This window comes from Daejeonella sp. (assembly GCF_044348475.1).
Classification (GTDB): Bacteria; Bacteroidota; Bacteroidia; order Sphingobacteriales; family Sphingobacteriaceae; genus Daejeonella.
Map to the genome: position 1 here is coordinate 1 of NZ_JBIKSU010000004.1, position 57,671 is coordinate 57,671.

At 36.8% G+C, this 57,671-nt stretch carries 50 protein-coding genes (1 of these 50 running past the window's edge); 21 read left to right on the top strand and 29 right to left on the bottom strand.

Going from position 1 to position 57,671, the window contains the following annotated elements; genetic code table 11:
- The first annotated feature begins 139 nt into the window (after positions 1-139).
- The 3 genes from ACIQZ6_RS02105 to uvrC are packed head-to-tail and all read left to right on the top strand — an operon-like array spanning position 140 to position 6,885.
- The gene (locus ACIQZ6_RS02105) at positions 140-2,800 is read left to right on the top strand and encodes a tol-pal system YbgF family protein (protein ID WP_395807725.1); all 2,661 of its coding nucleotides are present in this window, start codon (positions 140-142) and stop codon (positions 2,798-2,800) included.
- Between the two features lie 12 nt (positions 2,801-2,812).
- Positions 2,813-5,050 carry a transglycosylase domain-containing protein gene (locus ACIQZ6_RS02110; RefSeq protein WP_395807727.1) on the top strand — a complete coding sequence of 746 codons (2,238 nt, stop codon included), beginning with the start codon at positions 2,813-2,815 and terminating at the stop codon, positions 5,048-5,050.
- Positions 5,051-5,085: 35 nt separating this feature from the next.
- A complete protein-coding gene (uvrC, locus tag ACIQZ6_RS02115) occupies positions 5,086-6,885 on the top strand; it encodes an excinuclease ABC subunit UvrC (protein ID WP_395807729.1) in 1,800 nt (599 codons plus the stop codon).
- 53 nt (positions 6,886-6,938) lie between these two features.
- On the opposite strand, the gene gldN is transcribed toward uvrC, so the two are convergent.
- The 6 genes from gldN to ACIQZ6_RS02145 all read right to left on the bottom strand — a co-directional run bounded on the left by gldN (position 6,939) and on the right by ACIQZ6_RS02145 (position 13,592).
- Positions 6,939-7,805 (bottom strand): gliding motility protein GldN, encoded by an 867-nt coding sequence (gene gldN, locus ACIQZ6_RS02120; protein WP_395807731.1) that lies wholly within the window; start codon positions 7,803-7,805, stop codon positions 6,939-6,941.
- Positions 7,806-7,810: 5 nt separating this feature from the next.
- Positions 7,811-9,343, bottom strand: coding sequence for a gliding motility protein GldM (gene gldM / locus ACIQZ6_RS02125; RefSeq protein WP_395807733.1), 1,533 nt, complete (start codon positions 9,341-9,343; stop codon positions 7,811-7,813).
- 45 nt (positions 9,344-9,388) lie between these two features.
- The gene (gene gldL / locus ACIQZ6_RS02130) at positions 9,389-10,183 is read right to left on the bottom strand and encodes a gliding motility protein GldL (RefSeq protein ID WP_395807735.1); all 795 of its coding nucleotides are present in this window, start codon (positions 10,181-10,183) and stop codon (positions 9,389-9,391) included.
- A gap of 37 nt (positions 10,184-10,220) precedes the next feature.
- Positions 10,221-11,546: an SUMF1/EgtB/PvdO family nonheme iron enzyme gene (locus ACIQZ6_RS02135; RefSeq protein WP_395807737.1), complete on the bottom strand. Its 1,326-nt coding sequence runs from the start codon at positions 11,544-11,546 to the stop codon at positions 10,221-10,223.
- Positions 11,547-11,820: 274 nt separating this feature from the next.
- Positions 11,821-12,600 carry a uroporphyrinogen-III synthase gene (locus tag ACIQZ6_RS02140; protein WP_395807739.1) on the bottom strand — a complete coding sequence of 260 codons (780 nt, stop codon included), beginning with the start codon at positions 12,598-12,600 and terminating at the stop codon, positions 11,821-11,823.
- Between the two features lie 5 nt (positions 12,601-12,605).
- Entirely contained in the window at positions 12,606-13,592 is a 987-nt protein-coding gene (locus ACIQZ6_RS02145; protein ID WP_395807741.1) for a DUF4271 domain-containing protein, read from the bottom strand.
- A gap of 234 nt (positions 13,593-13,826) precedes the next feature.
- Between ACIQZ6_RS02145 and ACIQZ6_RS02150 the strand changes: the two genes are divergently transcribed.
- The 4 genes from ACIQZ6_RS02150 to ACIQZ6_RS02165 are packed head-to-tail and all read left to right on the top strand — an operon-like array spanning position 13,827 to position 17,238.
- Positions 13,827-14,303, top strand: coding sequence for an Lrp/AsnC family transcriptional regulator (locus tag ACIQZ6_RS02150; RefSeq protein WP_395807743.1), 477 nt, complete (start codon positions 13,827-13,829; stop codon positions 14,301-14,303).
- Positions 14,304-15,263: an EamA family transporter gene (locus ACIQZ6_RS02155; protein WP_395807745.1), complete on the top strand. Its 960-nt coding sequence runs from the start codon at positions 14,304-14,306 to the stop codon at positions 15,261-15,263. It begins immediately after the preceding gene.
- A 47-nt stretch (positions 15,264-15,310) separates the two neighbouring features.
- Positions 15,311-16,441: a radical SAM family heme chaperone HemW gene (gene hemW, locus ACIQZ6_RS02160; protein WP_395807747.1), complete on the top strand. Its 1,131-nt coding sequence runs from the start codon at positions 15,311-15,313 to the stop codon at positions 16,439-16,441.
- A 5-nt stretch (positions 16,442-16,446) separates the two neighbouring features.
- On the top strand, positions 16,447-17,238 hold the full coding sequence (locus ACIQZ6_RS02165; RefSeq protein WP_395807749.1) for an SDR family oxidoreductase: 792 nt from the start codon (positions 16,447-16,449) through the stop codon (positions 17,236-17,238).
- A 4-nt stretch (positions 17,239-17,242) separates the two neighbouring features.
- Here ACIQZ6_RS02165 and ACIQZ6_RS02170 read toward each other — a convergent pair whose 3' ends face one another.
- Positions 17,243-17,668 (bottom strand): YybH family protein, encoded by a 426-nt coding sequence (locus tag ACIQZ6_RS02170; protein WP_395807750.1) that lies wholly within the window; start codon positions 17,666-17,668, stop codon positions 17,243-17,245.
- A 156-nt stretch (positions 17,669-17,824) separates the two neighbouring features.
- Here ACIQZ6_RS02170 and ACIQZ6_RS02175 point away from each other — a divergent pair, with 156 nt between their 5' ends.
- Genes ACIQZ6_RS02175 through ACIQZ6_RS02195 form a run of 5 tightly spaced genes read left to right on the top strand, consistent with a single transcriptional unit; the run spans position 17,825 to position 23,303 of the window.
- Complete coding sequence (locus ACIQZ6_RS02175) at positions 17,825-18,925, top strand: VWA domain-containing protein (protein WP_395807752.1); 1,101 nt, start codon at positions 17,825-17,827, stop codon at positions 18,923-18,925.
- Positions 18,926-18,936: 11 nt separating this feature from the next.
- Positions 18,937-20,448, top strand: a complete 1,512-nt coding sequence (locus ACIQZ6_RS02180) for a sigma 54-interacting transcriptional regulator (protein WP_395807754.1) — start codon at positions 18,937-18,939, stop codon at positions 20,446-20,448.
- A 34-nt stretch (positions 20,449-20,482) separates the two neighbouring features.
- The gene (locus tag ACIQZ6_RS02185) at positions 20,483-21,748 is read left to right on the top strand and encodes a metallophosphoesterase (protein ID WP_395807756.1); all 1,266 of its coding nucleotides are present in this window, start codon (positions 20,483-20,485) and stop codon (positions 21,746-21,748) included.
- Between the two features lie 20 nt (positions 21,749-21,768).
- Entirely contained in the window at positions 21,769-22,647 is an 879-nt protein-coding gene (locus ACIQZ6_RS02190) for a UbiA family prenyltransferase (protein WP_395807758.1), read from the top strand.
- Complete coding sequence (locus ACIQZ6_RS02195; RefSeq protein WP_395807760.1) at positions 22,644-23,303, top strand: MOSC domain-containing protein; 660 nt, start codon at positions 22,644-22,646, stop codon at positions 23,301-23,303. The genes ACIQZ6_RS02190 and ACIQZ6_RS02195 overlap by 4 nt, the downstream gene beginning before the upstream one ends.
- Before the next feature lie 61 nt (positions 23,304-23,364).
- Here the strand turns inward: ACIQZ6_RS02195 and ACIQZ6_RS02200 are convergent, their stop codons facing one another.
- The 3 genes from ACIQZ6_RS02200 to ACIQZ6_RS02210 are packed head-to-tail and all read right to left on the bottom strand — an operon-like array spanning position 23,365 to position 27,621.
- Positions 23,365-24,054 carry a response regulator transcription factor gene (locus ACIQZ6_RS02200; RefSeq protein WP_395807762.1) on the bottom strand — a complete coding sequence of 230 codons (690 nt, stop codon included), beginning with the start codon at positions 24,052-24,054 and terminating at the stop codon, positions 23,365-23,367.
- A gap of 2 nt (positions 24,055-24,056) precedes the next feature.
- Positions 24,057-25,730, bottom strand: a complete 1,674-nt coding sequence (locus ACIQZ6_RS02205; RefSeq protein WP_395807764.1) for a sensor histidine kinase — start codon at positions 25,728-25,730, stop codon at positions 24,057-24,059.
- A 4-nt stretch (positions 25,731-25,734) separates the two neighbouring features.
- Complete coding sequence (locus ACIQZ6_RS02210) at positions 25,735-27,621, bottom strand: S9 family peptidase (protein ID WP_395807766.1); 1,887 nt, start codon at positions 27,619-27,621, stop codon at positions 25,735-25,737.
- Between the two features lie 299 nt (positions 27,622-27,920).
- Between ACIQZ6_RS02210 and ACIQZ6_RS02215 the strand changes: the two genes are divergently transcribed.
- From ACIQZ6_RS02215 to rfbC, 3 genes are read left to right on the top strand one after another with little or no spacing between them, the layout of a single operon-like run.
- On the top strand, positions 27,921-29,726 hold the full coding sequence (locus ACIQZ6_RS02215; RefSeq protein ID WP_395807768.1) for a tetratricopeptide repeat protein: 1,806 nt from the start codon (positions 27,921-27,923) through the stop codon (positions 29,724-29,726).
- 44 nt (positions 29,727-29,770) lie between these two features.
- Positions 29,771-30,079, top strand: a complete 309-nt coding sequence (locus ACIQZ6_RS02220; protein ID WP_395807770.1) for a DUF4286 family protein — start codon at positions 29,771-29,773, stop codon at positions 30,077-30,079.
- Complete coding sequence (rfbC, locus tag ACIQZ6_RS02225; protein WP_395807772.1) at positions 30,076-30,618, top strand: dTDP-4-dehydrorhamnose 3,5-epimerase; 543 nt, start codon at positions 30,076-30,078, stop codon at positions 30,616-30,618. The genes ACIQZ6_RS02220 and rfbC overlap by 4 nt, the downstream gene beginning before the upstream one ends.
- Before the next feature lie 47 nt (positions 30,619-30,665).
- Here the strand turns inward: rfbC and ACIQZ6_RS02230 are convergent, their stop codons facing one another.
- The 19 genes from ACIQZ6_RS02230 to ACIQZ6_RS02320 form a co-directional block, all read right to left on the bottom strand.
- Complete coding sequence (locus ACIQZ6_RS02230; RefSeq protein ID WP_395807774.1) at positions 30,666-31,526, bottom strand: OmpA family protein; 861 nt, start codon at positions 31,524-31,526, stop codon at positions 30,666-30,668.
- Positions 31,527-31,536: 10 nt separating this feature from the next.
- Positions 31,537-32,199 (bottom strand): DUF2461 domain-containing protein, encoded by a 663-nt coding sequence (locus ACIQZ6_RS02235; protein WP_395807776.1) that lies wholly within the window; start codon positions 32,197-32,199, stop codon positions 31,537-31,539.
- Positions 32,177-32,584, bottom strand: a complete 408-nt coding sequence (locus ACIQZ6_RS02240) for a DUF983 domain-containing protein (RefSeq protein ID WP_395807778.1) — start codon at positions 32,582-32,584, stop codon at positions 32,177-32,179. The genes ACIQZ6_RS02235 and ACIQZ6_RS02240 overlap by 23 nt, the downstream gene beginning before the upstream one ends.
- Positions 32,585-32,629: 45 nt before the next feature.
- A complete protein-coding gene (locus ACIQZ6_RS02245) occupies positions 32,630-32,905 on the bottom strand; it encodes a hypothetical protein (RefSeq protein WP_395807780.1) in 276 nt (91 codons plus the stop codon).
- A 92-nt stretch (positions 32,906-32,997) separates the two neighbouring features.
- Positions 32,998-33,537 (bottom strand): DUF420 domain-containing protein, encoded by a 540-nt coding sequence (locus tag ACIQZ6_RS02250; protein WP_395807782.1) that lies wholly within the window; start codon positions 33,535-33,537, stop codon positions 32,998-33,000.
- Positions 33,538-33,559: 22 nt separating this feature from the next.
- Complete coding sequence (locus ACIQZ6_RS02255) at positions 33,560-34,267, bottom strand: SCO family protein (protein ID WP_395807784.1); 708 nt, start codon at positions 34,265-34,267, stop codon at positions 33,560-33,562.
- A complete protein-coding gene (locus ACIQZ6_RS02260) occupies positions 34,267-34,605 on the bottom strand; it encodes a cytochrome C oxidase subunit IV family protein (protein WP_395807786.1) in 339 nt (112 codons plus the stop codon). The genes ACIQZ6_RS02255 and ACIQZ6_RS02260 overlap by 1 nt, the downstream gene beginning before the upstream one ends.
- A gap of 19 nt (positions 34,606-34,624) precedes the next feature.
- Positions 34,625-35,314 (bottom strand): cytochrome c oxidase subunit 3, encoded by a 690-nt coding sequence (locus ACIQZ6_RS02265; protein WP_395807788.1) that lies wholly within the window; start codon positions 35,312-35,314, stop codon positions 34,625-34,627.
- A gap of 23 nt (positions 35,315-35,337) precedes the next feature.
- Positions 35,338-35,919 (bottom strand): heme-copper oxidase subunit III, encoded by a 582-nt coding sequence (locus tag ACIQZ6_RS02270; protein ID WP_395807790.1) that lies wholly within the window; start codon positions 35,917-35,919, stop codon positions 35,338-35,340.
- 6 nt (positions 35,920-35,925) lie between these two features.
- Positions 35,926-36,813, bottom strand: a complete 888-nt coding sequence (gene cyoE / locus ACIQZ6_RS02275; RefSeq protein WP_395807792.1) for a heme o synthase — start codon at positions 36,811-36,813, stop codon at positions 35,926-35,928.
- Positions 36,814-37,111: 298 nt separating this feature from the next.
- A complete protein-coding gene (locus tag ACIQZ6_RS02280) occupies positions 37,112-39,019 on the bottom strand; it encodes a cbb3-type cytochrome c oxidase subunit I (protein WP_395807794.1) in 1,908 nt (635 codons plus the stop codon).
- 2 nt (positions 39,020-39,021) lie between these two features.
- Entirely contained in the window at positions 39,022-40,353 is a 1,332-nt protein-coding gene (locus ACIQZ6_RS02285; protein ID WP_395807796.1) for a cytochrome c oxidase subunit II, read from the bottom strand.
- Between the two features lie 40 nt (positions 40,354-40,393).
- On the bottom strand, positions 40,394-41,614 hold the full coding sequence (locus ACIQZ6_RS02290; protein ID WP_395807798.1) for a quinol:cytochrome C oxidoreductase: 1,221 nt from the start codon (positions 41,612-41,614) through the stop codon (positions 40,394-40,396).
- 17 nt (positions 41,615-41,631) lie between these two features.
- Positions 41,632-42,225 (bottom strand): c-type cytochrome, encoded by a 594-nt coding sequence (locus ACIQZ6_RS02295; RefSeq protein WP_395807898.1) that lies wholly within the window; start codon positions 42,223-42,225, stop codon positions 41,632-41,634.
- Positions 42,209-42,745: a DUF3341 domain-containing protein gene (locus tag ACIQZ6_RS02300; protein ID WP_395807800.1), complete on the bottom strand. Its 537-nt coding sequence runs from the start codon at positions 42,743-42,745 to the stop codon at positions 42,209-42,211. Before ACIQZ6_RS02300 ends, ACIQZ6_RS02295 begins: the two co-directional genes overlap by 17 nt.
- Before the next feature lie 2 nt (positions 42,746-42,747).
- Positions 42,748-44,226 carry an NrfD/PsrC family molybdoenzyme membrane anchor subunit gene (gene nrfD / locus ACIQZ6_RS02305; protein ID WP_395807802.1) on the bottom strand — a complete coding sequence of 493 codons (1,479 nt, stop codon included), beginning with the start codon at positions 44,224-44,226 and terminating at the stop codon, positions 42,748-42,750.
- Between the two features lie 21 nt (positions 44,227-44,247).
- A complete protein-coding gene (locus tag ACIQZ6_RS02310; RefSeq protein WP_395807804.1) occupies positions 44,248-47,268 on the bottom strand; it encodes a TAT-variant-translocated molybdopterin oxidoreductase in 3,021 nt (1,006 codons plus the stop codon).
- A 47-nt stretch (positions 47,269-47,315) separates the two neighbouring features.
- Positions 47,316-48,590 carry a cytochrome c3 family protein gene (locus ACIQZ6_RS02315; protein ID WP_395807806.1) on the bottom strand — a complete coding sequence of 425 codons (1,275 nt, stop codon included), beginning with the start codon at positions 48,588-48,590 and terminating at the stop codon, positions 47,316-47,318.
- 248 nt (positions 48,591-48,838) lie between these two features.
- Positions 48,839-49,819 (bottom strand): deoxyhypusine synthase family protein, encoded by a 981-nt coding sequence (locus ACIQZ6_RS02320; RefSeq protein WP_395807808.1) that lies wholly within the window; start codon positions 49,817-49,819, stop codon positions 48,839-48,841.
- A 148-nt stretch (positions 49,820-49,967) separates the two neighbouring features.
- On the opposite strand from ACIQZ6_RS02320, the gene ACIQZ6_RS02325 reads away from it, so the two are divergent.
- The 6 genes from ACIQZ6_RS02325 to ACIQZ6_RS02350 form a co-directional block, all read left to right on the top strand.
- Positions 49,968-51,623 (top strand): M28 family peptidase, encoded by a 1,656-nt coding sequence (locus ACIQZ6_RS02325; RefSeq protein WP_395807810.1) that lies wholly within the window; start codon positions 49,968-49,970, stop codon positions 51,621-51,623.
- Between the two features lie 86 nt (positions 51,624-51,709).
- On the top strand, positions 51,710-52,855 hold the full coding sequence (locus tag ACIQZ6_RS02330; protein ID WP_395807811.1) for a polymerase: 1,146 nt from the start codon (positions 51,710-51,712) through the stop codon (positions 52,853-52,855).
- Between the two features lie 64 nt (positions 52,856-52,919).
- Positions 52,920-54,224 (top strand): hypothetical protein, encoded by a 1,305-nt coding sequence (locus ACIQZ6_RS02335; RefSeq protein ID WP_395807813.1) that lies wholly within the window; start codon positions 52,920-52,922, stop codon positions 54,222-54,224.
- Between the two features lie 23 nt (positions 54,225-54,247).
- Positions 54,248-55,747, top strand: coding sequence for a serine hydrolase (locus tag ACIQZ6_RS02340; protein ID WP_395807815.1), 1,500 nt, complete (start codon positions 54,248-54,250; stop codon positions 55,745-55,747).
- Between the two features lie 89 nt (positions 55,748-55,836).
- Positions 55,837-57,111: a serine hydrolase domain-containing protein gene (locus tag ACIQZ6_RS02345; protein ID WP_395807817.1), complete on the top strand. Its 1,275-nt coding sequence runs from the start codon at positions 55,837-55,839 to the stop codon at positions 57,109-57,111.
- A gap of 65 nt (positions 57,112-57,176) precedes the next feature.
- A protein-coding gene (locus ACIQZ6_RS02350) for a gluconate:H+ symporter (RefSeq protein WP_395807819.1) crosses the window boundary here: on the top strand, positions 57,177-57,671 show its 5' end (the start). 825 nt of this gene lie beyond the right edge of the window; the window shows 495 of its 1,320 coding nt (coding positions 1-495); it begins with the start codon at positions 57,177-57,179; its stop codon lies off the right edge, out of view.

The following is a 57,671-nucleotide window of genomic DNA, read 5'->3' on the forward strand; positions in this document are numbered from 1 at the left end:
AATATCTTTGCAAGGATTCTGTTATACTAATTCAAGCCTGATTAATTTGAGATCAACTATTCAAGTTATACTTCGTTATTTATTATTAAGCTGCACTTTTTGCCTCGGCTTGTCGTCTTGCAGTTCGCAAAAAGAAACTGTGGCCAGCCGTGGTATGCAGAACCTAACCGCTCATTACAATATTTTATACAATGCTAAAGTACTGATTAATGAAAGCGAGCAAAATATACAATTAGCTTATGCAGACAACTACGATCGGGTGATATCAGTTTATAAGGAACCGAATGAAAGTATTTCTCAGTCTGAATTAAAAAAACTAGATGATGCAATACTAAAGGCTAATACCATCGCAAATCAGAAATCATTAAGTAAATATGTAGATAACGCTTACTTTTTAATTGGGAAAGCCAATCATCTAAAATCCAACTTTTACAATGCCGTTGAATACTTTAATTATGTTTACTTAAACTATCCTAAAGAAAAAGAGCTCAAACAGGCATCATTGGCATGGAAAACAAGATCTCTTATAGCCTCTAATAGGTTAGAAGAAGCTGAAGCATCGATTGATTCAGCTCTTAGATATATCGGCTCAGAAAAAAAATCAGTAGCAGATGTTTATGCAATTCGGGCACAACTTCACATTTATGCCAAAGAGGATGCAGAAGCTATCACGCTACTTGAAAAGGCAATAAAATCAGCAGTAAACAAACAAAGTAAAATACGGTGGACCTACCTTATAGCCCAACTTCAGGAAATTAATGACCTTCAAAAGGATTCATATTTGAATTATACCAAGGTTTTAAAAAGCAATGCCCCATTCGACATGGCATTTAACGCAAAACTCAGTTCAATTAATTTGAGAAATAAGTTGAGTGGCGATACCAGTAGCCTGATTAAGCAGATTGCCGCAATGCTAAAAGATGATAAAAATAGCGATTTTAACGATCAGATCTACTTCCAGATGGCTAATAGTTATGCCGATGCCAACAGTATTGATAAAGCTATTGAAAATTACAATTACGCCATTTCAAAAAGTACAAAAAATGGTACTCAAAAAGGCCTCAGCTACCTTAAGCTAGCAGAGATCTATTTTAATCAAACCGATTACGTTAAGTCAAAAGCTTATTACGATAGCACACTGTTAGCACTCCCAAGCAGTTACCCCGACTATGCATTTTTAAAAAAGAAAGCAGATAATCTGGAACTTCTGGCCGATCGTTTATCTATCATTGCCCGTGAAGACACCTTGCAAATGCTTGCTGGGTTGCCTGAATCTGACAGAACTAACAAAGTTATTTCCTTGGTCAAACTTGAAGCACTGAAAGTGCAAACAAGAATAGCCAACAGTCAATCAGGTGGATTTTCTAGCAATCAAATCAGTAGTACCAGTGGCGACAGTAAATTTTATTTCAATAATTCTATTGCCTTAAATCAAGGTCTTGCAGATTTTAAAAAGAGATGGGGCACCCGGAAATTAGAAGATAACTGGAGAAGAAGTCAGAAAACTACGAGTGATATTTCTAATGGGACAAACTCGTTTCAAACTTCCGATAAAGATCCTTTTCAACAATCAAAAATTGCAGATGATGCAGCGAACCTAGATTCATTGCAAAAGAAATTAACTGAATCTATACCGCTTAGTAATGAGATGAAACTGGCATCCAACCAAAAAATCTCTTCTGCGATGTATGATATCGGCAATTATTATCGAGAAGTATCTGCAGATACGGCAGAAGCAGTAAAAACATATGAACAATTGCTTAAACGATTCCCAGAAAACTCAAATCAACTCGCTGTATATTATAATTTGTACAGACTATATCGCAATGTAAATGCAAAACGATCTGATGAATACAAAAATATTCTGCTGGATAAATACCCTGAATCTCCATTTGCAAAAATTATTATTGATCCTGAATATAGCCAGAAAGCTGATGAACAGGAGCTGGCCTTCAACCGCTTTTATAATGAAGTGTATAATTTATATACAAGCAAGAATTATGCTGATGTATTGAAAAGGGTTGAACAGCAAAAATTGCAATCAAGTGCTAAAAAATTATCAGTTCAGTTAGCTTATTTAGCATCACTTGCACTCGGGCACTTGCAAAAACTTGATCGGCTTGAAATTGCCTTTAAAAATATGGTAACATCTAACCCAGATGATCAATTTATTGTTCCTCTAGTTAAGCTGCATCTGGCCTATATTGATTCGAATAGAACCAGCATGTCGAGTCGTGTTTTTGCTTTGCTTGATAATGATTCAAAGGAAGATACGTTTATTGAAGAACCAGTTTTAGAACAAGTTGCAGATGTAAAGCAAAATACGGTACAGAAAACTGCTGCCAGTACAACTAGTGCAGCGGCTGTGCCTGAAAAAGCAGTGGTTTTTGAAGCAAAAAAGGAGGACATAAAGCCTGAGATTCCAATAGCAACTACGTTTTTTGACCTTGAAGAATCTGCTGACTTTTATTTTGTTGTCAATGTTGCAGACCCCTCGGTTAATTTAAGCTCATCGCGATTTGGTATTGGGCAATTTAATAGGGTGAACTTACCCAGCACTGTTATTAAACATCAATTAAAATCTATTACTAACCAAAATCAACTGATATTTGTTGGCCCTCTTTTAGGTTTAGAGGCAGCAAAAAATTACTTTAATCAAATCAATCCTCTGATTAGGGATATTATGAAAATACCTAGTGCTAAATACAGTACCTTTTTTATAAATAAACAGAATCTAGATAAGATCAGCGATAAAGAAACACTTGACCGTTATGTTGAATTTTATAAAAAGAACTATTAACAATAAGAATTTATGAATACCCAATTAACGCAGCAGGAATTAAATCGATATACCATCCGGTTTTGGAAATGGATCATTGGAATTATTGCGTTTGGAGCAATCCTTATATTCAGCATCGGACTGGGTCTTTTTGGCAGGCTACCTGATCTAAGGACATTGGAAAATCCCAAAAGCAATCAGGCGTCAGAGGTGATTTCAGATGACAATGTCGTATTAGGGACTTACTATGTACAAAACCGTTCCAATGTGCGTTATGATGAAATTTCACCAAATGTTATCAATGCCTTAATTGCAACAGAAGATATTCGTTTTTACAACCACTCCGGCATTGATTTTAAACGAACCTTCACTGTCATATTCTATAACCTAATAGGAAAAAGGCAAGGGGCAAGCACAATTACACAACAACTTGCATTAAATCTATTTTCTAAAGAAGGTCGTTCAAAAAATTTCATCAAACGACTTGTTCAAAAATCTCAGGAACTTATCGTTGCGGTTAAACTTGAGCGTCAGTATACTAAAGAAGAGATCATTACAATGTACCTAAATACTGTAGATTTTGGATCATACAATACATTTGGGATCAAATCTGCCGCCAGAACATATTTCAGTACTACTCCCGACAAACTTGAGCCTGAACAGGCCGCAATTTTGATTGGAATGCTAAAAGGACCTTCACTCTATAACCCCTATCGCAATCCTGAAAGAGCACTTCTACGCAGAAATACAGTCATAGAAAATATGAGTAAGGCAAATTACATAAGTGATGCTGAAGAAGAACGGTTAAAAACAATACCCTTAAAACTTGTATTTAATCCTTCCGATCATAACGAAGGTTCAGCACCCTACTTCAGGGCTGTATTAAAGAAAGATATTCAACTAACCCTTGAAGAGAACTCTATTTACAAAGCTGATGGTACACCGTATGATCTTGATAGAGACGGTTTAAAGATCTACACCACCTTGAATTCACATATGCAAAATTATGCTGAACAATCGCAGCAAGAATATCTTAAAACACTGCAAGTACAGTTCAATAATTCATGGAATGGCCGCGATCCGTTTAATTTCAAAGAGGCCAAAAGTCTTATTGATCAGGGAATGCGCCGCTCAGACAGATATCAGCAGTTAAAAGCAGAAGGTAAAACGGAAGAGGAGATCCTAGAAAATTTCAAGACACCAGCTCGCATGAGTGTTTTCAGCTGGCGAGGAGAAATAGATACACTCATGCGGCCACTTGATTCTATCAAATACTATAAACTGATGCTACGCAATGCCCTTATGTCAATGGAGCCTCAAACCGGCTATATTAGGGCATGGGTAGGAGGAACTAACTTCACCCATTTCAAATACGATCAGGTAAAAATGGGCACCAGACAGGTAGGTTCTACTGCCAAGCCTTTTACTTATGCCGTTGCCATTGGTAATGGTGGTTTCTCTCCTTGCTATACCGTTGCAAATGAACCTATAAGTATAGATGCTGGCGATGGCACGGTCTGGACTCCAAAAGCATATAATCCAATACCTGGCAACCTCACCCTAAAAAAGGCACTGGCAAATTCTCAAAACTATGTAACCGCCTACATGATGAAACAGGTAGGCCAAACTGCAGTTGCTACTCTTACAAAAAATATGGGAATAACAAGCGATGTTCCTGCGGTTCCATCAATTTGCCTGGGTTCATTTGATGCATCAGTATATGATATGGTTGGGGCTTATTCTGTCTTCGTAAACCACGGAGTATGGACAGAACCAATCTACCTATTGCGCATTGAGGACAAGAACGGAAACGTTATTTACGAACGTCGACCAAAGGTTAAAGTTGTACTAGATGAACAAACTGCTTATGTAATGACGGATATGCTTAAAGCTGTTGTTAAAGAAGGTACAGGAGTAAGACTAGGATGGAAATACAAACTAACAAACCCAATTGGTGGAAAAACTGGAACTACACAAAATAATTCAGATGGCTGGTTCATGGGAATTACTCCCGAATTGGTAACGGGAGTGTGGACAGGTGCCGAAGACAGAGCGATTCATTTCAGTTCAACAAATTTTGGAGAAGGTGCCAATACTGCACTTCCAATATTTGCGCTCTATATGCAAAAGGTTTATGCGGATCCTACGTTAAAATATACCAAAGGTGATTTTCCGCTACCCAAGGGAGGCATTGCAACTACAATTGACTGCGGAGCCTATACACAGCAGCAAGCTGGCGAATCTGAAGTGGATAAAAAGCTTGGTTTTTAGCAGCAAGCCTAGCCCTTATCTGATTAAACACCCTAATGAAAAAATTTGATTACCGATCTGACTTAAAAAATATACCCCAGAAACCTGGGGTATATCAGTTTTGGTCTGAATCTGAAGAATTAATTTACATTGGAAAGGCAAAAAATCTAAAGAATAGGGTTTCTTCCTATTTTAATAAAGATAATTATCGAATAAATGCAAAAACTAGAGTTTTAGTAAGTAAGGTTAAAAAAGTAACTTTTACTATTGTTGATACTGAAATTGATGCCTGGTTATTGGAAAATAGTCTGATAAAAAAACATCAGCCAAGGTATAATATCTTGTTAAAGGATGATAAAACATATCCCTGGATCATCATAAAGAATGAAAAATTTCCGCGTATATTCTGGACAAGAAAGATCATAAAAGACGGATCAACCTATTTTGGCCCCTATGCTTCTGTTGGCATGATGCATACCATACTTGGGATGATCAAAGAAATATATCCTTTAAGAACTTGTAGTTTACCTCTTTCACTTGAAAATATAAATGCCGGAAAATTTAGGGTATGCCTTGAATATCAGATAGGTAATTGCAAGGGTCCTTGCCAGGCTTTTCAAAAAGAGGAAGATTATGATCAGAGCATTTCAGAAATAAAGGACATCCTAAATGGAAAAACAGGTGCGGTGATCAAAAGACTAAGAAATCAACTTGATGCTTCAGTTGCAGAGCTAAATTTTGAGCTGTCACATAGACTTAAGTCTAAATATGATCTTCTGGCGCTTTACCAGAGTAAATCAACCATTGTTAATTCATCTATTACCGATGTTGACGTTTTCAGCATTGCAACAGACGAAAAACATGCATTTGTCAATTTTCTAAAAGTAATGAATGGTACCGTTATTCAAACCCAAACCCTGGAGATGAAAAAACGATTGGATGAAACCGACGAGGAACTTTTGAGCATAGCCATTACCGAATTCAGAACTAGATTCGATAGCCATTCGAAAGAAATCATCGTTCCCTTTGATGTGGATCTTCCAGACTCTGGAATAAAATTTATAGTACCTAAGCTAGGCGAGAAGAAAAAATTACTGGAACTATCACAGAAGAATGTGATATTTTTTAAACGCGAAAAACTGGATCAGTACGAAAAATTAAATCCTGAATTAAGAACCGACCGTTTGCTGGAGCAGATGAAAAAAGATTTGCGCCTCAATCAATTACCCAGACATATTGAATGTTTTGACAATTCAAATTTTCAGGGCAAATTTCCGGTATCAGCGATAGTAGTTTTTAAGGATACAAAGCCTTCGAAGAAAGATTATCGGCACTTTAATGTTAAAACAGTTGAAGGCCCCGATGATTTTGCAACGATGGAGGAAGCTGTATTCAGAAGATACCGACGAATGCTGGATGAAAAAGAAACACTTCCACAACTAATTATTATTGATGGTGGTAAAGGACAACTTTCTTCTGCCATAAAAAGTTTGAAAAAATTAGGAATAGAGAAGGATGTTACAATAATTGGAATTGCCAAACGCCTTGAAGAATTGTATTATCCCGGAGACCAATATCCAATGTATTTGGATAAAAAATCAGAAACCTTAAAGATCATTCAACAACTTAGGGATGAAGCACACCGCTTTGGTATTACATTCCACAGAAAGATACGAAATAAGGCAACTTTAGAATCTGAACTAGAACGAGTGCCCGGTATTGGAAGAACAACTGCAGAGAAGCTATTAAGGCATTTCAAATCAGTAAAGAAAATACGTGAATCGAAAGAAGTAGAATTACTAGCAGTATTAAATAAGAGTCAGGCAGTTTCGCTTTTAAACTACTTCAAACAATAAAGCCGACAAAAAATAAATTTTGCCGGCTTTTAAACTAGTTTAATAAGGTATGATTAGAATGACCAAAGATCATGTTCAAAGTCCATCAATGCTTTCTTTATCCGCTCCGACTCATAAAGGCGTTCAATTCCCAAGGCATAATCTTTAATCCGAAGATCTTCGGTATTAGATTCTTTCACAATATAACTTGAAAATATACGCTTAATAAAAATATCGTCATAACTCAGGCCTGTTGCATCATTACTTCGATTAACAACTGCTTTAGTAACTAAAAGATGACGAGCTTCAGGAAAATAGATCCAAAAAGCAGGCTGCTCATCAAATGCTTGACCAGCTGCAGAAATTCGAACCATCGGAGCAATTCCTACAATTCTTGGCTCAAATACAGATCGTTGCTTATCAAAGATCCAGTCTTCTTTAATACGGAATTTAATGATACTATCCGGATTGAACTCGCCAGCTTTAACCACTGTACCCGTCTGATTTCCATCTTTATCAAAAGTAGGAACCAATACACTATCCGCAAATCTTGCCATAGCATCCTCTGGTTTCAAAACAGCAGAAAACTCGTCGCCATTGACATCATTTTTTGTACTGCTTGCATCATATGCAGTAAGCTCACCCGCCTGAATCGCATCTGTAAGAATAGTAATTAACCTAGCCTTAGGAGATGCAAAAATCATATTCACCTTATCGCGAAGATCAATTTCTCTCCATACACGCTTACTGAACATCACATCAGATTCTCTTAAACCTGCATACGGAGATACCCTGGAGTTCAGGATATTTGTTTTTTGATAAAACCCATCAAGTGGCCTCTCAGCTGCTTTTGGCTTTGTACTATTAGTTAAATTTGGAGCCTGTGCACTCAGACGCAGAGTACCAGCTATAAGGATCAAGGCAAAAATTATCTTTTTCATACCAATTAATTCGCTTTAAAGGCCATTGGATCAAGCTGCCTTTGAGTCCCATCAGGACCCACAGCAACAATATCATCAAAAATTACACGGGTTCCAGGAGTTACCGCGGCAATTGCAGCACGCATTTGCGGGCTAAAAGTATTCCCTGTAGCTTGTAGCACTACAACGTCTGCACGTGGCCTGGCAATAACCAAACTAAATCTGGTTACATCAAATTTAGCATCAAAATCAAATTGATCAAGGATAGCAAAAATTGATGCTTGTGATTTTATTATAACAGAACTCAGGCTTCCACCTGTTTTACCGGCAAATTTCGCTTTTGGATCAGGTATACGCTTAACACGAAAATCACTAATGCCAATATTTTGAACTTTACCATTAATAGTTGCTGAGACATTTACTTTAGCAACAGAGCCTGGCGAAGTAACATTAACCGTATACTTACCATTAGACCCAGAAATAGAACCACCGCTGATTGTTACAGATAAATTCTCTTTAGGAATACCCGGTGCAGATACAGAAACAGGGTTAGGCACTCCTACATAAAACACATTCATCTTGTCAGGTGAAACTACCACAGACGGTCGGGCTACCTGATATTTTTGTTCCGGAGTGGTATAAGTTTTTATAGAACCATCTGTTTGCTTTACACGAACAGTACCTGTCCAGCTAAAAATACCTTCTTTACCCGTATTAACAGTATAGGTACCTTTACCTTCTTTTATTTGAAGTCTAGACCCTCCAACTGTAATATCCGGACTAGATTTTGAATCGGATGCAGTCAAGAAAACTTCAGCAGTATAAGGCTGACCCATAATTAAATAGGATGTTGGAGCAACTGCCACAGCTGAAAATTGATCCAGATTGACAACTGCAATATCCATTTTGCCAAGAATCCGTTTCACCACTTCAGATTCGGCATTCTTAGTATCTGCCTGTATTTTTGCTAATGCTGTAATTGCAGCTGTGAGCGGAATACCATCTCCAAAATTAGACTGTTCCCAACTTCTTGTAATACCACCACGACTTGGGGGATCTTTAGCTTCTAATGAAAAGCTGACGCTTTTTCGCTCTTTTTCATCAAGAAGTCCAAGTAATTTACTACGGGTATCGTTTATCTTTTTCTTAAGCTTAGAAGCACGATTATCATTGATCATTAAGCGAGGAGAAATATCAAGATTATCTCTCTTGCTGATGTCTCCAGTTGACTCATCGTAACCTCCACCTTCTTGTTCAAAAAGCTTTTTCAAATCTGCTACATAGATGTCTAGTTCATTGGTGTATGAACTAGCCAGTTTAGCCTTATCATAAATAGGTTTAGCCCTAACAGGTTCATCTTTGAGCTTAGTGGCCTCAAATGAAGCATAGGTTGCTTCAACACCGCTTTGAACATTTTGGGTTGAAGCGTTAAGACTATCTGTTAAATTTTTGAAAGCTTCTAAAATTGAATCACTGACATTCAGCGCTACTAAACCTAATAAAACAAGGTACAGTATTCCAATCATTTTCTGCCTTGGGGTTTGTTTACCTCCAGCCATGCAATTTTATTTAAAAATTTTAGATTTATAATACTTATACAACAGTTAAGATCTATTAGGCTGATTCATTGCTGACAACATATTTCCATAAATAGCATTTAGGGATGATAGGTTCTTAGCTAACTTACTTACTTCCTCTTTGAACTGTTTAGAATCTTCCATCGATTCATTGAAATTTTGCATGGTCAATGAAAGATTCTGATAGAATTTATTCATCGACTTTAAATGAGCGCTAGAATCTTGCAATTCTAATTCATAAACTGCATTTAATGCAGAAATATTTTTAGCTAGTGCGTTTATCTGATCGTGATAAGCCTTTGAATCAATATTTGTATTAGCCATTTCTCTTAGGCTAGATGTAGCATTTTCAAACGCTTGATTTAGATTATCAAAACTTCCAGAAGCAGTTTTTACTTTTGAAGCTAGTTCAGTTGTAGCACTTGCAGTATCGGCTATGCCTGATATTGCAGATACCTTATCTCCAAATGTGCGTAAACCGAGCCCAAGACTTTCGATAAGTTCAGGACCAATTTTAGCTTCTGTTAGCATTTGATCTAGTGCAGCAGTTGACGATTTTGAACCAGTTCCGCTTGAACGGGAAACTTCTCCTTGAAAATCCTCTTCAAGTTCGGGATATACCTTTGTCCAATCTGGATCTACGGGTTCTGACTGAAAACCCAAAACAAAAAATAAAATTGCTTCGGTTATCAAACCTATTGCAATCATATATTCGCCACCCTTCCAATGCAAAATCTTGAACATCAAACCAATGATTACAATGGAAGCACCCCAGGAAATTAAGGAGTTAAGACCTAGTTTGAATTTTTTCTTTTGAGCCATAATACTAGTTAAGAATAATTTAAGGAAAATTTAAATTTTAGCGCCTGTCTTTGATGTCACGACCCTGATATTTTGTGATGCAACGAAATCCGATATAAGATTTTGAAGTATCCTGATATTCAAAGCTACTTGCTGAATTTTGCAGGAAGTAACCTATATCTTTCCATGAACCACCGCGAACAACTTTACGTTTCAAAACTTCAGGATCATCTGATTTAGATTCATAGCTAAATGTTGGGTTTAACTCATGGGTGAATGCTGATGATGACTCGTCAAATGCAGATGAAGTCCATTCTGCAACATTCCCCGCCATATTATACAAACCATAATCATTCGGATAATACGCTTTTACGTTAACAGTGAATGATCCACCATCATCAATATAATTACCACGGCCTGGCTTAAAGTTAGCCATCAAACAACCTTTTGCATTTCTTATGTATGGGCCACCCCATGGGAAAGTTGTACCAACCCTACCACCACGTGCAGCATATTCAAATTCTGCCTCTGTAGGAAGTTCATAATCGGCTCTCTTTGGAAGGCGGCGACTATCTTTATACGATTCATTAAAACGAGTTCTCCAAACTGTAAAAGCACGTGCCTGACGCCAGTTTACACCCACTACAGGATAATTTGCATAGGCAGGATGTGAAAAATATCCCTTAACCATTGGCTCGTTCTGTGCATAAGCAAAGTCAGACAACCATACTAATGTATCCGGATAAACTCCAACAGTATCTCTTAGAATGAAATCAGAACGCTTTGAGGTTAGATTTTTTCGGCTATTGGCTGCATCTCTTAAATTCATGATGGCGAAATTATATTTAAGCATTCTCACATCAATTTCATTCCGATCAAAAACCCTATCATCTCCTTGGTAATACATGGCCTGTAATTTCGCTCCGTTTGCTGATGTACCTTTACCTTTCTTTCCACCCCATATAGCACTTCCGTTACCAACTTTCTTCCAGTCGATATATTTTTTACCTGCATCATTCGGGTCTACCTGTCCTTTTGGTTTAAGATAATACTGATCATCCTGAAGATAAGTAGAAATAGCAATTGAATCACGAACCCAGTTTACAAACTGACGGTATTCTTTATTGCTAATCTCAGTTTCATCCATGTAAAAAGCCTGAACAGTAACCTGCTTGTTCTGTGAAATTTGCGCAAAAGTTACATCTTGATCAGTCTGACCCATAATAAAGCTCCCGGCAGGAATGTAAACCATGCCATATGGAACCTCATTGTTTTTAAACTTCTTAGTTGCAACACCAACCAATTCCCCATTGCTTCCACCTTTACCACAGCTAGTTCCCATTATGACCAAAGCTGCAAGAGCGATAAAGTATATTTTTCTCATTTTAAACAATCCCAGTTTAGCATTCCCTTAAAAAAATAAGTTCGAATATAATAAAATTACATAATAGTATATACGATAAAAATAATCCAACTGCGTTCAAACAGAACATTTCTTATAAAAGCAAGCTTAAAACGCAATTAAATAATTATTATAACGGCAAAATAAAGCATCTATTTTGGATGCGGCAAACTATTTTTACGATACATTCCAATTCATTAAAAGATCAGCAAAATTTCAAAATAAATTTTGTTAAATTCTTCATTGGATCTGATTTTTACTTATTAACCTGTTTAATATATTGCTCTAACGCCATCGTCATACTCGGCGCTTCAGGTGTTGGTGCAGGTATATTCATAACTAATTCATGCTCAAGAACTGCTTTGTGTGTACTAGCTCCAAAGGCAGCAATACGGGTAAAATTTTGTTTAAAATCAGGAAAATTGATAAATAAAGAATGAATGCTGCTTGGACTAAAGAATGCAATCACATCATAAAACACCTCTGCTAAATCTGATAGATCACTGCAAACCGTATGGAATAACACGGCAGTTTTAAAATCATACCCGTTATCATTCAGGAATTTTTGAGTTTCTTCAGCTGCAACGTCAGAGCATGGGTATAGAAATTTCTCAGTTGTATGCTTTTTCAGGACCTCTGCAAGCTCGGCAGCAGTTTGTTTCCCAAAAAATATTTTTCTCTTTCTATATTGAATGTATTTTTGAAGGTAAAGCGCAATCGTTTCTGAAATACAAAAGTATTTCATATCGGCAGGTACATCAAAGCGCACTTCTTCACAAATTCTGAAGAAATGGTCGGCTGAATTTTTGCTGGTAAAAATAACAGCTGTAAAATCTGCCAAATTGATTTTTTCTTTCCTAAATTCTTTTGCAGGGACACCCTCAACATGAATAAAAGACCTAAAATCAATTTTTAGATTATATTTTTTTGCCAAATCAAAATATGGCGACTTTTCGGAATCCGGCTTTGGTAAGGTAACCAGGATGCTTTTTACTTTCCTTGGTTTCTCGGTTGAAGATACTTGCATATTTGTCATGGGGCTTAATACCCAAGTGCTTTAAATAAGATTATTAAAGGACAGAATTCGAGGGCACAAAGATAAATAATTAAATAAACTTTAGGAAACTTGTAATTAGATAAAATATTAGCCCCCGCCCGAAGAAACTGGAGGAGGAAAATTAGTATGATCATTGCTAATCCAATATAGCTGTAAATAATTGCAAATCGATAACTTGTTAAGCTAAAAGCAATTATTACGGGTAGAAATAGAATAGCGGCATTGAAATAGCTAAGGTATAAAACAGATACGTACTCTCTGACCAAACGCTTTACATCGAATAGAAATCCCAATATCCGCAAGACTATGATTTTTAGTGTGAACAAGCCAACAACTACCGCCGATAAGTAAATAAACAATTCAAATCCTTGAGCTGGATAAGAAATTTCTAAATATTTCCCAGATAAATAAAGGTATAGGCCAGTGGTCAAACCAAATAAAAGATAGAGAAATATAAATGGCCAAGAACTAAATAAAGTATCTTCCTTATTAACCTTACCTAAAGCCTGATTACTATAAAAGGCATATACGATAGTGTTTAGCTCTGAAGGAAAAAAGAACCTGATTACCGCAAAAAATAAAACAAGAAATAAAACTACTGCAATGACCCAGGTTTCTCTGAATGGCCTTGGGATACCTGCGTCATGCCTGACAGATTTCTTTTGAAATTTACCTGCCCAGGAATGAAAATCAAGATTGTCAACTTTATAGAGTGAAATAAGGCTATCCAAAAAACGATTAGGCCTACCAGGATCAGGTGCCTTTATCCAAACAGTAGAAAGGGAATCTTTAAAAGCGTTTACTGAATCTGTAAAGTTTTGCCTCTGCGCCACAGTAACTGAATCCAGGGGTCTGTTGTACTCCGGAACATTCAGCTTCCTGAAATTTGATCTGCTGCTGTCACTCTGAGCAAAAACAAATGGATTAATTAAGAATACTATCAGTATTAAACCGAAAAATCGCTTAATCATCCTTGGCTAAAATCCATAAAACCGAAAAACTCCATTCTCTCAAATTTCCACTTTTTTATTTTTGTTTCCTAAAATCTTTTTGAATTAAAAATTTGAATACAATTATTGATATCACAATGAATTGATTTTTAAAAGAAAATGGAAATTCTATATAGAATGGATAAAAAAGAATATTATTCTTTAAATTAAATATAAATTTGAATATTATTCTATTTTTATTAGTTTTAAAGAACAATGCATCATAAAGAGTACTTATCTGATAAAATTGATCTCGAAATTCTAAGCCTAATGCAGGAAAATTCGAGGATATCCAATGTTGATATTGCGCGCGTTTTAAATATGGCCCCATCTGCAGTGTTCGAGAGGGTCAAAAAATTAGAACAAAAGAAAATTATACTACACTATACAACCCGGCTAAATCCGGCTGCATTAAATCAAACCCTTATTGCTTTTGTTTACATTCAGGTTAACAAAGGAATAGGAAACAAAGATACTGGCATTGAACTTGCAAAAATTGCAGGGGTACAAGAAGTTCATCAAATTGCAGGCGATCATTCTTTTCTTGTAAAAATACGCACAGCTGATTCAGCATCTCTTTTAGAAATGATGCGAAACAACTTGAGTAAAATTCCTGATATTACGATCTCTAAAACCAGTATTGTTCTTGAAACCACTAAAGAAGAACAGCAACTATTAATCCCTAAAAAATAAATGTCTGCCTCAGAAACCAAATCCGCATCACCAATACTGGTAATTCTTGCATTTGCAATTGTTTATCTTGTTTGGGGCTCAACCTATTTATTTATTCAGATTGCCGTAAAGGGGTTTCCGCCATTTATTTTGGGTGCCTTTCGTTTTATTTTAGCAGGCTTGATCATGGCAATATGGTGTATTATAAAAGGCGAAAAACTAGTTGGTATCAAGGGCATCAAACACGCAGCTTTCAGTGGGATATTACTTCTGTTTTTTGGAACCGGAATTGTTATTTGGGTGGAACAAAGCATGCCAAGTGCCATGGTTGCCATTACAGTTTCATCTGCACCTTTATGGTTTGTATTACTTGACAAACCTAAATGGTCTGAAAATTTCAAAAGTAAATCGATTATTGCCGGAATGCTTATTGGACTGGCAGGGGTGATTTTACTCTTTAGTGAACAAATTTCACAGATTTTTTCAGTACCAGAAAGCACTCCTGTAAAAATGAGCAGTATGATACTATTGCTATTTGCTGCCATTACCTGGGCAGGGGGGTCACTCTATTCAAAATACAGATCTGCAGAAGGGCCGATCATTGTTTCAACAACCTGGCAAATTATGGCTGCAGGAATTGCCTTTATTCCAGGTATTTTCATTCGCGATGAATTCAGTTCATTTCAATGGCGAGAAGTGCCGTCCGATTCATGGTTCGCACTTGCTTATCTGGTAAGCATGGGTTCTATCGCTGGCTTTAGCGCGTATGTATGGTTACTACAGGTACGAACTGCCATGCAGGTTAGTACACACTCGTATGTAAACCCTGTTGTAGCTGTGCTTCTTGGAGTATTTTTTGCAAATGAAAAAATTACTGGTATCCAGATCGCAGGGCTTTTCATTATCCTGGGAAGTGTGTTCCTGATTAATATGGCTAAGTATCGAAGAGAAAAATTAGCCGAAAGAGTTAGAAATTCCTAGCTATTGCAATTAATTGGCTCTGCCGGTATTTGTTGTAGATTTGCACCATGGCCGGAATTTATCTCCACATCCCTTTCTGTAAAAAAGCCTGTCACTATTGCGATTTCCATTTCAGCACATCGCCACAGTACAAAGACCAAATGCTCCAGGCATTAAGTCAAGAAATAGACTTAAGAAAAAATTATTTAGCCGGAGAAACGATAGAAACGATTTATTTTGGCGGCGGTACACCATCATTACTCAGCGCCGATGAGATACAAATCCTAATTGGAGCAATAACTGACCTGTATGAAGTTTCTCCTCAAGCTGAAATTACCCTAGAAGCAAATCCAGATGACCTGAATCCTCAAAAAGTGAGAGAATTTCGGCAAACCCTGATCAATCGTTTCAGCATTGGTATACAATCATTTTTTGAAGAAGACCTAAAATGGATGAATAGAGCCCATACCGCTCGTGAAGCCCAAGGCTCCATCAAAAGAGTTCAGGATGCAGGTTTTGAAAATATTACAGCTGATCTGATCTATGGGTTTCCACTGCTTAGCAAACCCAAATGGGAACATAATATTCAGCAGCTCATTGAATTAGATATACCTCATATTTCTTCTTATTCCATGACGGTAGAACCTGCAACAGCCTTGTCATCGTTTATTAAAAAAGGCGAGCAAAAGCCAATGGATGAAGGCCAAAGCACTACTCAGTTTCTTATTCTAATGGAACAACTTACAGAAGCAGGTTTCGAACATTACGAAATTTCAAACTTCGCAAAACCGGGTTTGTACTCTAAGCATAATTCAAACTATTGGGAAGGGGTGTCATATCTGGGCATAGGGCCTTCAGCACATTCGTTCAATGGTGAAAGCCGGCAATGGAATGTTTCAAATAATTCCAAATACATTGACCAGATACAGCTGAAAAAAATACCGGCAGAAATGGAAGTGTTGAGTACCGAAAACCGCATCAATGAATATATAATGACTTCATTGCGCACAAGTAAGGGAATGAGTTTACAAAAAATTACTGAACACTTTGGCTCTGACTATTCAAAAGAAGTAAGAAATGGTTTGGAACCTTTTGCCGATAAAAATTGGATTAATTTAAATGATCAGATCGTAACTTTAACAACAGATGGGAAACTCTTTGCTGACCATATTGCCTCAGAACTATTTATAAATACCTAAATTCTATGGATATCAGGAACAAAGTTATTTGGATAACAGGTGCATCAAGCGGAATAGGTGAAGCACTAGCTTATAAACTTAATGAACTAGGAGCCAAACTCATCCTCTCATCCAGAAACAGAGAGTCTTTATATGTGGTAAAAAGTAAATGCAAGATCAATCAACTTGATATACATATACTTCCACTCGACCTTGAAAACACCGATTCCTTAAAAGAAGTGACTGCTTCTGCAATCAAAATATTTAATAGAGTTGATCTAATTATCCATTCTGGAGGTGTTAGCCAGCGTTCACTTGCGCTAGAAACTGATCTGAATGTTGCACAAAGGATTATGAACATCAATTTTTGGGGAACTGTAGCACTTACCCAGAGTATTTTACCATTTATGTTATCCAATAATACCGGTCATATTGTTGTAATCAGTAGTCTGGTTGGGAAATTCGGAACAAAATTTCGTTCGGCATACTCGGCCTCTAAGCATGCTCTACATGGCTATTTCGATTCATTAAGAACAGAAATAGACCCTAAAATAAAGATTAGTATTATTTGCCCAGGTTTCATTAAAACCAATGTCACCATCAATGCTTTAACCGCAGATGGAACAAAACAAAATAGTATGGATGATGCCCAAGCCAATGGCATGCCAGCAGAGCTATGTGCCTTAGAAATAATAAAGGCTATTCAAGCAGAAAAAGAAGAAGTTTATGTAGGCGGAAAAGAAAAATACGCCGTACTGCTAAAAAGATTTCTGCCAGGCCTATTCTCTAAAATTGTACGTAAAGCCAAGGTTACCTGATCCATTAACTTGAATGATCAGAAATTACCTTCCAATGGCCTTTGATCTTTTTCACAAGTAAGGTGAAAAACCCCTTGGGTTCATCCTTTTCTCTCTTTAAATGCCAGGCTCCAAGTACAAATGCATAATCTGTGGCTATCATTTTAATTTCTTTTATATCAAAACTTAAATAACCCATAGCCGATTGGTTAGGATAACTCTTTTTATAATTTTCAAGGGTATTATTCCAACCATATTGAGGTCCGTTTTTTCCAACAAAAAGCAATGAATCTGACTGATTATAACCTTGCATATATTCATTTAAGTCTCCTCTGTTCCATGCCTGTCTTTGGTCTTCTAGTAGTTTAAGAATTAAGTCATTTTGGCTCCTTTGAGCATACAAATTGATAGCAAACACTAAGAATAACGAGGAGATAACTAGTTTTTTCATGCCTAAAAATAAAGTTTTAAGAGAACATTTTTAAAGTATCTGAAAATAGAGTGTTCAAGCAAAATCTGCACAATCCTTTATTTGACACATCCTTAACATTAATAGCCGTTTAAACCTTTAACTTTAACCTTTCAAAAATCAAAGCAATCAGATCGGATGCGGGGACATGCATTTTCAAAATTTATTCCGAATGAGCTTCCAAAAGGGGGCTTTGATGAACTATTGAAGCTATTTCTGGAGCTGCTCAATTACACTGCAGGCGATGCGAATGAAGCGATTGCCTGGTTAAATGAACTTGACAAACAGTACAAACTCACTAACGATGAGTACGGAATGGGCGATTTTATTGATGACCTCAAGAAGAAAGGCTATTTGGGTGATGACGACAAAAACCCCGGAGGTTTTAAAATAACGTCAAAAACTGAACAAAGTATCAGAAAATCTGCACTCGAAGAAATTTTTGGACAGTTAAAAAAATCGGGAAAGGGAGGCCACAACACTAATATTTCAGGCATCGGTGAAGAGAAAAATGCAGACAGAAGAGCGTATCAATTTGGCGACAGTGTTGACCAAATTGACATGACCGCATCGATACACAATGCGCAGATCAATCATGGCATTGGTGATTTTTCAATGACTGAAAGAGATCTTGAAGTTGAAGAAAAAGACTTTAAAACCATTACTTCTACAGTATTGATGATTGATATTTCTCATTCGATGATTTTATACGGAGAAGATAGAATTACTCCTGCAAAAAAAGTAGCGATGGCACTCGCAGAACTAATCAGAACTAAATATCCAAAAGACACCTTAGATATTGTTGTATTCGGCAATGATGCCTGGACCATAACTATAAAAGAACTACCCTATTTACAGGTAGGGCCATATTATACCAATACTTATGCAGGTTTAGAACTTGCCGTCGATTTATTAAGGAGAAGAAAAACTCATAATAAACAAATATTCATGATCACCGATGGTAAACCTACCTGTTTAAAAGAAGGTAACAAATACTATAAGAACAGTGTGGGATTAGACCGCAAGGTGGTTAATAAAACCTTAAACATGGCTGCCCAATGCAAACGACTTAATATACCCATAACCACTTTCATGATTGCACAAGATCCTTATTTACAGCAGTTTGTAAGGCAGTTTACTGAAATAAACGGAGGAAGGGCATTTTACAGTTCACTTAAAGGACTGGGAGAATATATTTTTGAAGATTACATTAAGAACAGAAGAAGAACAATTAGATAGAATTTCGATTTATGAATTTGCTTAAGATAAATACGCTCAAAGAACTCCGTGAATCTGGATATGTTTCCCGTTCGGTTAAAGAAGAACTGCGCGAAAACCTAATCAAGGAGCTTAAAAATAAAAACACCGTTTTAGAAGGCATCATTGGCTATGAGGATACCGTTATTCCTGACCTACAAACTGCCATTTTATCTCAGCATAATATTTTGCTTCTAGGCTTACGAGGGCAGGCAAAAACACGTATTGCACGATTAATGATTAATTTATTAGATGAATATGTACCCTATATTGAAGGTTCCGAACTATTTGAGGATCCTTTAAATCCTATTTCTTGGTTTGGACATCATATTTTAGAAATTAAAGGAGAAGACACACCAGTAGCATGGCTTCATCGTTCGGAACGATACACAGAAAAACTGGCGACCCCCGATGTTACCGTGGCCGATCTCATTGGCGATGTTGACCCGATCAAAGCTGCAACATTAAAATTAACCTATTCAGATGAGCGTGTGATCCATTTCGGATTGATCCCTCGTGCGCATAGAGGAATTTTCGTGATCAATGAACTTCCTGATCTTCAGGCGCGTATTCAGGTTGCTTTATTTAACATTCTGCAAGAAAAAGATATACAGATTAGAGGGTTTAAACTTAGGCTACCTTTAGATATTCAGTTCGTTTTTACAGCGAATCCTGAAGATTATACAAACAGAGGATCAATTGTAACCCCTCTAAAAGACAGAATAGAAAGCCAAATATTAACCCATTACCCGCGAAGCATAGATATTTCAAGGAAAATTACGCAACAGGAAGCCAAAATCACTCCTTCGCAGCGCACAAGTATTGAAGCTGATGGATTGGTAAAAGATTTGGTTGAACAAATTGCATTTGAAGCCCGTGATTCTGAATATATAGACAAAAAATCAGGGGTTTCGGCAAGGCTTACCATTTCTGCCTATGAAAATCTGATCAGCAATGCAGAAAGAAGAATGCTACTGAACGGTGAAGAAAATACCTTTGTCAGGATATCAGATTTCTTGGGAGTGATTCCTGCAATAACCGGAAAAATCGAACTTGTTTATGAAGGTGAGCTGGAAGGTCCAAGCAAGGTTGCCAATATCCTATTAGGCAAAGCAATAAAAACGCTTATGATCACCTATTTCCCTGATCCAGAAAAGTTAAAAAAGGCAAAATCGATCAATCCATACGCTGATATTATTAGCTGGTTTGCTGCAGGGAATACCATTAGCCTTATTGATGATCTATCATTAGGGGAGTATAAAAAATCATTAGAATCAGTTCCAGGACTAAAAAATGTAATAAAACAATTCCATCCGCGTCTAAGTGATAATCAGAAAGTATTACTCATGGAATTCCTACTTCATGGGCTAGCTGAATTCTCCTTAATCAACAAATCATTTCTAGATAAAGGGTTCAGCTTTGCAGACATGTTTAACAGCTTGTTTAGTCAGGAATTTGAAGATGATGAAGACGAGGATTATAATGATGATAAGGGACGATATTAATATCTCCTGATCACGGAATAAAAATTACTAATTAATGGGAAATCGAATTTTAGGATTAATAGTGATCAGCATACTGTTGATCTTTATTGATATTTATATTTACAGGGCTGTTCGATCAGTAAGCTGGAAGTGGAAGAATAACAAATACTTATCATTCACTTATATTTGGTGGGGGTATACCTTGTTACTGTTCATTGGAGTATTTATCAGTATATTTTTTAACATCAAATTCCTTCTCCGATCCATTATTTTGGTTGTTTTCTTTCTAACCTTCGTATCTAAAATATTCGTTCTTCCGTTTTTAATTACTGACGACCTGCGCAGGAGCTTGATCTGGATCAAAAGAAAGCTTAAAAGCAAACCGCGAGATGAAAACAGTGTGGATAGTACCAATCAGGAAAACATTCCAAGATCAGAATTTATAATCAAGGCAGGAACGCTTGTTGCCGCATTTCCATTAGCATCCTTAACCTATGGTGTTGTTTCTAGTGCCTACGATTATCGTATTAAACGAAAAACAATTTTTTTACCAAACCTTCCAAAAGCTTTTGATGGAATTACTTTGGGCCAGCTTTCTGACATTCACTCAGGAAGCTTTTATGATAAAAAGGCCGTATTGGGTGGTGTAGAAATGTTACTTAAAGAGAAACCTGAACTTATTTTTTTTACTGGTGATTTGGTGAATAATTTGGCATCAGAGATGAGAGATTATCAGGATATTTTCTCAAAAGTAAAAGCTCCCCTTGGAGTGTATTCAGTTCTTGGGAATCATGACTATGGAGATTATTTTTTTGGAAAGGGAAACTCAACTGCCAAATCTAAAAACCTAGCTGATCTTAAGGTAACTCATAAAAACATGGGATGGGATCTTCTGCTAAACGAAAACAGGAGAATAAAAATAGAAGGTGAAGAAATTGCAGTTCTAGGTATTGAAAATTGGGGGGTTGGCCGATTCGCAAAATACGGGCAAATGGATAAGGCGATTATAAACACAGATGATGTTCCGGTTAAACTACTTTTATCGCATGATCCATCGCATTGGAGGGCACAGATACTTCCTGAATATCCACAGATTGATGCCATGTTTAGCGGACACACGCATGGAATGCAATTCGGGATTGTTACCGAAAAATTTCAGTGGAGCCCTGCAAAATATGTTTATAAAGAATGGGCTGGACTTTATCAAGAAGGCGCTCAGCAATTATATGTGAACGTTGGATATGGCTTCTTGGGCTATCCTGGTCGTGTAGGAATGTTACCTGAAATAACGATATTTGAACTACGTCAGAGTAGTTCATGATCTGATTACGGGTTCAATCGATGAACAAATACCTCAGGCAAGCACTAGATTTTTTATTGTATAGCAATATTTTTATTGCTTTATGTGCAGTATCTCAGGGTTTGGTTACTTACTGGCTTGTAGAGGCCAAACCAGATACGTGTGTATTAGGTCTTTTATTCTGCTCTACCCTGGCTCTCTACAATTTTAGTATACTGCTTTCAAAACCTGAAAAACCAGAGATTTCGAGATTCCAAAGAGTTAGATGGATATTTTCACATTATCGGCTAATGATCACCCTGACCATCATTTCATCGATTGCAATAATCCCATTAAGCTTTTTTTTAAATACTTCTTCCAACATACTTCTAATTGGATTGGGTCTTATATCTATTGCTTATAACCTGCCCATTTTTTCTATTGATGATACGCGATTTAGCCTTCGCAATATTCCCGGAGTAAAGCTTTTTATTATTGCTATGGTTTGGGCAGCAAGTTGTGTGCTACTCCCAATCTTTGAAATAGCAGGGAATAATTCTTCAACAATTACACTAAATGAAACGATACTATTATTTTTAAAGCGATTATTCTTCATTGCAGCTATTGCTGTTCCATTTGATATACGAGATATTTTTCAAGATAAAAGCAACCAGTTGAAAACCATTCCCGTAATTTTTGGTGAAAAAAATTCATTACTGATATGCCAGGTATTACTAGCAAGCTACCTGTTATTATTGTTTAACTTTACTAAAAAGATTGACGGAAATTTCTTTGCACTTAGCCTAACCATCCTATTGTCAGGCTGGCTTATTTTCAAATCGAAATGGAAGAAAAATGAATATTATTATTTTCTTTTACTGGATGGAACAATGATACTCCAATTAATTATGCTACTCATTTTTAGTACTATTCCATTATGAAAAACATTGATATTATTTCCATAAACATTCTTGGCAAAGCTGAGCTTTTGTTATCAGATCATCAAAAAGCGATGACAGCATTTAGAAAAATAGCCATACAAACTGAAGGGATTGAATTAGAACTTACAGGTTTTTTAGGCGACATGGTCAAGAATACTAAACACCACGGAGGAAACGATAAAGCAATATGCTGCTATAATGCCGACCATTTTGAGAAATGGAAAAATGAGCTGGGATTCGACCTAAAACAGGGAGCATTTGGCGAAAACCTGACCTTAAAAGGAGAAAATGCGCATGAGCGCCATGTTTATATCGGCGACCGATATCAATTAGGCGAGGCCATAGTAGAAGTATCAGAACCACGCGGACCATGCTATATGATTGGCATCAGGTATAACTATAAAGAATTTCCAGTGCATCTTCAAACATCAGGGCTTACCGGCTATTACCTAAGAACAATCCAACCGGGCTTTGTTAAAAAAACTGACCAATTGGTCTACCTGAGTTCACACCCTGAAAAGATATCTGTCATGGATGTGAACTATGTACGCTATCACGATAGCGAAAATAAGGAATGGATACAACGCTTAGTTAATTTGAAGGAACTGACTGAAGATTGGCGGATGATGTTTGAAAAGAAACTCGTCAAATTATAGTATAAGCCAAATAGGCAATAATCGCATCACGCCCTGCCCGCCTGTATTCTAAAAGGGAGGTTTAATCAATCACAAATTTATAGCCTACTCCACGAACAGTTTGCATAAAATGGGGCCTATCCGGATTACTTTCAATTTTTTTACGCAAGCGCACAATATGCATATCTAACGTTCGAGTGTTCACATCAGAGTTGTAACCCCAAACAACCATCATTAACTCATCACGATTGATAACTTGATTGGCATTTTTTAAAAAATAAAGTAGAATCCTGTTTTCCAGAATGGTAAGCTCAATCTTTTTATTTTCGCGCAATAATGAATGCGTGTTCGGATGATGTTCCATATTGCCGAACTTAAAAACTTCTGATTTTTCGTTATTAATTACAAATTTAACCTTGTTGTCAATTAAAGCTACCAGTACGTCCATGTTAAATGGTTTGGTTACATAATCTGAAACTCCAAAACTGTAGGCATCAATTTTATCAATATCCTGCGACTTGGCAGTAACCATGATAATCAAATTATCAAAACCTAGCTTTCGAACATTCTGACAAATCTCAGAACCTTGTTTGGTAGGCAACATCCAGTCAAGCAGTACAATATCCGGCTGTTCTGTCATGATCAACTCCTCTGCAATTTGCCCGTCTGAAGCTTCCACTATTTTATAGCCCTCGGCCTGCAGCCGATGTACTACCAGGAATCTTAAATTCTCATCATCCTCAATAACGGCAATCTTGATTTCTTTTTGCATAATTATATATCGTAAGGCAATTCTATTGTAAACTCAGATCCCTTTCCAACAACACTCACCACCGCTATTGATCCGCTCATAAATTTAACCAGTTCTTTACAGAATGCCAAACCTAAGCCCACACTGCCCTGCTGGTTATATTCATTTTGCACTCTGAAAAACTTTTCAAATATGTTATTTATATCCTTGGCTGGAATACCAATCCCTTGATCTGAAAATTTGAAAACAAGCTGTTTTTTAACTTTAACAATACTGATCTTTAAAATTTTATTTTCGGGTCTTGAGTATTTATAAGCATTGTCAATCAGGTTTTGAAAAATGCTACCCAATAACACCGGATCAGATTTAAAATATTCAACATCTTTAATAGCACAGCTGATATCAAAGATAGGATACTTCAATTGGTAACTATCAATTAAATTTTGGCAGAACACCTCCAAATTTATGTTTTCTGGGTTAATTTTGATTGCCTTATTCTCTATTTGGGTGAACGAAAGCAACTTATTCATCAGGTCATTAAGTTTATCGGCTTCCTCATCTAATATCTTTCCATAATGCAGTCGTTCTTTTTCTGAGAGTGTTGAAGCGCTCCTAATATTGTTACCTGCAATCTTGATCACACTAACCGGAGTTTTAAACTCATGGGTCAGATTATTTATAAAATCATATTGAAGCTTAAATAGCTTACTGTTTATATTTAGATTTCTAAATATTAAATAGGCAATTAAAACCAGAATGAAATAGGAAACAAATAATCCACCGGCAATTGGCATGAACCTGGTATTAATCTCCATCTGCAAAAAACTTTTACTAGAACTGAAATACAATTTATAATCAGAAAAAGGCCCAGATAAAGGAAGGTCATTACTGATGATATCTGAATTATTTTCAAGTGACTCATAAACCAGCTGTTTAATAGTTATAGATTGATATAACTCAGGTCTAGTATTCTTAATTTTTAACTTTAGCGGATCCAGATAGAAAGAGAACATATCCAATTCGTAAACCGGTGAGAACTTTTGCTGGGTTGTCATCAGGTCTTTGTAGATCTTTAACTCCTCCCTTCTGGGGATATTCAGGTAGGTGATTCTTTGAGACATTATGCTGTAAAACACATTAAATCGATCAGAATCGCTGAGAGCACGGGTCGTGTCTGCCGACTCAATAAAACCACTGAATTTAATCGCCATTTTATTGAATTCATCACCTGTTTTTAAAGAAAAAATGCTACTTGCCTTATTTTTTTTAAATAATACTATCGAATCTTGATCAAGATTCCTGGCAAACTGATATACCGCTTTAGGGCCTAAAGAAAAATTATTAACCCTTATTTCATCTGGAATAGTATGATTACTAATTGCTGCATCATAAAAAACAACACGATCTACAAAGTTGAATTTGGTAAAAATTTTGTCAATGTATTTTGCTGCCTGTGCCGAATCCAAAAACCCCTGATAAAATGAAATTTCAGGAATCTTATTTTGAAAAAAATCATTATAAGGTTTAATAGTCTCTTCCAAGACCTCAATTTTCTGAGAAGCAAATTCATTCTCTACATACTTGCTTGTAAGTTTATAGGCTAGAAATAATGCTCCAGCAAGCGCAGTTGTAATTAGAATCAGGAAAATTATAACCAGGGAAAAATTTTTACGATAAGTTTGCTGATTTTCCTTCATCCCGTTACTTACGGCTTAGATTTTTATCAAGAAACAGTTCAAGTTCTTTATAAAACTCAAGTCTATTATCAATGTTTCTAAAAAAATGACCTTCGTCTTCTTTTAAAATATAAGTAACAGGAACATTTTTCTTCTTGAGTTCCTTTACAAATTGATTAGTTTCGTTCATATTCACTCTTGGATCTTTGGCACCCTGGGCAATTAAAACAGGAACCTTTATTCGATCAGTGTGAAAAACAGGAGACACCTCCCTAAAGTAGTCGGCATCTGTTTCAGGATTCCCAACGGTTTCATAAAACATTTGTTGATAAGGCCTGAAGTAGGGTGGTATATCTTTGAGGTAAGTAAATAAATTGGTAAATCCTGAATGTGATGCCCCGCATCGATATAGTTCAGGTTGTGTAATCAAGCCATGGAGGGCTGAGAAACCCCCAAAACTTGAACCATAAATGGCGATACGAGAAGGATCAGCTATATTTTCTGAGATAAGCCAACCAACTCCATCAGTAATATCATCCTGCATCTTTCCACCCCATTCTTTAAAACCAGCAGTCCAAAATTTCTTGCCATAACCCTTAGAGCCTCTAAAATTAACCTGAAACACAGCATATCCCCTGTTTGCAAGAAATTGCACCTCTGAATTATAGCCCCAGCTATTTCTTGAATCAGGACCTCCATGAGGCATCACAACCACTGGAAGGTTTTTCTTTGTCCTACCTTTAGGAAGCGTTAAATAGCCATTTACAAGAAGGGAATCTCGTGTCCTAAAGCTTATAGGCTTCATTTCGGCCATATCCTCCACCCGCAATGATGGGTTAACATCACTTAACTTAACCAGTTTATTTTCTTTAATGGTGTATTGATAAAATGATCCTGGATTATGATCAGTGTAGGTACGGACGATGAATTTTTTTTCTGCCGAGTCAGCGCTGCTCACTTTAATCTCTGTATTTGGCAGTAACTTTTCAAGCTCATTGAACATGCTTTTTACAGATTCATCTAAATAATGACGTTCCTTTTTCCAAGTTTCATAACCCACATAAGTTAGTTTACCTTTATTGACTGAATAAGTTGCTTCAGAAACATCCACATCAGGGTTGCTGTAAATTGTTCGATGCTCCTTTCCTGTTTTACAATCCAATTCAACTAAAGCCATCTTATCCCGATTCTTATTTGACAAAGCATAGATACAACTATTGTTAGCGCTAAATGCTACAGGCAAAATGCTGGTTTTGAAATTATTAGTCAAAACCGGACTGAATTTTTTATTTTCACTATCACGATAGAGTAGTGTTTCATTAACCCCATCACTTGCTATTGCCATACGTAATTTACCGGAAGGATCAGAATACCACTTGGTTATATTTCCTGGATTCTCAAGTAATAAGGATAATTTACCGGATTGAATATTTAACCTGTAGGCATCAAATACCGTAGAATCACGCCTGTTAAGCGCAACCAATACCTGATCATCAAAAGTGCGCCCTGTGGTTATTAACCTGATTTTGGCATAATTAAAAGGCAATAGCTCTCTTTTATTTGTTCCATCAATTTTTACTGCAAATAATCCGGCATCTTTATCTTCAGCACCACTTTTCAAATAAAGAATCTCATTGTTACTTGCCCAAAAATAATTCGAAATACTGCGGTTACTATCACATGTTAATTGGATGGTATTTTTCCCATCCCAGGTTTCTACGTAAATGTGAATGCGATTATTGTCGGGTTTTAGATAGGAAATAAATTTCCCATCAGGTGATACCAGAAAAGATGTTTTAATAGGCGCACTGAAAAAATTTTCAATCGGAATTCGCTCAACTGTTCCTTCAAATGAGCAGGACACCAGAGTTAGCAAAACAAATAAGAAAAAGTAATTTCTAAATACCTGCATTATCCAATACTATTTATTCAAATTTCGATCAAAAAAAATTTAATAACCTATTCATTGCAGAAAATACTGATAAATGTTACAACGAACAATTGGTCGTTTTACGTTTTGTAACTAATGTTTCAATGTACTGATTTACATTATAATCATAAAAAACCCATCGTAACATTTAAACTACATGGCCTATTTATTACACTATCATGAGCTAACGAGCCCGAACTTTAATTCAGACTTTCATTCCAATTTAATTGCAATTCCCTTAACTTTAAGGATTCAGAAAATATAAGTATATCCATTAAATCATGATTAGAATAATCTTTTTACTTATTCTGATAATTTCCTCTTTAGGACTCAAAGCCCAGCTAAGTTCGGAAGAGGCCCTGGCTATGCAATATTTTCAATCTGGAGACTTTGAGAAGGCGGGCATACTGTATGAAAAGCTCTTCAATAGAACAAAAAATACAAGCTTTTACGACCCCTACTTCAACAGCCTGTTAAAACTTAAACAATTTAATGAGGCTGAAAAACTATCTCGAAGCTTACTTAAAAGTAATCCAGACAATTTTACCTATTCAGTTGATATTGGCCGTATTTATCAAGAAAAGGGTGATCAGGAAAAAGCATTAGAATGGTTTAATACGTTGATAAGGACTATGCCCGCCAATGAGTTTGCTATCAAAGAGCTCGCAATAACCCTCTATCGCGCTGAAGCTTATGATTTTTCGATTAAAGCATTTATGACCGGAAGGAAGCTTCTCAATAATGAGAATGCTTTTAATTACGACCTCCTAAGCCTGTACCGGTTCCGTAAAGACAAGCCAAATCTCATTCAGGAATATATAAATCTTCTGAGCACAAATCCTGAGGCATTGCCACAGGCACAAAGTGTTCTTGGAAATATTCTAGAGGGAAGCGAGGATTTTAATCAGCTAAGAACATCGATCTTACGCCGGCTTCAAAAGGAGCCGCAAAGTATCGTCATGACAGAATTTTTAACCTGGCAATATATCCAGCAAAAAGATTTTGATATGGCCTTAAGGCAAACATTTGCTTTAGATCGCCGACTTAAAGAAGATGGAAACAGGGTCTTTGACCTTTCTCGTTTACTAATATCCAACCAAGCATTCGATCAAGCCATTGAATCATTAAACTATTTGGTATCAAAAGGTGTTAACAATAACTATTATATACCCGCTAAAATTGAGCTCCTTAATGTAAAAACAAAGCAATTAACTTCTATCAAGTTCAGTAAAGAAAATCTGATCAATTTAGAAAATGATTTCAACGCTCTTATAAACGAATTTGGAACAAGCCAAGGAACAGTATTTGCAATACGTCAACTAGCTAATTTACAGGCATATTATCTCGAAAAACCAGCTATTGCAGCACAGCAACTGGAAAAATTAATGGAAATAAATGGCTTGCCTTCACAAATTATCGGACAAATAAAGTCGGATCTTGGCGATATTTACATCCTCACAGGCGAGGTTTGGGAAGCAACTCTTTTATATGGCCAACTTGAAAAAGCTTATGCAAATGAGCCATTGGGGCAAGAGGCAAGGTATAAGAATGCAAAATTAGCTTATTATCAGGCAGATTTTATTTGGGCAAAGGCACAACTCAATGTATTGAAAAGTTCAACTTCACAGTTAATTGCAAATGATGCACTAAACCTTAACCTACTTATTTCAGATAATCTACAAAACGAAACAGATACTGCAGCACTCAGAAAATATGCCTATGCGGATCTTATGATTTTTAAAAACCAACCCAATAAAGCGTTAACCATACTGGATAGTATACCTGTTCTTTATCCGGGAAATTTACTTGCTGATGATGTTTTCATGGCAAAATCAAAGATCTATATCAAGAACAATGAGTTCAACCAAGCAATCGAACAGCTAATGGGAATAATTGAGAATTATCCAACAGAACTTTGGGGTGATGATGCGGTATTTATTCTAGCCGATCTTTATGAAACAAAATTAAATCAACCGGATAAAGCAATTGAATTATTTCAAAAAATAATTACCGATTTTCCTGGCAGTTTATATGTGATAGAGGCAAGAAAACGTTTCCGTAAACTGAGAGGCGATAAGCTCGGATAAAGGCAAAAACTTAATTTATAAATCCCTATTCCTATATTCGCAACATGATATTATTTAATTTAACCATAATTTTGGATGAGGAGATTCATAATGAATGGTTGCACTGGATGAAGACGAAACAGATTCAGGATGTGATGAATACAGGATGTTTTGTTTCTAACCGCCTGCTTAATGTATTGGATTCACCAAACGAAGGTGTTACCTATTGTGTTCAATACATTTCTGATTCTTTAGAAAACCTGAATGAGTTCAGACAAAAACATGAGCACATGATTCAGGCCAATATGCCTGAGCAATTCAATAATAAACTTGTACTATTCCCAACGGTAATGGAATTTATCGATAATCAATGAACATATTAACTACAAAAATAAAAGGACTTTTATTAATTGAGCCAAAGATCTGGAAAGACGATCGAGGTTATTTTTTTGAAAGCTATAATAAAAAAAGCTTTACAGAAGCTGGTATAGATGTAGATTTTGTGCAAGATAATCAGTCACTATCCCAAAAAGGAACCTTAAGAGGCTTGCATGCTCAAGCAGCTCCTCATGCCCAAGGAAAACTTGTTCGTGTAATTCAGGGAAGAGTCATTGATGTTGTTGTTGATATCAGAAAGGATTCGGAAACCTATGGAGAACATTTAACCGTTGAGCTAAACGGAGAAACTAAGCAGATGTTTTGGGTGCCGCCGGGATTTTTACATGGCTTTGTCACTCTCGAAGATAATACCATTTTTAGTTACAAAGTTTCAGGACTTTATAATAAATCAGCTGAGTTTGGGGTACTTTGGAATGATCCCAATTTGAACATAAACTGGGGAATATCACAAGACGAAGTGATCTTATCAGAAAAGGATCAGATTCTACCCTTATTTAAAGATCTTTCTTTGTAAAAAAACCGGAGCAATACTCAGAAAATAAACAAAGAGTTTATTCAACGCTACTTAATAAGATTGTAAAGTTCGTCTAGTTTAGGAGAAAGCACAATCTCTATCCGCCGGTTACGACTTCTGATATCTGCAGCATTACCCACCTCAATCGGCTGATACTCTCCCTTACCAGTAGCTGTTATTCTATTACTTTCTATCTTTTCAGTTTCTGTCAAGAATCTAACAACTGAGGTTGCTCTAAGTACGCTTAGGTCCCAGTTATCTTTAATCTGTCCAAGATTCACCACACGCTGGTTGTCGGTATGGCCCTCAACAGAAATATTTATTTCTGGCTGAGTTTTTAAGACCTTAGCAAGTTCCTGCAAGGCCAGCTTTCCCTTTTCATCAATGATGATGCTGCCACTACTAAACAATAGCTTATCTGTAAGAGAAACGTATACTTTTCCATTTCTGATATCCACGCTTAAACCACTTTGTTGAAATCCTAGCAATGCCTTTTGCAACTTATTTTTAAGCGCATTTGTTGCTTCATCTCTTTTGCGTAAAATATCTTCAACTTCCTTTAAACGCGCTTCCCGCTTACTTAAATCATCTGCAAGCTTCCGAATTTCAGAAGATGAATTAGAACGTAAGGAAGTATAACTGTCATCAAGTCCTTTTAGCTTTTTTTCAAGATTAGAAATCTTTGCTCCGAGTTCTGTGATCTTGGCCTGAAGTATAGCAGTGTCAGATCTTAAACTAACAATCTCGCCCTCTAAAGAGTTTATCTTTATTCTTGCTGCTTCCCAACCCAACGATAATGAGTCTTTCTGTGCTAATAATGTATTTAACTTCTTTGGCGACATGACAACACAAGAAGTTAATAGGCTAATAAAATACAAAGCAAAGGCAGGGATTAATAATTTTCTCATATCAATAGGTCTATGCAATAGCATTTCTCAAAAATGCTATAAAAGGGTTCAATTTTGCAAATCCATTTACAACTTGTTCAACAGAACCCGAATGGATGAGTTCTGTATGATTAAGCTTATGACTAAATGTAAAACTCTTAAGTTTTAGGAATTCGATTTCCGGATGATCTTGATCATAGCCTTTGGGGCATGTTTTTAGCTTATACTCCGATTCGAGGCTCCCATAATACTTCATGAATGAGGGGTCTTCAATGATTGCCCGAAAGTCGCTTCCATTATAATCAATCTCTTGCCGGATTGCTTTTAAGAGATCAGCTTCAGGCATCCAGCATCCTCCGGCAATGAAAGATGCTTCAGGTTGAATATGCAGATAGTATCCTGCCCCACTAAATTTCTTGCCATTTTGTGAAAAACCGGCACCAAAATTAGTTTTGTAAGGAGTTTTTACCTTGCTGAAACGAATATCTCTGTATATTCTCATAACACAGTCCTTTGGATCTAACGAGGATGGTATTGTATGGTCAAATTTGGATAGGCCTAATATAACCTTACCCGCAAATTCGAGCACATTTAAGCGTGCATCATCATGCCTGCTCTTATTAAGTTGAAACCAATCGCGATTATTATTAGCCGCAAGATCATTTAAAAACTTAAACGTGTCCGATTTTATCATCCGTATCGTATTCAGGGTAATACTTAATTTTAGGTGTTAGTAAATGAAGCAGAAGTACCCTTGAATAGCGGTAATTAATTGGAGTAAGCGCTAAAATGGTGAGCAATATGGTTGTGATATATAACCAAGGTGATTTATCATTGCCTGTAATCAAGTAAGTAATTAAGCCAACATTTAACATTTCTCCAACAACAAAGGCATAGCTAACATACATGGCACCATAAAAAAACCCGGGTTCAACTTCAAACCGCATACCGCAATGAGAGCAATTCTCATTTGTATTCTGAAGATTCAAACCATATAATGACCCGGCAAATATCTTGCCCCTTCTGCATCGCGGACATTTTGCCTTCACTATAGCTTCTAATTGTGATGTTTTTGCCATAGATGATGAAATTTGGAAAGCCTTATAAACTAAAGAAGAGTAAGCTTAATTCAAATTAATTTTACTGTCCTTAATATTCATAGTCACATTTTTGCGCCTATATTTTTTATACCAAAGAAATCCTACTCCAGCAATAGCCAAATAGGGTGCAGCTAGAAGATAGAGAATGCCATTATTTAGACCCTTACCTTCTGAATTCCCATTTTGCACCGAATTCTCTGCATTTAGCGTGCACATAGAACATTGTGCAGAAGCATCGAGTGAGCTCAATGAAGTAACCGTTAAAATAAAGCCACAAAGAATTATTCTCAAAGTTTTCATACTACAAAGATATGGTAAATCGAATAGTAAACACATTTATGAGAGAGATTGATCGGTTTAAAATTAATCTCTGACGCTAATCAGACAATTATTTAGAACGTATAATAAGGGGATATCATCAGATAAACAATTACCCCAGTAACAGTAACATATAACCAAATAGGGAATGTAAAACGAACTAGTTTTTTATGTGCTTCAACCTGCATTTGAAGTCCCTTTTGAAAACTAAACAATACCAGAGGTAAAACCACAGCTGCAAGAATAATGTGAGTTATAAGAATGAAATAATAAACAGAACGGATAAACCCCTCTCCACCGTAGGTAGTTTTAATACCGGTAGCATGAAAAATGATATAAGAGACTAAAAAAAGTGAGGAAAAAATAAAAGTTAAAATGTTTAGTTTTTTATGAGTTGCTATATCTTTTCTTTTAATAAAATAAAGGGATAGTAGAAGAAGGATACTGCAAGTACCATTAATTATGGCATTAAACTTAGGAAGAAAAAGTACCCAAGCTGGAATTAGAGATTTATCAGGAAAAATATTGAGCACATTACTCTGTAATATGACTACAACAATTAAAACAAAAATAGAGATTCCTGTAATGAGCTTGGAAATAAATTTATTATTCATTCTGATGTGTTTTATATAGAATTTATCGATCCTTGATATTTCGTAATTCTTCAGTAATTAGCACTTTAATTTCATCAATTAGCAAGTTAACTTGATCCTGCCCCCTACTAGAATCATAATAGCCTCTGATTCGTTTTTGCGGATCAAGTAGGATTAACATTGGGCTATGAATTATATTGAGCTTATTAGAAGTATCCTGAATTGCATCTACCAAGAAATCTTGCTTGGCAATAGCATATATTAAGGTTTTATCGCCTGTCAGGAAATCCCACTTTTTATTTTCGGCAACAAATGGCTTGCTATATTTAGCAAGTACAGATGGACTATCATTTTCAGGATCTACGCTAATCGAAATAAAACGCATCAATCTATTGTTATTAAAAGTTTTTGCAACACGGGCCATTTCCTTATTCATTCCCAAACAAAAAACAGGACAACGGGTATAGAAGAAATTAACGACCGTAATTTGATTGCTGTCGGCCGGAAATTTAACAGAGTCTGAATTTTGGTTTAGAAATTTAAAGTCGCGTACTACGTGATAAATAGTATCTGGAATCTGTTTGCGACGTTTAATGTGGAATGTTTTTGCTACCTGCTTGGTACCATAAATAGGAAGAGGGCGATATCGATTCTGCCCTTTTTCCTTTAGTAAATAATATAAAGTGCCTGGTACTGCCAATAAAATTAGCAGAACCAGGATTTTTTTAATGGGAAATGAGGGTAAACTCATTAATTCATTTGAACAAACTGGTAAGAACCTTCAATTAACATCAAAACAATAAAGTAAATAATGAATATTAATGAAACTGTAATTCCAGTTTTCAATGCAAATTTTTCAAATTTAAGGTGCATAAAGTATGCAACAATATAGAATGCTTTTACAAGAGTAAGAGCTATATAAGCAAAATTGCCAATTCCGTGCCCTATCAAACCCTTAGGTATCATATAAAGCGCTATGAAGAATTCAACTGCTGTTATTCCTAAAAGATAAAAAAAGACCTGCCAGATCTTTTTCTTGGTCATTCCCTCATGCTCTGCATGCTCATCGTGTGTGTGTTCTGCTGACATTATATATGGATTATCAGGATTAAACTAAATAAAAGAATGTAAATACAAATACCCAAACAAGGTCTACAAAGTGCCAGTACAAACCTACTTTTTCAACCATTAGGTAGCTTCCACTTTTCTGGAAGACATTGAATATTACCATTAGAAGAATAATAATGTTAATTAAAACTCCGGTAAATACGTGGAAACCATGAAAGCCCGTTATCGTGAAAAACAGATTGGCAAATTGTAGTGCGCCAATCGTATCAGTACCGACATAAGAGGCTGGGAAACTTCCCCACCAATAACCTTCGTGATGCAAGTGCGACCATTCTAAAGCCTGGCAACCCAGGAACATGAACCCACCTATAATAGTGGCAACCATCCACCAAACTACCTCTTTCTTAGAATTACGATGTCCTGCCTCAACAGCAAGAACCATAGTTACCGAGCTCATAATGAGGATAAATGTCATGATACCCACAAAAACAAGCGGAAAACCATGATCTGCAATACCCGGTATAGATTGAAACACTACATCGGGATCTGGCCAGCTAATTTTACTAAAGCGTTGAGCTCCATAATAAATTAGAAAAGCAGAAAATGTAAAAGCATCTGACAGGAGGAAAAACCACATCATCAGTTTTCCATATTCTACGGCAAAAGGCGACTTTCCGCCACTCCAGGCGTCAGTTTTTAATTCATCTAGTTTTGAAACAGTAGCACTCATTTAAACTATGGTATATTGATTTATTATTGATTCAAAAGTAAGAAAACATATAGATAAATCCATAGGATATCTATAAAATGCCAAAAAATGGATGTCACTTCCATGCGAAATATATTACGTACCTGAGGAATGTTGCGAATTTTGCCTATTAGAGCATAAATCAACATACATATACCAGCAACAATATGTAACAAATGAGCACCAGAAAATACGTAAATAAATGACTGGGAGGCATTATAGTTTACAAAATACGCTCCTGATTCATACAATACTTGCCATGCTGAATATTGACTGTAAAAAAAACAAAATGCAAGCGCAATGGTAAGTCCAATAAAAAGCTTTTGCCTGCCAAATTGTAATTTTTTTGCAGAGAGATAGGCTATATGCATAGTCAGACTACTCAAAACTATGATAACAGAACTATACATAAATGCTTTAGGAAGTAAAACTTTAATTCCTCGCTCCACGTTGCCTTCGGTATAGACAATAAAACCGCTGGTTAAAGCAGCAAACATCATAAATGAAGAGATAATAAACAGCCACATTAAAAATTTTCTTGCTTTAAAGTTCTGCCTATCCTCTACCTGTACATTTTTAATTTCCATAGTATTCTATTTTGCTATAAAGTCAAATAATAAAGTAAGCTGCAACAAAGGCAGGTATATAAAAGATGTATACATCAAATTTTTTGCTGATAAAACATCTTTGTTTTTATACAATAAAATAGCCTTCCAAAAAAAGTAAAAGCCTGCAAGCAGCGCGATTACCAAATAAAAATTGCCAGCAAATGCCTGACCATCTGGCATCAGGTATACCGTTGGCATCAAACTAACCGGCACCAGAATAATGGTTGTAAGCAGCGTAATAATGGCACTGGTTGTATCTTGTTTAGTTGTAGGCAATAATCTAAATCCAGCCCGCTTATAATCTTCATCAAGTACCCAGGCAATAGCCCAAAAATGAGGGAATTGCCATACAAACTGAATAAGGAAAAGTATTATAGGTATCCATGAAATACGTGGTTCATTAAATGATGCAAAATAACCAATCAATGGAGGAAAAGCACCAGGAAAAGCACCAATAAAAACAGCAATTGGCGATTTTCTTTTCATAGGTGTATACACAAAAGCGTATAAAAATATCGACAATACTGATAATACACCTGTTGGAAAATTAAGTTTAACCAACATTAATGTCCCTGTAATACCCATAACAAGACTAAGAACCAAAGCCTGTCCGGTTGTCATTTTACCCGAAGGAATGGGGCGATCCATTGTTCGTTTCATCAACTTATCCAGATCCTTTTCAATAATTTCGTTAAACCCATTGGCGGCACCTGTTACCAGAAAACCTCCAATCGTAAGAATCATCCAATTGAACCAGTTAATATCTCCTTGAAACCTGCTTCCCATAAGAAAACAGATTGACGCAGAGAACACCACTGTCATCGTAAGTCTTAATTTTATTAACTTATTGAAATCGGATATGAAATTCCTCACTCTATGTTCTATTTCATAAAATTTAATTGCCTGATTTACTAATCTATAAAAACTAGCTCTGGCAGATTGGCTGTAAAAATACTAAGGAAATATATTTTAAATGGTATTTCCAAAGCTTATATCATGTATACTAAAGAATAATGATATTGAATTAACAATACATTTTTAGATGAAAAAAGCTAGGCTGATTATAGAAAAGCAGACTAGTTTTTTCTTCAAAATGCAAATACGGAACATCCTTTAATTAAACAGGCAGTACCTGAATACTGCCTGTTTATATTATTGATAGGTCTATTATTTAAACTTGCTCCTTAGCTTTTGGCTTCTTAGCATTATTCTTTTCCCATTCCTCCTGTATACGTTCAGCCTCAGGATTATCTTCGAAATCATGTAGAAGATTAGAGCTCATTGTTTCAGAGAAAGGTGTAGTTTGAGGGATAAAGTCTGTATGATGTCCAGGCTTGCTATAATCATATGGCCAACGGTAAACTGAAGGAATTTCTCCAGACCAGTTTCCATGTAAATGTTCTACCGGAGCGGTCCATTCTAAAGTGTTTGAATCCCATGGATTTTGTGGTGATTTCTTACCATAAAACATAGAGTAAAAGAAGTTCCATAAGAAAGCAACCTGTGCAAGGGCCGAAATAATTGCAGCCCAGGTAATGAAAACATTCACGGTTAACCATTCCTGCATAAATGCAAATTCAGTAAATGCATAGTAACGACGAGGAACACCATCAAGGCCCATAAAGTGCATTGGGAAGAATACCAAGTAGGCACCAATAAAAGTTAACCAAAAATGAAGGAATCCTAAACGCTCATCCATCATACGCCCAAACATTCTTGGATACCAGTGGTAAACACCGCAAAGCATTCCGAAAATTGCAGCACAACCCATTACTAGGTGAAAGTGAGCTACTACAAAATAGGTGTCGTGAAGGTTTATATCAAGAGCTGCGTTTCCTAGAAATATACCGGTTAAACCTCCTGAGATAAAGAAGGATACTAAACCAATTGCAAATAACATAGCAGGAGTAAATCTCAGGTTACCTCTCCAAATAGTAGCCAGGTAATTGAATGTCTTTACTGCTGAAGGAACTGCAATGATCAGGGTTGTGATCATGAATACTCCTCCAAGGAATGGATTCATACCTGTAATAAACATATGATGACCCCATACAATGAATGAAAGAACTGTAATACCTATCAAAGAATAAACCATGGCATGGTAACCAAATATAGGTTTCCTTGAATTTGTAGCAATTACCTCTGAGGTAAGCCCCAATGCTGGCATAATCACGATATAAACTTCAGGATGGCCAAGGAACCAAAATAAGTGTTGCCATAATACAGGACTACCACCTTGATTAGGCAGAATTTGGCCTGCTACAACAATGTCAGAAAGATAAAAACTTGTACCAAAGCTACGGTCAAATATTAACAAAACAACAGCTGATACTAATACAGGGAAAGATAATACCCCTACAATTGCAGTTAAGAAGAATGCCCAGATAGTTAAAGGCATTTTCCACATATCCATACCTTTGGTACGCATATTCAGAATTGTTGAAATATAGTTAAGCGCTCCAATTAAGGCCGATGCAACAAAGGCTACCATACTTATAAGCCATAAAGTCATTCCAGTACCAGAACCACTGATGGCTTTAGGCAAAGCAGACAATGGAGGATATACCGTCCAACCAGCACTAGCAGGTCCGCTTTCAACAAAGAATGAAGCCATCATAATAACACAAGCTAAAAAGAATAGCCAGTATGAAAGCATGTTAATGAATGGTGAAGCCATATCTCTGGCGCCCAACTGCAATGGAATTAGAAGATTACTAAACGTTCCGCTAAGCCCGGCAGTTAATACAAAGAATACCATGATTGTACCATGAATGGTAACTATGGCTAGGTAAAAGTCTGGTTTTATTCGCCCTCCTTCTGCCCATTTTTCTCCAAGGAATGTTTCGAGTAATGGGAAGCTTTTATCTGGCCAAGCTAATTGTAGTCTGAACAGAATTGATAATACCATTGCTACTACAGCCATAATAATTCCTGTTATCAGAAATTGCTTGGCAATCATTTTATGATCCTGACTAAAGATATATTTTGTTATAAATGTTTCTTTATGATGTCCATGGTCATGACTGTGATCATCATGTTGGTGAAGTACAGCTGAATCGTGTGTTGCAGAGCTTGCCATAATTATTTTATAATAGTATTAGTATTTAAAGCAATTTTATTGTTTTCATCAGCAGATTTTTTGTTAACCATCTGAAGTTCTTTTTTAACATCATCATTGTAGTAAAGAGCCTGTTTAGCTAACCATGTAGCGTACTCAGCCTCAGAAACCACAGTAACTTTTGCTTGCATGTTATAATGTCCTGCACCGCAAATTTTAGCACAAAGTAAAACGTAGTTATATTCCGGATTATTTCTTTCTACTCTTACCTCAGCAGTTGTTAAACGTGGTGTAAACTGGAAGTAAGTAGGCATTCCCGGAACAGCATTCATTTGTACTCTAAAGTCAGGAAGATAAAAACTATGAAGTACGTCTTTAGAGCCAATTGTGAATCGGACTGGCTTATTTACTGGAATAACTATCTCACTTACAAGCTTATCATCCCAGCTTTTTTGATCTTTAAAATCAATTCCGAGTCCGTTAGTAGGTGTAGTTAGTTTATAATTACGCGTACCAATTTGATTATCGGCTCCAGCATATCTTAAACTCCATTTAAACTGCTCACCTGTAATCTCAATATTGATTGCTTTCTTCTGATCTTCAGGAGAAACATTAGTAATGCCTCTCCAGGTAAAGAATCCTAATAATACAAGCACAGTTAAAACAATAGCTGGTATAATTGTCCAAATTCTTTCCAATGAATTATTGTGAGGATAGAAGTATGCCTTTCTATTTTCAGATCCTCTGTACTTAAATGAAAATCCAAATAGCGCTATGTGTGTTAGAATAAATACAATTGTAGTTAATATCAAGGTTATATTGAACATATAATCAATATCCAAACCATGAACAGATGCAGACTCATGCATACTCATAGGGCCCTGAACCGAATAAGACCAGTAAACACCGTAAATTCCAACAATTAAAGCTATGCCGAGTAAGACACCATTTATTCTTCTGCTATCAATCTTAGACTTTTGACCTTGCATCTCACGGCTTATTTCATAAACCTTCAAAATTTTTCCAATGATTGCAATAAAAATGCAAAGAAGGAAAAACATCATTAGGTAATAAGAGCCTGAACGATAAGCTTCAGAATAATCTTTAGTTACTTCTAGTGGTTGCATGTTTTTATAACGAGCAACAGTATCAACAGCAGTGCTGATCAATGGCACATTAGATGGCGACAATTCGGATAAAGCAGACTTAGCAGCAGTATCTATTGCAGCTGTTGTTGAACTAACTGTAGAGTCCTGAACCTCCTGGGCAAATAATGTATTAGCCATTAGGGTAATAGTGCATATGACGAGCAATGCAGCTGCAGTTCTGATATTAAAAATTTCTCTTAACCTCATTTTATTCGTAGTATTTTCTTTTTGCTATTAAGAACTGTGTTTAAATCTGGTGGTTGATACTCTCTTCTAAGAAAGGATGATTAGTTGACACCAATGATCTTTTCGTTAATTGACTTAGCAAAAGGAATGTAAAAAACCCAACAAAACCTATTGCAATTCCAATTTCAATTATTCCAAATCCTCTATGCGATTCTACTGTTCCAGGCATGATCATCATATAATAATCTAGCCAATGCCCACACAACAGCATGATACATACGAACATTAGTCTATTCATTTGACGCTTAGAATCTCTGGCCATCAAAATTAAAATTGGAGCTACAAAGTTAATTATGATATTCAACCAGAACCATGGAAGGTATTCAGGTTCCCAACGCTTATAAAAATAAACTGTTTCTTCAGGTATGTTAGCATAGTAAATAAGAAGGAACTGCGAAAACCAGATGTAGGTCCAGAATATAGAGAATGCGAAAATGAATTTACCAAGATCATGTAAATGATTCTCATTAACCCATGATAGGTATCCAGATTTCTTCATTAAGATTACAATCAGTGTAATCACACATAAACCACTAACCCACATAGCCGCAAAATTATACCATCCAAACATCGTGGAAAACCAGTGAGCTTCTAATGACATAATGGTATCAAAAGCCCAAATAGGAGTTGTAAATCCAAAAATGATCAAGAAAATTGCCGACCACTTAAAACTCTTATCATAGAAAACCAATCCGCCTTCTAACTCTTCACGCTGCGCATATTTAGCAAATAACCAAGCAAAGTAACTATATGCTCCCAGAAACAGAACAAGTCTTGTTAAAAAGAATGGAACATTCAAAAATGCTGCTTTTCCGGCAATAAGTTTATCATAACTAGGGCTTGCTGGATCTGTTAAACCTTCGGCATTCCAGTGATGATATAAATTGTGTGTCATAAGACCTGCAGCACAAACAACAATAAGGACTAAAGATGCAATAGGTAGCACTCTTGACATTGCTTGCGGAATTCGGATCAATCCAGTTGCCCATCCGGCCTGCGCAACATATTGCAAAGCAATAAAGAACAAACCGGTTGCACAAACACAAGTAGTGTAATAAGCCATTAAAAGCAAGTTGGCAAAAGTACGTTCCTGCTGTCCGGTAATAAAACCGAAGGCTATAGTAAGAATTCCAACCACTATCGCTAGTAAGGTCCAGGTTTTTAATTTTCCCGAAAATGTGAATTGTTCAGTGAAATTATGAGTATGATTATGATTTCCCATCTGGTTTTAGCAATTGACTATTGTAATTTTTGTAATTCGTGAACGTACATAACAATTTTCCACCTTTGCTCAGGGGATAATTGAGATTTGTGTGGACCCATAAGGTTAACACCGTGTGTAATAGTATGGTAGATCTTACCATCAGTAAGGTCTTTCATAGAACCGCCTCTTGAAGAGTTTCCTGTAGAATAAGAAGGAGGTCCTGGAAATTTACCTAGTTTAACAATTGATCCATCACCTTTTCCTTCTAAACCATGGCAATGAGAGCACATGTTTAGATAGAGTGTTTTTCCTTGCTCTAATGTTGGAACACTAACCGGTAATGGGTTTGATAATGACGCACTTGCAGCCTGGTATCCTTCAAGCGTATTTGGGTAAGCATCATTTTTATCAAATCCAACAGGCATTGTTCCAGCAGGAGGATTTTGCGCAGTCTTTCCGTCTTTAAAATTCTTGTTTGGCTGATCCGGATTGTAAGCAATCGGTTCATACATATTCCGTGCATATTCTAATCCCGTACTTCTATTATCTGAACAAGAAGAAATAACTGAAGCAGCTGCAACAGTTAAAAAAGCGGTACAAATTATTAGGAGCTTATTCATAACTAACATATTTCCTTTCGTTGTGCTTAACTTCAACAGCACCGGCTTTTTTTAAAATGTCATCAATTTTATCATGGGAAGGATTTGCTTTTGCATCAATGGCAACAACGAATCTGTCATTGGTTGCACGTAGATCCATTACTCTAGGTGCGCGCCCTGGCGCCAGGTGGTTTACAAAAAAGTAAGTGCCAACCATTCCGAATGCCGCAAACAATACTGTTAATTCAAACATGATCGGTACAAAATCAGGAAAAGCAAAATGTGGTTTTCCCCCGATATTCATTGGCCAATCAATAACCAGCATATAGGTAATCATTGAAATCGCAGTAATTGTTCCGGTTAAACCGAAACCAAATGCCACCTTACCTAAGCGTGACCGTCTGATCCCAAGCTTATCTTCAATACCGTGAATAGGCATCGGAGTGAACACATCATAAACACTGATGTTGTTTTCCTGAAGCTTGTCTATTCCGTGCATCATATCATCCGGATCCGCAAAATGACCTAAAATGTATTTTATATTACTCATCGTTAAACTTTTTCGTATTCAGCAACTTTAGGTGAAATACTATCATATTTCTCTAAAGATTCAATGTAATATTCTGCCTGTCCTTTATCTACAGACTTCTCAGCAATTAGCTTTTGTTTTGCCTGATCACTTGAGCTCTTAAGTAAGAGTTTCACCTCTGCCATTGCAATTGCTGGCAATACCCTAAGAAATAAAAGAAATAAGGTAAAGAACAATCCAATTGAACCAATAAATATGCCCACATCTACCCAGCTAGGATAGAACATTACCCAACTTGATGGAAGGTAATCACGGTGCAAGGAGGTTACGATAATGACAAAACGCTCGAACCACATACCAATATTTACCACAATTGATAATAACCAAGACAGCGCAATACTTGTACGCACCTTTTTGAACCAGAATAATTGCGGAGAAATAACGTTACAGGTCATCATGATCCAGTACGCCCACCAGTATGGTCCGCTAACCCTGTTTAAAAATGCATATTGCTCATATTCAACTCCTGAGTACCAGGCAATAAATAATTCAGTTAAATAAGCTACACCTACTATTGAACCAGTAAGAATAATGATCTTATTCATTGATTCAATATGGAACATGGTAATGTAGTTTTCAAAGTTCATTACTTTACGCGTTACTAACAATAAAGTTTGAACCATCGCAAATCCTGAAAAGATCGCTCCAGCAACAAAGTATGGAGGGAAGATCGTAGTATGCCATCCCGGAATAACTGATGTTGCAAAGTCCATGGATACGATTGTGTGTACCGAAAGTACAAGTGGTGTAGAAACACCCGCAAGTATCAGCGATACCAATTCAAAACGCTGCCATGTTTTAACTGAACCATTCCATCCAAAAGAAAGAATGGAATAAATACGACGGCGTGTACCAATTGCACGGTCACGGATAGTAGCGATATCAGGAAGTAAACCCGTATACCAGAACACTAAAGAAACCGAGAAATAGGTAGAAATTGCGAATACGTCCCAAACTAATGGAGAGTTAAAGTTCACCCACAATGAACCATATTGATTCGGTAATGGAAGTGCCCAATGAAACAACCAAGGCCGACCCATGTGTGAAATAATATATGAAGCCGCACAGATAACAGCAAAAATGGTCATTGCCTCTGCTGAACGATTGATTGAGTTTCGCCAGTTTTGACGGAACAGGAGTAAAACGGCCGATATCAAAGTTCCGGCATGTCCAATACCTACCCACCATACGAAACCTGTAATATCCCAGGCCCAACCTACAGTTTTATTTAACCCCCATTCTCCAACACCAAACCAGAAGGTCCAGCTTACTGAGAATATCCATAGACCTGCACCCATGGCAGATACTATAAAGCCAATCCACCAGGCTTTATTTGGTTTGTTTTCTACGGGAACCAATATATCTTCGGTGACCTTGGAATAGGTAATGTTCTGACCGGTTACTAAGGGTTCTCTAAGTATAGACTCGTGATGAGATGACATATCTTTATTAAATTTCTTGTATTAAACCTCTACAGTATTTCTAACTTTTGTTTGATATCCAACGCCTGGCTTGACATTGATCTCTTCCAGAACATAATAGGTACGTTCGCTCTTTAATGCTTTTGACACTTCAGATTCCGGATCATTGCCATCACCAAAGATGATTGCATTTGTTGGGCAAGTTTGCTGACATGCAACTTTAATATCGCCATCTTTCAACTTGCGCTTATCTAATTTCGCAGCAAGCTTACCAGCCTGAATACGTTGTACGCACATGGAACATTTTTCCATTACACCTCTAGAACGGGTAGTAACATCAGGGTTTAATACTAGTTGTGTAAACTCATTGTTCATGTAGTTATCAAAACGAGAATCATTCCAATAGTTAAACCAGTTGAATCGACGCACTTTATACGGACAGTTGTTCGCACAATAACGTGTTCCAATACAACGATTGTACGCCATTTGATTCAGACCTTCTGATGAGTGTACAGTTGCTAGAACAGGACAAACAGTTTCGCATGGAGCATGATCACAATGCTGACACATCATTGGCTGATGTACAACAGATACGTTATCCAAATTCTCAAGCTTATCTATTTCTTCTTCTTTAGTTATTCTATTATCACCATCATTGATTGAATAATAACGGTCAATACGTATCCAGTGCATTTCACGACGACGACGAACCTCATCACGACCTACAACAGGAATATTGTTTTCAGCATTACAAGCAACAATACATGCACCACAACCAGTACAGGCATTCAAATCGATTGCCATTACCCAATTGTGACCCGGCTGTTCATATTCATTCCAAAGATCGTACTTATTCACATGAGCATGCCCTGTACCTGCAGTTGGATCTTTTAGGAAGTTTTTCAAAGTTGTTTCACGAACAATGTTTCTACCTTCAATGGTATGGTGAGTCTGTGTTTGAGCCAGTTCATAAGTGCCTGAAGCCTTGCTTATACTTGCAGAAGTTGATATCTGCAGGGTTGCGTTTACAAGACGAAGGAATGGATAAGCATTTTTTCCAACTTCTGAGCCAGCCTTTCCAGCCTTAACTCTTCCATAACCTAAAGCTACTGAAACAGTTCCAGTAGCCTGGCCCGGCTGAATTAATACCGGTAGAGTTACACTATATTTATCTGTTTTTATCTCAACAAGATCTAATTCAGCGATACCCAATTTTTCAGCAAACTTTGGATTAATAGCGGCATAATTATCCCACGTTACTTTTGAAACCGGATCTGGCAACTCCTGTAACCATGGATTATTTGCTGCCTTACCGTCGCCGATAGCAACATTTTGATAAATATGAAGCTCTATTCCATTCTCGCCACCTTTGGCAAGACTGCTGCTTTCAGCGATAATGGTCTGAACAACTGAATTTAATTCACGTGAGAAAGAATAAACACCTGCAGATTTTGCCGCAAGAGTAACTGAACCTTTTTGCAAAAGCTCTTTCCACGTTGTTCCTGATTGTGCAAGAACTGATTTAGACCAGTTATTTTGAATGTACTGATAGTAATCAGTAACTGGGTTTTCAGACCAGATCAATAATCCCTGCTCAGCATTACGTGAATTATAAACAGGATTGATTGCAGGCTGAATAATAGTATAATAACCTTCTACAGGATTTGAATCGCCCCATGACTCTAAATAATGGTGATTTGGAGCTATTACCTGACATAATGAGGATGTTTCATCTTTACGGTCGGCAAAAGAAACACGTAATTTAACCTTACTCAAAGCATCCGTAAATGCTTTAGCATCATTAAACTCATAGGCAGGATTACTGTTTAAGAAGAAAACTGCATCTACTTCACCACGATTCATTTCATTGACGAACTCCACAAACTCTGCATCATTTCCAGCAAACTGGTATGATGGATTATCAAGATCAATGGTTGTGCCATAACTGCCCAATAAAGCATTGATGGCATTCACCACTATTTGAATTGAAACATCATTTGATCCACTTACAACAAGTGATGCACCCTTAGCAGCTAAAAGCTCTTTTGCAGCAAGCGCGATTGCTTTTTCAGCATTCGGATTATTGGCAAGAGACTTAGTACCTGATAAAACACCACCCAAGGCAGCATATAAATTAAGTAGAGCAATACCTTCTTCAGATGGCTTTAATGGAAGACGTGCATCTGCATTTGAACCCGTTAAGCTCATTCCAGTTTCAAACTGAATATGACGAGACATTTTTTTGCCTTCTAAGGCAGTATTATTTCTCTTTGAAACATACTGGCGACTGAACTCTAATGGAGAGATCCAGGTGCCAAGAAAATCTGCTCCGAAACTTACAATCAGATCAGCTTTATCAAAACGATATCTTGGAAGAACCGCTTTTCCGAAACTATTTTCGTTAGCCTTTATAATTCCTGTATACGAAACAGCATCTACCTGAATATGTTTTGTGTTTGGATATTGAGCGGCAAAGTCAGCAATAGCGGCTTTAGTTGAAGGACTATTGACAGTGGAAGAAACGATACGGATCTTCTTACCCCCTGTTTTCACCGTTAATAATTCCTGCTTGACAAATTTATCAATGTTATCCCAAGTGGCATCAGCATCATTCAAAACCGGACCTTTAAGTTTTGAAACATCATAAAGATCGAGCACTGAAGCCTGGCCCTTTGCATCTAAACTACCTTTGCTTAGCATACAATCAGGATTTCCTTCTATTTTGATTGGACGGCCTTCTCGTGTTTTAACAAGAACACTATGACCATTAAAGGTAGAAGTGTAGTAATTAGGAATACCAGGTACAATTTCTTCAGGTTTTACCAGGTAAGGAATTGATTTATGAACCGGAACTTTCTGACAAGCAGCAAGGGTTACTGCACCCAAACCAAATCCAAGTGCTTTTAAAAAATCGCGTCGCGGGGCTACGGTACCTAAACCTGCCTCATTCAGAACTTCTTCCATTGGAAGCGGTTCAGCGAACTCGTTTTTGCTCTTTTCAGCAAAATCTTTAGTGTTCTGCAGCTCTTCTAAACCTTTCCAGTATTTTTTATTGCTTTCCATTTAAGCTATATAACTGTATACGTATGTTATCTTAAAATTTATTAAACTTAGTAGTGACATTTGCTACATTCCAAACCGCCTAAGACAGCAGCTGTAACTTTTTCACCTTTTTTCAATTTGTCATGAGCAGCAATCAGCTTATCATAATAAGGATTATCCTTGTGATTAACTTCAGTCTCTCTGTGGCAATTGATACACCATTTCATGGTCAATGGAGAGTATTGATAAACTTCTTCCATGGTTTGAATTGGTCCGTGACACTTTTGACATTCAATACCTGCAACTGAAACGTGCTGAGAGTGGTTGAAATAGGCCAAGTCAGGTAAATTATGGATTCTGATCCACTCTACCGGCTTGGTATTTTCACCATACTGTTTAGTATCTTGATTATAGTCAAGAGCAGTATAAATTTTCATAATCTCAGGAGAGGTCTTTCCTGCATATTTCTCTGAAGCCGTCACATAGTTATGACAGTTCATACAAACATTTAATGATGGAATTGAAGCATTCTTAGATGAAAATGCACCAGAGTGGCAGTACTGGCAGTCAATCTTATTTACTCCAGCATGAAGCTGATGCGAAAATTTAATGGGCTGAACTGGTTGGTAACCTGTATGAACTCCTGTATCCCACATGCCTTTCCATCCGGCCGAGCCTAGAAAAATTACACTAAGAAGAACGATGAAAAGAATGAATTTTTTGTTTTTAGATAATTTTTTTAATCCTGCGAAGCGATCTTTATCAACAGCATCTTCCTCTTCAACAGCTAGGCCCTTTTTCTGGAGCATAACGCGTTCTAAAGTCTGAATAACTTTGTTTAGAACCAAAACCACAAGAAATGCAATGATAATTACAGCTAAAAGTCCAAATAACATGAAGTTACTCACGCCAACTGAAGATGCTGCGCCTCCCGTACCAGCCTGAGCTGCATTTGGATCTGCTGCCGGTTTTGGATCTCCAACCTTCACATAAGCGATTATGTTCTTGATATCATCATCTGACAATTCAGGAAAGGCTGACATCATTGCCGGAGAGTACTCAGATGCTTTTACCGCTAGTGCATCACCAGAAGCAATAAATGCAGGTGCATTCTTGATCCACTTCAACAAAAAAGCTTCGTCGTACTTTGTGTCTATACCCTTTAGGGCCGGACCTACTACCGCCTTTTCAATGCCATGGCAAGCGGTACATTTTTGTTTAAAAATCGCTGCCCCTGCTGCTGCATCCTGTGCGCTAGCTGAATTAGCAGCAGCCATACTTAGGAAAGAAACCAGTATCAGTGATTTTGTAACACTTCTAAAAAACAATGAGATGCTTCTCATATTGAGTATTTATTCTTAAAATTTGAAACGTATAATTAAAAAGTTGATTGTTCTGTGTTATCAACATTTTTCTGAGGACAAAAGTATAGTTTATTCATTTATGGATGACATTATCATGACCTATTTTATCAATTTATAATCATTCTAAATTATATCAAAAAACTACGCCTAATCACTCCAAGAAATGATTTTACAAAAATTATCATTTTTTGCACTCTTGAGGCATTTGCATTTAATAACTGTAAATACTATTGCTTCAAAATCCAGGCAAAAATGAGTGGCGCAACGATAGTTGCATCAGATTCAACAATAAATTTAGGCGTATGTATATCTAATTTACCCCAGGTAATCTTCTCATTTGGAACTGCCCCTGAATAGGAACCAAAAGAAGTAGTAGAATCTGATATCTGGCAGAAATAGCCCCAAAATGGAATGTTTTGCATTTCCATATCCTGATATAGCATCGGTACCACACAAATAGGAAAATCGCCAGCAATGCCCCCTCCGATCTGGAAAAAGCCCACTCCTTTACCACCTGAATTTGCAATATACCAGTCAGCTAACCAGCCCATGTACTCAATGCCACTCTTCATTGTTGAAGCATTCAATTCTTTCTTCATCACATAAGAGGCAAAAATATTCCCCATTGTTGAATCTTCCCATCCAGGAACAACAATTGGCAAATTCTTTTCAGCAGCGGCAAGCATCCAAGAATTTTTTGGATCAATTTCATAGTACTGTTCCAATACCCCGCTCAAAAGCATTTTATACATAAATTCATGCGGAAAATAGCGCTCACCAGAATCATCCGCATCTTTCCATAATTTATAAATATGCTTTTGTAATCTTCTGAATGCTTCTTCTTCGGGTATACAGGTATCAGTAACACGGTTATAGTGGTTCTCTAGAAGATCCCATTCATCCTGAGGGCTAAGATCTCTGTAATTTGGCACCCGCTTATAATGTGAATGTGCAACCAGATTCATGATATCCTCTTCCAGGTTAGCGCCCGTACATGATATGATTGAAACTTTATCTTGGCGGATCATTTCAGCTAGTGAAATACCAAGTTCAGCTGTACTCATGGCACCGGCTAAAGTAATCATCATTTTACCCCCTTCATCAAGATAGGTTTCATAGCCTTTTGCCGCATCTACCAATGCAGCGGAATTGAAATGGAGATAATTTTTTTCTATAAATTGGGAAATTGGTCCTCTTTCTACGCTCATATTATAATTTTATTGGCAAAAATAAATAATTCCATCAGATAGGCGAATGTTTTATGAGATGCATCTGAATAAGATCTAAGGGAAGAGATACATTAATTTCCTATTATTAGGACCACTACTTATATTTATAAATTCAAACCCATCAATTATGATCAAAAATCTAACATATTATCTACTTGCCGGTGTCGTATTTCTTGGTGCCTGCATTAAAAATAATCCCAATATAAGTGAAGAAGATGGTCTATTAGCATTCAGCGCCGATAGTTTAAGACTGCATGTGGCCGAGCTATCCGATGACTCGCTTCAAGGCCGCAAGCCATTTACTCAGGGCGAGACAAAAACCATTGCCTATTTGCAAAAAAAATTCAAAGAAAATGGACTTGAACCTGGAAATGGAGACAGTTACATCCAAGAGGTGCCTATGGTTAATATTAAAACCACGGCTTCACCACAAATGCAGGTTAACAACTCAAAAGGGAGCTTTATGCTAAAGGGCCTAGAAGACTATGTAATCTGGACAGATAAAATAACAGATAAAGTAAGTTTGGAGAATACTGAAGTGGTATTTGCAGGATATGGTGTGAATGCCCCAGAGCATAACTGGAATGATTATGCCGGTTTGGATGTTAAAGGAAAGGTAGTCATGGTAATGGTCAATGACCCAGGTTTCGCAACTGGAGATTCCACACTATTCAAAGGCAAGAGCATGACCTATTACGGACGCTGGACTTATAAATTTGAGGAAGCGGCAAGGCAAGGTGCCAAAGCATGTTTGATTGTTCACACTACAGAAGGTGCAAGTTATCCATTCAAAGTAGTACAGAATAGTTGGAATGCTTCAAAACTAAGGCTTGACGACCGTGGAAAAAATAATTCCTATACCGATATCAATGGATGGCTTTCGCTACCTGCAGCAAAGAAACTAATTGCAGCAGCAGGGCAAGATTCAACGAGTTTTTTTGCTCAGGCAGATAAGAGAGGTTTTAAAGCTGTTGCTCTTGATCTGAAATTGAGTACCAGTTTGGAGGTAAAAACCACCTTCAATAAATCGATTAACGTAATCGGCAAAATAACCGGAAGCAAACGTCCGGATGAAGTAATTATTTACACTTCGCACTGGGATCATCTAGGTATTGGCTCTCCAGATGAAACCGCCGACTCAATCTATAATGGCGCATTTGACAATGCCAGTGGTACTGCAAGCCTCATTGAACTGGCCAGAGCTTTTAAAAGCCTGAAAGTACAGCCTGAAAGAACAATCATTTTATTAGCTGTTACAGCAGAGGAACAAGGTCTGTGGGGATCTGCATATTACGCTCAAAACCCAATTTATCCTGCAATAAAAACTGTAGCGAACATTAATATTGATGGGGTGAACCCGTTTGAAAAAACAAAAGATATCATCATTGTTGGGCAGGGTCAATCAGAGCTAGAAGAATATTTAAAGGAAGCAGCCGAAAAAGCTGGACGCATAATTTCAAATGAAACACATCCAGAAGCAGGATATTACTACCGATCCGACCATTTTAATTTTGCCAAAGCAGGTATACCTGCACTTTATACCTCTAAAGGAGTAGATGTTATTGGAAAAGAACCGGGATATGGTCAAAAAGCAAAAGATGAATATACCGAGAAGCATTACCACCGTCCATCAGATGAATATGATCCGGCAAAATGGACATTCGAAGGTGGTATTGATGATATCAAACTACTTTTCCAGGTAGGTAAAAAATTGGCATTTGAAGAAAAGATGCCACAATGGAAAGAAGGATCTGAATTTAAGGCTATTCGGGAAAAAAAATAGGAGTTTAAAACCCATTTGATTTTTTGATATAACCTAAAAGATATGCGCAGCACCCTATCTAAACAATAGTTAACTTAGCGGCCTTTATGAATAAAGATCTGCTAAAGAAACTACCGGTATTAACATTGCTTCTATTGCTCAGCAGCAATGGATTTAGTCAAATGAAGTTGATTAAAAAACTCTTCTCAAGTGATGCCGACACTGTTCGTTCCAGTAGTTTTCTTCCACTTCCAGTAATTGGCTATTCACAAGAAACTGGGGTAGAGTTTGGTGGCTTAAGCCTGTATTCTTTTTACACCGACCGCAAAGACACCCTTACCCGCACGTCGAGAATTAGTGGATTAGCAACTTTTACAACCAAAAAACAATCAAGTTTTCAACTCAAATCGGATATCTGGTCGGCACAGAATAAATACCATTATACCGGTGAGATCCGCTATAAAAATTTCCCATTTAATTTTTACGGTATTGGAAATTCAACCTTTGAGTTGAATGTAGACCCAATCACTCAGAAACTTTTTAAGCTGAATGGAGGAATTGAAAAACGATTTGGCAATACAAGGTACACGGGGTTAAATATTGCCTTTGAAAGTTATCAGTTCAGCGATAAGGCTATCGGCGGTATTTTCAGTACAGATCCTTCTATTTTCGATAAAGACGGCGGGAAAGTATTATATATCGGATTCACACAGATAATTGATAGCAGAAACTCCAATACCTATACTACCAATGGAACTTTTGCACGGATGAATTACTCTTATGCTCCAGATATTTTCGGGGGCGATAATTTTGGTGGTAGCCTTTTTAAAATAGACCTACGAAATTTTCAATCGGTCAATAAAAAAACAACAATTGCCTTCAATGCTCAATATCAATCGCTGAATGGTGAAAATACTCCTTTTTACCTTTTGCCACAACTTGGAGGCGATGAGATGATGAGAGGTTATTATTTAGGGCGTTACCGTGACGAAAATTTATTGGCCTTGCAATCTGAAATCCGATTGAGATTCCACCCCCGCTTCGGAATTGTTGGTTTTGCCGGAACAGGAACAGCTTTTACACGTAGAGATTTTAGTCTGAAAGATTTTAAACCCAACCTGGGTGGCGGATTTAGATATTTCTTTGACATTGAAAAGGGCTTGAGTATCAGAATGGATTACGGAATTGGAGAAAAGAACCCGGGAGAAAAAAGACAAAGTGGGTTTTATTTAAGTTTAGGAGAGTCTTTTTAATAAGGGAAGAGAATTTTATTAATTTGCATACAGGAAAACCCTCATTCATCAATAAATTTAGTTTATGCCAAAAATTTATAGTGTATTACTATCTTTTACCCTCCTGTTTTTACTATCCTGTGCTAAAAAGGAACAGAAATCTGAGACTCAGCAAATCAACTCTCTGGCAGAAAACTATGTGCGCCTTGGTCTGACCATCGGCCAATACGATGCCGATTTTGTAGATGCTTATTATGGTCCGGATTCTCTGAAACCAGCCAGTTCTAAATCAGATATCTTTCCAAAAGACAGTCTCCTTAATCTAGTTACAGAACTAAGAAATAGTTTGAAAAATAGTACCCAAAAACTAAGTGATACCAATAAAGTCAGAACCAGATGGATGTTGCAGCAACTTTTAGCATTCGATAGGCGTATTCGAATCTATTCAGGTGAATTCAAAACGTTTGATGAAGAATCTAAAGAGCTCTTCGGCATTTCTGCCCCTATATATACAGAAGAACATTATAAACTTTTGCTCGACTCTCTAAACAAATTATTGCCAGGCAATGGAAGTGTTCAGGACAGATTCCAAAATCTTGCTAACCGCTTCATCATTCCTGAAAATAAACTGGATACCATTTTTAAAACCACCATAGCCGAAGCAAGAAAAAGCACTAAAGCCTATTATCGTTTGCCTGAAACTGAAACATTCACCATAGAATATGTAAAAGATAAGCCTTGGAGCGGTTATAACTGGTATAAAGGCAATTACACCAGTGTAATCCAGATCAATACCGATACCCGAATCTTTATTGAAAGAGCAATTGATGTGGGGAGCCATGAAAGCTACCCGGGGCATCATGTTTACAATATGCTATTAGAAAAAAATCTTTATCAAGATAAAGGCTGGGTTGAAATTTCGCTTTATCCCTTGTTTAGTCCGCAGTCTTTTATAGCTGAAGGTAGCGCCAATTATGGTATCAACCTGGTATTCCCTGGCAATAGAAAAGTCAAATTTGCAAAAGAAATACTGCTTCCACTTGCCAAACTTGATACGGCCTACATTACTAACTACTTCCATGCTTTAGCCATTAGAGGTAAACTTAACTATGCCAGAAATGAAGCTGCCAGAGGTATCGTCAATCAAACAATGACTGATAAACAGGCATTGGAATGGCTGATGAACTATTGTCTTTACAACAAAGAAACAGCCCTCAAATCAATCAGCTTTATTAAAAAATACAGAAGTTATGTAATCAATTATAATTATGGGCAAGATCTTGTCAGGAAGTATATTGAATCAAATGCAATTGATCCTAAAAAACGCTGGGATGTATTTGGAAAATTACTGAGTAACCCGGTTTTGCCCGAAGAACTACTAATCAACTAATCGCAATAAATTATTCAATCACAATGAAAAAATTAATTTTTTTACTCTTATTTCCTGTACTGTCAATTGCACAGAACAAGACTGAACAGAAAAAATTTCTGAAAATTGATAATTACGTGAATGGCTTGTTAGCCGATTGGAATATCCCCGGTTTAGCACTGGTGATTGTTCATAAAGACCAAGTTATTTATAGCAAGGGATATGGATTCAGTGATCTAGAAAATAAAATTCCGGTGAGCAGCAGCACCCTATTCCCTATCGCTTCAAACAGTAAATTATTTACTTCAACTTTAGCTACTCAGTTAGCATTTGAAGGCAAATTAGATTTGGATATACCAGTTAAAAAATATATATCCAATATTAATTTTTTTAATTCTGAATTAAATGAAAAAGTCACTCTTAGGGATATGCTCAGCCATCGTACCGGTCTTCCGGCGTACGATGGGATTTGGATAAATGCATCTTTCAAAAGAGCAGAACTAATTGAAAAAGTTGCTTACATGAAACCCAGTTTGGGATTTCGTGAAGGATATATTTACAATAATATCATGTATACCAGTGCGGGTATTGCAATAGAAGCCGTAACTAATAAAAGTTGGGAAAATAATGTCTCTGACCGTATTTTTAGACCATTAGGAATGAATGATAGTGGATTTACTGGTATTGGAGAAAAACCAAAAAACCATTCGCTCTCCTATTTTGAAGACGAAAGCAGCAAGAAAATTACTGCAAGAACCTTTATATCACAGTCAGAATCTTTAGCTCCAGCAGGAAATATCTATTCCAGCATGACAGACATGAGTAAATGGCTAATCACTCAGGTGAATGGAGGTAAATTTAATGGTAAACAGGTTATTGCGGCCCAAGCCATTGCCGAAACAATGGTTCCAAATGCAATAGCCGATAAAAGAGGTCGCTATGACGAGCTTTCTAATTCCATTTATGCACTTGGTCGTATTCTTCAAACTTATAAGGGCACAAAAATAGTTAGCCATACGGGATCAATCGATGGTTTTTATTCCAACATGACCTATTTACCAAAAGATAGTATTGCGCTCTTTATTGTTCATAATTTCATGCCTGCTGGATCACTCAGATCAGTCATGAACCTCCCAATCATCGATATATTAAAAGATCGAGAAATTACCAATTGGAGTGAGCGTTACAGAAAAGACTACCTAGAAGCAGAAGAAAAAAATAAAAAGAATGTTGATGAAATTAATGCCTCTCAGATAAGAAATACATTAACTTCACATCAGGCAGAGGCTTATACTGGCACTTACAATCATCCGGTATATGGACAAATCACAATCAGCCTGAATAAAAACATGCTCCAAATCAGCTATAGAAGTATTAATAAAATGCTTCATCATTGGCATTATGATCAGTTTATAACCATGGATGAGGGAGATGGCTATCCCGATTTGCGGATCAGCTTTTTAACTAATGATAAAGGAGATATAGACCGAATCAGCACACGACCTTTTGGAGATCCGGCAACAGAGTTTACCAAGATTAAATAATCCCAACCAATAAAAATTAGTTGGGATTTATTGACAATTTTTCAATGAACCAATATTTATATATTTATAAACAATAAAAATAAATAATCATGAAGAAGTACATTTTGTTTTTTATTCTTTTCGGCTCTGTCATTATTCAAACAGTAGGTCAAACAATCAGCAATACAGGTCCAGAAGCGGCTGGATTCTCTGCCGAACATTTAAAGCGCCTGGATATTGCAATGAATGATTGGGTAGAGAAAGGATATATGAATGGAGCAACAGCTTTGATTATCCGCGATGGAAAGATTGCTTACCATAAGGCTATCGGGTTTAATGACCTTGATACAAAAGCGCCTCTTCAGAAAGAAGGCATTTTCAGAATTGCCTCACAAACCAAGGCAATCACTAGCGTTGCAATTATGATGCTTTTTGATGAGGGAAAATTATTACTTACTGATCCAGTTTCATTGTATATCCCTTCATTCAAGAAGCAAAGTGTCATGCTAAACTTTAACCCTGCAGATACCAGCTACACTACAGTTCCTGCAAAAAGAGAAGTTACCATAAAGGATCTTTTAACTCATACCTCAGGCCTTGGTTATGCGCAAATAGGCTCACAAGAGGCCAATGCAATCTATGCTAAAAACAATATCACTGCAGGTTTGGGTGTCAAAGACAGAACATTGCTTTCGGCAATGACCAAACTTGGTGAATTACCTTTGATGCACCAACCGGGCGAAAAATTTACCTATGGTTTGAATACCGACGTGTTGGGTTGCTTGGTAGAAATAATTTCTGGTGTAAGTCTTGATGAATTTTTTAAAACCCGAATTTTCGAGCCACTGGGCATGAAGGATACCTATTTCAATGTCCCTGCAAGCAAAGCTAATCGTTTAGTAAATCTATATACTGAAACACCTCAAGGAAAATTAGTAAAAGCAAATGCAGGAATGTTAAACAGTCCTGCAACTTCCAATTATCCGCTCGTTCCACATACCTATTATTCTGGCGGTGCCGGATTAAGTTCTACCATTTATGATTATAGCATTTTTCTTCAAATGCTGCTGAATAATGGTGTTTACAATAATAAAAGATTATTAGGCCGCAATACAGTGAGAATGATGACAACTAATCAAATTGAAGGTATCCCCTATTCAGGTGGAACCTTTGGACTAGGATTCGGAGTAGTTACTGATCAAAATAGCGGAAGTGCTCCCGCCCAAGTTGGCACATTTAATTGGGGAGGAGCATTTGCAACATCCTATTGGGTAGATCCAAAAGAAAAAATGGTTTACCTGTTTTTTAGACAATTGCAGGCAAGAACACATAATGAGGTTGTTGAAAAGTTCAGAGCCTTAACTTATCAGGCCATTAAAGATTAATTTAACGAAAAATCGGAGCTGAATAGTTTGATACAAACACATTAATTTTACTAATACCTAAAATTGTGATACCAATACTAATCCTCTGTTCTTCCATACTGCTGCTTTTACTACTCATAATGGTGGTAAAATTAAATGCCTTTACTGCATTGATTCTCTCAACGCTGTTTGTAGGATTGTGCAATTCTATGGTATTATCCACTATTGTAAAATCTATCAGTAATGGTATTGGGAGTACACTTGGGTCTACCTTATTAATTTTAGGTTTTGGCGTTTTATTCGGAAGTGTACTTTCTGAAACAGGGGCCGCCCAAAGAATAAGTATTGGCCTAGTAAATTTATTTGGAGTAAAACGAATAAAAATTGCAATGGCTTTAACTGGCTTCGTAGTAGGCATTGCCATGTTTTATAATGCAGGTTTTATCATATTAATACCCTTGGTATTTTCTGTGGCGCTAAATACTGGACAGCCTCTGGTTTATTTAGGCATTGCATTAACCAGCGCACTTTCTGTAACCCATGGTTTTTTACCCCCGCATCCAGGACCAAGCACCATTGCT

What these genes read in the sequence shown, in the direction of transcription:
- ACIQZ6_RS02180 (WP_395807754.1), top strand. Translation starts at nt 18,937, where the DNA reads ATGAATTTGCTTAAGATAAATACGCTCAAAGAACTCCGTGAATCTGGA.
- ACIQZ6_RS02210 (WP_395807766.1), bottom strand. Translation starts at nt 27,621, where the DNA reads ATGCAGGTATTTAGAAATTACTTTTTCTTATTTGTTTTGCTAACTCTG.
- ACIQZ6_RS02240 (WP_395807778.1), bottom strand. Translation starts at nt 32,584, where the DNA reads ATGGCAAAAACATCACAATTAGAAGCTATAGTGAAGGCAAAATGTCCG.
- ACIQZ6_RS02265 (WP_395807788.1), bottom strand. Translation starts at nt 35,314, where the DNA reads ATGAGTGCTACTGTTTCAAAACTAGATGAATTAAAAACTGACGCCTGG.
- rfbC (WP_395807772.1), top strand. Translation starts at nt 30,076, where the DNA reads ATGAACATATTAACTACAAAAATAAAAGGACTTTTATTAATTGAGCCA.
- ACIQZ6_RS02295 (WP_395807898.1), bottom strand. Translation starts at nt 42,225, where the DNA reads ATGTTAGTTATGAATAAGCTCCTAATAATTTGTACCGCTTTTTTAACT.
- ACIQZ6_RS02230 (WP_395807774.1), bottom strand. Translation starts at nt 31,526, where the DNA reads ATGAGAAAATTATTAATCCCTGCCTTTGCTTTGTATTTTATTAGCCTA.
- gldM (WP_395807733.1), bottom strand. Translation starts at nt 9,343, where the DNA reads ATGGCTGGAGGTAAACAAACCCCAAGGCAGAAAATGATTGGAATACTG.
- ACIQZ6_RS02220 (WP_395807770.1), top strand. Translation starts at nt 29,771, where the DNA reads ATGATATTATTTAATTTAACCATAATTTTGGATGAGGAGATTCATAAT.
- nrfD (WP_395807802.1), bottom strand. Translation starts at nt 44,226, where the DNA reads ATGTCATCTCATCACGAGTCTATACTTAGAGAACCCTTAGTAACCGGT.
- ACIQZ6_RS02270 (WP_395807790.1), bottom strand. Translation starts at nt 35,919, where the DNA reads ATGGAAATTAAAAATGTACAGGTAGAGGATAGGCAGAACTTTAAAGCA.
- hemW (WP_395807747.1), top strand. Translation starts at nt 15,311, where the DNA reads ATGGCCGGAATTTATCTCCACATCCCTTTCTGTAAAAAAGCCTGTCAC.
- ACIQZ6_RS02330 (WP_395807811.1), top strand. Translation starts at nt 51,710, where the DNA reads ATGAATAAAGATCTGCTAAAGAAACTACCGGTATTAACATTGCTTCTA.
- ACIQZ6_RS02340 (WP_395807815.1), top strand. Translation starts at nt 54,248, where the DNA reads ATGAAAAAATTAATTTTTTTACTCTTATTTCCTGTACTGTCAATTGCA.
- ACIQZ6_RS02235 (WP_395807776.1), bottom strand. Translation starts at nt 32,199, where the DNA reads ATGATAAAATCGGACACGTTTAAGTTTTTAAATGATCTTGCGGCTAAT.
- ACIQZ6_RS02290 (WP_395807798.1), bottom strand. Translation starts at nt 41,614, where the DNA reads ATGGGAAATCATAATCATACTCATAATTTCACTGAACAATTCACATTT.
- ACIQZ6_RS02175 (WP_395807752.1), top strand. Translation starts at nt 17,825, where the DNA reads ATGCGGGGACATGCATTTTCAAAATTTATTCCGAATGAGCTTCCAAAA.
- ACIQZ6_RS02150 (WP_395807743.1), top strand. Translation starts at nt 13,827, where the DNA reads ATGCATCATAAAGAGTACTTATCTGATAAAATTGATCTCGAAATTCTA.
- gldL (WP_395807735.1), bottom strand. Translation starts at nt 10,183, where the DNA reads ATGGCTCAAAAGAAAAAATTCAAACTAGGTCTTAACTCCTTAATTTCC.
- ACIQZ6_RS02325 (WP_395807810.1), top strand. Translation starts at nt 49,968, where the DNA reads ATGATCAAAAATCTAACATATTATCTACTTGCCGGTGTCGTATTTCTT.
- ACIQZ6_RS02195 (WP_395807760.1), top strand. Translation starts at nt 22,644, where the DNA reads ATGAAAAACATTGATATTATTTCCATAAACATTCTTGGCAAAGCTGAG.
- ACIQZ6_RS02190 (WP_395807758.1), top strand. Translation starts at nt 21,769, where the DNA reads ATGAACAAATACCTCAGGCAAGCACTAGATTTTTTATTGTATAGCAAT.
- ACIQZ6_RS02280 (WP_395807794.1), bottom strand. Translation starts at nt 39,019, where the DNA reads ATGGCAAGCTCTGCAACACACGATTCAGCTGTACTTCACCAACATGAT.
- ACIQZ6_RS02310 (WP_395807804.1), bottom strand. Translation starts at nt 47,268, where the DNA reads ATGGAAAGCAATAAAAAATACTGGAAAGGTTTAGAAGAGCTGCAGAAC.
- ACIQZ6_RS02165 (WP_395807749.1), top strand. Translation starts at nt 16,447, where the DNA reads ATGGATATCAGGAACAAAGTTATTTGGATAACAGGTGCATCAAGCGGA.
- ACIQZ6_RS02345 (WP_395807817.1), top strand. Translation starts at nt 55,837, where the DNA reads ATGAAGAAGTACATTTTGTTTTTTATTCTTTTCGGCTCTGTCATTATT.
- ACIQZ6_RS02320 (WP_395807808.1), bottom strand. Translation starts at nt 49,819, where the DNA reads ATGAGCGTAGAAAGAGGACCAATTTCCCAATTTATAGAAAAAAATTAT.
- ACIQZ6_RS02315 (WP_395807806.1), bottom strand. Translation starts at nt 48,590, where the DNA reads ATGAGAAGCATCTCATTGTTTTTTAGAAGTGTTACAAAATCACTGATA.
- ACIQZ6_RS02110 (WP_395807727.1), top strand. Translation starts at nt 2,813, where the DNA reads ATGAATACCCAATTAACGCAGCAGGAATTAAATCGATATACCATCCGG.
- gldN (WP_395807731.1), bottom strand. Translation starts at nt 7,805, where the DNA reads ATGAAAAAGATAATTTTTGCCTTGATCCTTATAGCTGGTACTCTGCGT.
- ACIQZ6_RS02260 (WP_395807786.1), bottom strand. Translation starts at nt 34,605, where the DNA reads ATGTCAGCAGAACACACACACGATGAGCATGCAGAGCATGAGGGAATG.
- uvrC (WP_395807729.1), top strand. Translation starts at nt 5,086, where the DNA reads ATGAAAAAATTTGATTACCGATCTGACTTAAAAAATATACCCCAGAAA.
- ACIQZ6_RS02205 (WP_395807764.1), bottom strand. Translation starts at nt 25,730, where the DNA reads ATGAAGGAAAATCAGCAAACTTATCGTAAAAATTTTTCCCTGGTTATA.
- ACIQZ6_RS02250 (WP_395807782.1), bottom strand. Translation starts at nt 33,537, where the DNA reads ATGAATAATAAATTTATTTCCAAGCTCATTACAGGAATCTCTATTTTT.
- ACIQZ6_RS02155 (WP_395807745.1), top strand. Translation starts at nt 14,304, where the DNA reads ATGTCTGCCTCAGAAACCAAATCCGCATCACCAATACTGGTAATTCTT.
- ACIQZ6_RS02335 (WP_395807813.1), top strand. Translation starts at nt 52,920, where the DNA reads ATGCCAAAAATTTATAGTGTATTACTATCTTTTACCCTCCTGTTTTTA.
- ACIQZ6_RS02200 (WP_395807762.1), bottom strand. Translation starts at nt 24,054, where the DNA reads ATGCAAAAAGAAATCAAGATTGCCGTTATTGAGGATGATGAGAATTTA.
- ACIQZ6_RS02245 (WP_395807780.1), bottom strand. Translation starts at nt 32,905, where the DNA reads ATGAAAACTTTGAGAATAATTCTTTGTGGCTTTATTTTAACGGTTACT.
- ACIQZ6_RS02215 (WP_395807768.1), top strand. Translation starts at nt 27,921, where the DNA reads ATGATTAGAATAATCTTTTTACTTATTCTGATAATTTCCTCTTTAGGA.
- ACIQZ6_RS02140 (WP_395807739.1), bottom strand. Translation starts at nt 12,600, where the DNA reads ATGACAAATATGCAAGTATCTTCAACCGAGAAACCAAGGAAAGTAAAA.
- ACIQZ6_RS02135 (WP_395807737.1), bottom strand. Translation starts at nt 11,546, where the DNA reads ATGAGAAAAATATACTTTATCGCTCTTGCAGCTTTGGTCATAATGGGA.
- ACIQZ6_RS02185 (WP_395807756.1), top strand. Translation starts at nt 20,483, where the DNA reads ATGGGAAATCGAATTTTAGGATTAATAGTGATCAGCATACTGTTGATC.
- ACIQZ6_RS02170 (WP_395807750.1), bottom strand. Translation starts at nt 17,668, where the DNA reads ATGAAAAAACTAGTTATCTCCTCGTTATTCTTAGTGTTTGCTATCAAT.
- ACIQZ6_RS02145 (WP_395807741.1), bottom strand. Translation starts at nt 13,592, where the DNA reads ATGATTAAGCGATTTTTCGGTTTAATACTGATAGTATTCTTAATTAAT.
- ACIQZ6_RS02255 (WP_395807784.1), bottom strand. Translation starts at nt 34,267, where the DNA reads ATGAGTTTACCCTCATTTCCCATTAAAAAAATCCTGGTTCTGCTAATT.
- ACIQZ6_RS02300 (WP_395807800.1), bottom strand. Translation starts at nt 42,745, where the DNA reads ATGAGTAATATAAAATACATTTTAGGTCATTTTGCGGATCCGGATGAT.
- ACIQZ6_RS02285 (WP_395807796.1), bottom strand. Translation starts at nt 40,353, where the DNA reads ATGAGGTTAAGAGAAATTTTTAATATCAGAACTGCAGCTGCATTGCTC.